The organism is Sulfitobacter sp. SBS6, from assembly GCF_048285585.1.
Classification (GTDB): Bacteria; Pseudomonadota; Alphaproteobacteria; order Rhodobacterales; family Rhodobacteraceae; genus Sulfitobacter; species Sulfitobacter pontiacus.
This window is the reverse complement of sequence record NZ_JBLWBA010000007.1, coordinates 113,995-158,349: the sequence shown is the minus strand read 5'-3', so window position 1 is coordinate 158,349 and position 44,355 is coordinate 113,995. Positions and strand designations below refer to the sequence as shown.

The 44,355-nt window shown below is 61.0% G+C and carries 41 protein-coding genes (1 of these 41 only partly in view); 12 read left to right on the top strand and 29 right to left on the bottom strand.

Translation table 11 applies throughout. The features are described 5' to 3' along the window. Positions 1–385 precede the first annotated feature (385 nt). From ACNQ62_RS13675 to ACNQ62_RS13655, 5 genes are all read right to left on the bottom strand, one after another. A complete protein-coding gene (locus ACNQ62_RS13675) occupies positions 386–1,087 on the bottom strand; it encodes an ABC transporter ATP-binding protein (protein WP_005848905.1) in 702 nt (233 codons plus the stop codon). Further along, on the bottom strand, positions 1,080–1,856 hold the full coding sequence (locus ACNQ62_RS13670) for an ABC transporter ATP-binding protein (RefSeq protein ID WP_418095077.1): 777 nt from the start codon (positions 1,854–1,856) through the stop codon (positions 1,080–1,082). The genes ACNQ62_RS13675 and ACNQ62_RS13670 overlap by 8 nt, the downstream gene beginning before the upstream one ends. After that, positions 1,853–3,715, bottom strand: coding sequence for an ABC transporter permease (locus ACNQ62_RS13665; RefSeq protein ID WP_418095076.1), 1,863 nt, complete (start codon positions 3,713–3,715; stop codon positions 1,853–1,855). Before ACNQ62_RS13665 ends, ACNQ62_RS13670 begins: the two co-directional genes overlap by 4 nt. A gap of 72 nt (positions 3,716–3,787) precedes the next feature. After that, a complete protein-coding gene (locus ACNQ62_RS13660) occupies positions 3,788–5,005 on the bottom strand; it encodes an ABC transporter substrate-binding protein (RefSeq protein WP_418095075.1) in 1,218 nt (405 codons plus the stop codon). A gap of 56 nt (positions 5,006–5,061) precedes the next feature. After that, entirely contained in the window at positions 5,062–6,129 is a 1,068-nt protein-coding gene (locus tag ACNQ62_RS13655; RefSeq protein ID WP_418095074.1) for a Rieske 2Fe-2S domain-containing protein, read from the bottom strand. A gap of 158 nt (positions 6,130–6,287) precedes the next feature. Between ACNQ62_RS13655 and ACNQ62_RS13650 the strand changes: the two genes are divergently transcribed. Then, complete coding sequence (locus ACNQ62_RS13650; protein WP_005848896.1) at positions 6,288–6,725, top strand: MarR family winged helix-turn-helix transcriptional regulator; 438 nt, start codon at positions 6,288–6,290, stop codon at positions 6,723–6,725. 3 nt (positions 6,726–6,728) lie between these two features. On the opposite strand, the gene ACNQ62_RS13645 is transcribed toward ACNQ62_RS13650, so the two are convergent. The 7 genes from ACNQ62_RS13645 to ACNQ62_RS13615 form a co-directional block, all read right to left on the bottom strand. Next, complete coding sequence (locus ACNQ62_RS13645) at positions 6,729–7,313, bottom strand: amino acid synthesis family protein (protein ID WP_418095073.1); 585 nt, start codon at positions 7,311–7,313, stop codon at positions 6,729–6,731. Next, positions 7,310–7,894: an amino acid synthesis family protein gene (locus ACNQ62_RS13640; protein ID WP_005848892.1), complete on the bottom strand. Its 585-nt coding sequence runs from the start codon at positions 7,892–7,894 to the stop codon at positions 7,310–7,312. The genes ACNQ62_RS13645 and ACNQ62_RS13640 overlap by 4 nt, the downstream gene beginning before the upstream one ends. Next, positions 7,887–8,735 (bottom strand): UPF0280 family protein, encoded by an 849-nt coding sequence (locus tag ACNQ62_RS13635; RefSeq protein ID WP_418095072.1) that lies wholly within the window; start codon positions 8,733–8,735, stop codon positions 7,887–7,889. Before ACNQ62_RS13635 ends, ACNQ62_RS13640 begins: the two co-directional genes overlap by 8 nt. Next, positions 8,732–10,219: a 6-hydroxynicotinate reductase gene (locus ACNQ62_RS13630; protein WP_418095071.1), complete on the bottom strand. Its 1,488-nt coding sequence runs from the start codon at positions 10,217–10,219 to the stop codon at positions 8,732–8,734. Before ACNQ62_RS13630 ends, ACNQ62_RS13635 begins: the two co-directional genes overlap by 4 nt. After that, the gene (locus ACNQ62_RS13625; protein ID WP_418095070.1) at positions 10,212–12,959 is read right to left on the bottom strand and encodes a molybdopterin-dependent oxidoreductase; all 2,748 of its coding nucleotides are present in this window, start codon (positions 12,957–12,959) and stop codon (positions 10,212–10,214) included. The genes ACNQ62_RS13630 and ACNQ62_RS13625 overlap by 8 nt, the downstream gene beginning before the upstream one ends. Beyond that, positions 12,959–13,795 (bottom strand): FAD binding domain-containing protein, encoded by an 837-nt coding sequence (locus ACNQ62_RS13620; protein ID WP_418095069.1) that lies wholly within the window; start codon positions 13,793–13,795, stop codon positions 12,959–12,961. Before ACNQ62_RS13620 ends, ACNQ62_RS13625 begins: the two co-directional genes overlap by 1 nt. A gap of 89 nt (positions 13,796–13,884) precedes the next feature. Next, on the bottom strand, positions 13,885–14,691 hold the full coding sequence (locus ACNQ62_RS13615; protein ID WP_074636797.1) for a ferredoxin--NADP reductase: 807 nt from the start codon (positions 14,689–14,691) through the stop codon (positions 13,885–13,887). A gap of 133 nt (positions 14,692–14,824) precedes the next feature. On the opposite strand from ACNQ62_RS13615, the gene ACNQ62_RS13610 reads away from it, so the two are divergent. The 8 genes from ACNQ62_RS13610 (at position 14,825) to ACNQ62_RS13575 (ending at position 23,459) form a co-directional block, all read left to right on the top strand. Then, on the top strand, positions 14,825–16,015 hold the full coding sequence (locus ACNQ62_RS13610; protein ID WP_009824287.1) for an amidohydrolase family protein: 1,191 nt from the start codon (positions 14,825–14,827) through the stop codon (positions 16,013–16,015). A 377-nt stretch (positions 16,016–16,392) separates the two neighbouring features. Further along, the gene (locus ACNQ62_RS13605) at positions 16,393–18,084 is read left to right on the top strand and encodes an AMP-binding protein (protein ID WP_418095068.1); all 1,692 of its coding nucleotides are present in this window, start codon (positions 16,393–16,395) and stop codon (positions 18,082–18,084) included. Positions 18,085–18,117: 33 nt separating this feature from the next. Continuing rightward, positions 18,118–19,410, top strand: a complete 1,293-nt coding sequence (locus ACNQ62_RS13600; protein ID WP_418095067.1) for a 3-hydroxyacyl-CoA dehydrogenase NAD-binding domain-containing protein — start codon at positions 18,118–18,120, stop codon at positions 19,408–19,410. Next, positions 19,407–20,186, top strand: a complete 780-nt coding sequence (locus tag ACNQ62_RS13595; protein WP_009824290.1) for an enoyl-CoA hydratase-related protein — start codon at positions 19,407–19,409, stop codon at positions 20,184–20,186. The genes ACNQ62_RS13600 and ACNQ62_RS13595 overlap by 4 nt, the downstream gene beginning before the upstream one ends. Positions 20,187–20,239: 53 nt before the next feature. Next, positions 20,240–21,526: an acyl-CoA dehydrogenase family protein gene (locus tag ACNQ62_RS13590; protein ID WP_009824291.1), complete on the top strand. Its 1,287-nt coding sequence runs from the start codon at positions 20,240–20,242 to the stop codon at positions 21,524–21,526. Beyond that, positions 21,523–22,290: an SDR family NAD(P)-dependent oxidoreductase gene (locus ACNQ62_RS13585; protein ID WP_005848869.1), complete on the top strand. Its 768-nt coding sequence runs from the start codon at positions 21,523–21,525 to the stop codon at positions 22,288–22,290. The genes ACNQ62_RS13590 and ACNQ62_RS13585 overlap by 4 nt, the downstream gene beginning before the upstream one ends. A gap of 9 nt (positions 22,291–22,299) precedes the next feature. Beyond that, positions 22,300–23,091, top strand: coding sequence for an SDR family oxidoreductase (locus ACNQ62_RS13580; protein WP_180829560.1), 792 nt, complete (start codon positions 22,300–22,302; stop codon positions 23,089–23,091). Beyond that, entirely contained in the window at positions 23,088–23,459 is a 372-nt protein-coding gene (locus ACNQ62_RS13575; protein ID WP_005848865.1) for a VOC family protein, read from the top strand. Before ACNQ62_RS13580 ends, ACNQ62_RS13575 begins: the two co-directional genes overlap by 4 nt. A 21-nt stretch (positions 23,460–23,480) precedes the next feature. Here the strand turns inward: ACNQ62_RS13575 and ACNQ62_RS13570 are convergent, their stop codons facing one another. From ACNQ62_RS13570 to ACNQ62_RS13490, 17 genes are all read right to left on the bottom strand, one after another. Further along, positions 23,481–24,536, bottom strand: a complete 1,056-nt coding sequence (locus ACNQ62_RS13570) for an amidohydrolase family protein (RefSeq protein WP_418095066.1) — start codon at positions 24,534–24,536, stop codon at positions 23,481–23,483. Further along, a complete protein-coding gene (locus tag ACNQ62_RS13565; RefSeq protein WP_005848859.1) occupies positions 24,533–25,411 on the bottom strand; it encodes an acyl-CoA thioesterase in 879 nt (292 codons plus the stop codon). The genes ACNQ62_RS13570 and ACNQ62_RS13565 overlap by 4 nt, the downstream gene beginning before the upstream one ends. A 6-nt stretch (positions 25,412–25,417) precedes the next feature. Then, positions 25,418–27,376: an acetoacetate--CoA ligase gene (locus tag ACNQ62_RS13560; RefSeq protein ID WP_418095065.1), complete on the bottom strand. Its 1,959-nt coding sequence runs from the start codon at positions 27,374–27,376 to the stop codon at positions 25,418–25,420. After that, positions 27,373–28,575: a serine hydrolase domain-containing protein gene (locus ACNQ62_RS13555; RefSeq protein WP_418095064.1), complete on the bottom strand. Its 1,203-nt coding sequence runs from the start codon at positions 28,573–28,575 to the stop codon at positions 27,373–27,375. The genes ACNQ62_RS13560 and ACNQ62_RS13555 overlap by 4 nt, the downstream gene beginning before the upstream one ends. Positions 28,576–28,676: 101 nt before the next feature. After that, complete coding sequence (locus ACNQ62_RS13550) at positions 28,677–29,381, bottom strand: ABC transporter ATP-binding protein (RefSeq protein ID WP_005848854.1); 705 nt, start codon at positions 29,379–29,381, stop codon at positions 28,677–28,679. Next, a complete protein-coding gene (locus ACNQ62_RS13545; protein WP_005848852.1) occupies positions 29,381–30,142 on the bottom strand; it encodes an ABC transporter ATP-binding protein in 762 nt (253 codons plus the stop codon). The genes ACNQ62_RS13550 and ACNQ62_RS13545 overlap by 1 nt, the downstream gene beginning before the upstream one ends. After that, positions 30,139–31,479, bottom strand: a complete 1,341-nt coding sequence (locus tag ACNQ62_RS13540) for a branched-chain amino acid ABC transporter permease (protein ID WP_005848850.1) — start codon at positions 31,477–31,479, stop codon at positions 30,139–30,141. Before ACNQ62_RS13540 ends, ACNQ62_RS13545 begins: the two co-directional genes overlap by 4 nt. Next, entirely contained in the window at positions 31,476–32,432 is a 957-nt protein-coding gene (locus ACNQ62_RS13535) for a branched-chain amino acid ABC transporter permease (protein WP_005848848.1), read from the bottom strand. Before ACNQ62_RS13535 ends, ACNQ62_RS13540 begins: the two co-directional genes overlap by 4 nt. Positions 32,433–32,510: 78 nt before the next feature. Next, the gene (locus ACNQ62_RS13530; RefSeq protein ID WP_064216661.1) at positions 32,511–33,758 is read right to left on the bottom strand and encodes a branched-chain amino acid ABC transporter substrate-binding protein; all 1,248 of its coding nucleotides are present in this window, start codon (positions 33,756–33,758) and stop codon (positions 32,511–32,513) included. Positions 33,759–34,222: 464 nt separating this feature from the next. Beyond that, on the bottom strand, positions 34,223–35,020 hold the full coding sequence (locus ACNQ62_RS13525; protein ID WP_074636808.1) for an IclR family transcriptional regulator: 798 nt from the start codon (positions 35,018–35,020) through the stop codon (positions 34,223–34,225). Position 35,021: 1 nt separating this feature from the next. Beyond that, entirely contained in the window at positions 35,022–36,053 is a 1,032-nt protein-coding gene (locus ACNQ62_RS13520) for a phosphotransferase family protein (RefSeq protein ID WP_005848841.1), read from the bottom strand. Positions 36,054–36,065: 12 nt separating this feature from the next. Continuing rightward, the gene (locus tag ACNQ62_RS13515; RefSeq protein ID WP_304950800.1) at positions 36,066–36,713 is read right to left on the bottom strand and encodes a histidine phosphatase family protein; all 648 of its coding nucleotides are present in this window, start codon (positions 36,711–36,713) and stop codon (positions 36,066–36,068) included. Positions 36,714–36,719: 6 nt separating this feature from the next. Further along, the gene (locus ACNQ62_RS13510) at positions 36,720–37,916 is read right to left on the bottom strand and encodes an acetyl-CoA C-acyltransferase (RefSeq protein WP_260005728.1); all 1,197 of its coding nucleotides are present in this window, start codon (positions 37,914–37,916) and stop codon (positions 36,720–36,722) included. A 27-nt stretch (positions 37,917–37,943) separates the two neighbouring features. Continuing rightward, the gene (locus ACNQ62_RS13505; RefSeq protein WP_005848835.1) at positions 37,944–38,870 is read right to left on the bottom strand and encodes an SDR family NAD(P)-dependent oxidoreductase; all 927 of its coding nucleotides are present in this window, start codon (positions 38,868–38,870) and stop codon (positions 37,944–37,946) included. A 9-nt stretch (positions 38,871–38,879) separates the two neighbouring features. Then, positions 38,880–39,701, bottom strand: a complete 822-nt coding sequence (locus tag ACNQ62_RS13500) for an SDR family oxidoreductase (RefSeq protein WP_418095063.1) — start codon at positions 39,699–39,701, stop codon at positions 38,880–38,882. A 3-nt stretch (positions 39,702–39,704) separates the two neighbouring features. Then, positions 39,705–40,820, bottom strand: coding sequence for an acyl-CoA dehydrogenase family protein (locus ACNQ62_RS13495; RefSeq protein WP_418095062.1), 1,116 nt, complete (start codon positions 40,818–40,820; stop codon positions 39,705–39,707). 4 nt (positions 40,821–40,824) lie between these two features. Continuing rightward, positions 40,825–42,000 carry an acyl-CoA dehydrogenase family protein gene (locus ACNQ62_RS13490; protein WP_005849108.1) on the bottom strand — a complete coding sequence of 392 codons (1,176 nt, stop codon included), beginning with the start codon at positions 41,998–42,000 and terminating at the stop codon, positions 40,825–40,827. 124 nt (positions 42,001–42,124) lie between these two features. On the opposite strand from ACNQ62_RS13490, the gene ACNQ62_RS13485 reads away from it, so the two are divergent. The 3 genes in view from ACNQ62_RS13485 to ACNQ62_RS13475 are tightly spaced (at most 18 nt apart) and all read left to right on the top strand, a layout consistent with a single transcriptional unit that may run on beyond the window. Beyond that, positions 42,125–43,123, top strand: a complete 999-nt coding sequence (locus ACNQ62_RS13485; protein WP_418095061.1) for an NADPH:quinone oxidoreductase family protein — start codon at positions 42,125–42,127, stop codon at positions 43,121–43,123. A gap of 18 nt (positions 43,124–43,141) precedes the next feature. Further along, positions 43,142–44,146 carry an NADP-dependent oxidoreductase gene (locus ACNQ62_RS13480; RefSeq protein WP_418095060.1) on the top strand — a complete coding sequence of 335 codons (1,005 nt, stop codon included), beginning with the start codon at positions 43,142–43,144 and terminating at the stop codon, positions 44,144–44,146. An 11-nt stretch (positions 44,147–44,157) separates the two neighbouring features. After that, on the top strand, positions 44,158–44,355 hold the start of the coding sequence (locus ACNQ62_RS13475; RefSeq protein WP_418095059.1) for a MaoC family dehydratase. 273 nt of this gene lie beyond the right edge of the window; 198 of the gene's 471 nt are visible here — the first part of the coding sequence; it begins with the start codon at positions 44,158–44,160; the stop codon falls past the right edge of the window.

Sequence of the window (44,355 nt, the reverse complement as noted above, 5' to 3'; positions counted from 1 at the left end):
CAGCCGATAAGATAGATTATGTAATTATATACCCACATACACCCGTATCTAGCCCAGCTGAATACCATCTTGCGGCTATTGGTATGCCTCGAATATGCCCCCTTGATTCACACGAAAAAGCCATGGGCATTGTTACAAGATCATAGCTTTCCGCTGGGCTGGCGTAAAACGGGCGGTGGCTGGATCGACAGTGTAGTCTTTGGTGAAAGCATCGGGATCGCGCGCGATACGGGCGATGAAAACCTCTAACTCAGTGCCGTGTCGAATCTGGCATGCTGGCGGATGTGCCTCGCATGGTGTGGACCTATGGGCGTATTAGCAGAACGCCCAGTCTGTTGCCTACGGGGCTACCTGCCTTAGCTCGCAAATCTCGAAACACATTAGTCTAAACCGACAGATATTGATCCCGAATTTCCGGCTGCGATTGCAGCGCGGCGAGCGTGCCGACGAATTTCTGTGTGCCGTGTTCGATGATCACCACGCCATCGGCGACCGCTTGCGCGAAATGCAGGTTCTGTTCGGACAGCAGCACCGTCAGCCCCTCTGCCTTGAGTTGCAGGATCACGCGGGCCATCTGTTCGACGATCACCGGCGCGATGCCTTCGGAGGGTTCGTCCAGCAGGATGAATGCGGGGTTGCCCATCAGGGTGCGGGCGATGGTCAGCATCTGCTGCTCGCCCCCCGACAGCGCCTTGCCGCGGTTGTGACGGCGTTCAGCGAGGTTGGGGAAGAGGTCGAAAACCATGTCCTCGGTCCAGGTGGTGCAGCCGTCGCGGGGGGGCTGGCGGCCGACCTCCAGGTTTTCCAGCACGGTAAGCTGGGTGAAAATCCGGCGTTCCTCGGGTACATAGCCCAGACCGTTGCGCGCGACCTTGTGGCTGGGCCAGCCGGTGATGTCTTGGCCCTGATAGATGATCTTGCCCTGCCGTGGCCGCACCAGCTGCATGATGGATTTCATCGTCGTGGTCTTGCCCGCACCATTGCGCCCCAGCAGGGCGACGACAGTGCCGCGATCCACGGTAAAGTTCAGGTCATTCAGCACCTGCGCCTTGCCGTAGAATGAATTGACGCCGTTCACCTCAAGCATGGGCATCCTCCTGCGCTTTGAACAGCGTGCCGCCGCCCAGATAGACCTCTTGCACCTGCGGGTTGTTGCGGATCTCGTCGACGGTGCCGTCGGCGATCAGCTGGCCACGGTTCAGCACCATGATCCGGTGCGAATGGGCAAAGACCACGTCCATGTCATGTTCGGTAAACAACACGCTGATGCCCCGTTGCTCCAAAATATCGGCGGTCAGCTGCATCAGTCCGATCCGTTCGCGCGGTGCCATGCCAGCGGTGGGTTCATCCATCAGCAGCAGGATCGGGTCATTGGCCAGCGCAACCGCCAGTTCGAGCCGTTTGAGGTCGCCATAGGCCAGCACCGCGCAGTGACGTTCGGACTGGTCGACCATGCCCACGGTATCAAGCAGCGCCAGCGCCTCTTCGCGGTAGAGTTTATGGGCGAAGGTGGTCAGGGAATAGAGCCGCTTGTGATGCGACATCAGCGCCATCTGCACGTTTTCGACCACGGTCATCGAGGCATAGGTGGCGGTGATCTGGAACGTCCGCCCCACACCCATGCGCCAGATCTTGCGCGGCTGCATGCCCGCGATGTTCTTGCCCATCAGCTGCACGGTGCCCGACGACGGCTTGAGCTGCCCCATCAGCATATTGAAACAGGTGCTTTTACCCGCGCCATTGGGGCCGATCAGCGCCAGCAGCTCGCCCTTGGCAAGATCAAAGCTCACGTCATCCACCGCCTTGATCGCACCAAAATTGCGGGACAGGTTGCGCACAGACAGGATCGGGCTCATTTCGCGTCCTCCGGTGTTTTCAGCAGGCCAACGCGTTCGCCCGCCTTGCGCAGCGATCCGACGATGCCTTCGGGGCCAAGGATCACGACAAAGATGATCAGCAGGCCCAAGGCGAGGCGCCAGTATTCGAAACGGGTCAGATAGTCTTTGACGCCTTCAAAGAAGGCCCCGCCGACCCAGCCGCCCGACAGGGTCTTCACCCCGCCCAGAAACACCACGATCAGCGCGTCGAAACTGCGGGCGGTTTCAAGCTCGTTGGGGAAGATGCTGCCCTTGGAGAAGACGAACAACCCGCCCGCGAGCCCCGCCATGATGCCCGCAAAGGTAAAGGCGACCCATTGGATGCGTTTGGTGTTGATCCCCATCGCCTCGGCTTGGCGCGCACTGTCGCGGGCCGCGCGCATGGCATAGCCAAAGGGCGCATGAGCCGCTTGGCGCAGCAGCAGGATGCCCCCGATGCAGAAGACAAAAGCGAGGTAGTAATAGACATCATTGTCCGACGCCCAATCGGACGGCCAGATGTTGACCAGCCCGTCATCGCCCCCCGTCACATCACCCCACTGGAACGCGAGGCTCCAGAGCAGTTGCCCGAAGGCGAGCGTCAGCATGGCGAAGTAGACACCGGTGGACCGCAGGCAAACCCAGCCGATCACCACGGCGGCCAGCCCCGCGCAGATCGGGGCCAGCACCAGCGCCAACTCCATCGGGGTGTCGGCATAGGTCACAAACAGCGCCGCGGCATAGGCCCCCCCGCCAAAGAAGGCCGCATGGCCAAAGCTGACCAGCCCGCCCTGCCCCAGCATGAAATGCAGCGAGGCGGCGAAAAGACAGAAGATCATGATGTCGGTCACCAGCACCACGGCGAAATTCCCGCCGTAGAACGGCAGCAGCGCAAGGATGAACAGCCCCGCCATCACCAGCAAGCGCATGCGATTGCCCGCGGGCTTGATCGGGCGCTCCGGCTCTCCGGTCTGGCCGTGCTCGCCCGCGATCTCCTCTTTCCCGAGCAGGCCGAAGGGGCGGAACATCAGGACGATCACCATGACGACAAACATCAGAACAAGCGTCGACTGCGGCGCATAGGTCACGCCAAACACATTCAGGACCGAGATGATCACCGCCGCCAGATAGGCCCCCGGCAGCGACCCCATGCCCCCGATGACCACGACCACAAAGACCGCACCGATAATGCTGAAATCCATCAGCAGATCGGCACCCCCTTTGGGCAGCTGCAACGCGCCGCCAAGCCCTGCAAGCGCACAGCCCAAAAAGAAGACGCCCGTGAACAGCCACGCCTGATTGACCCCAAGGGCACCGACCATCTCGCGGTCCTGGGTGGCGGCGCGCACCAAGGTGCCGACACGGGTTTTCGTGATCAGATACCACAGGGCGATGGCGACGAAGGGCGTGATGATGATCAGCGCGATGTCATATTGCGGCACGGGTTCCCCCATGATGCGGATCACCCCTTTCAGCCCCGGCGCGCGCGGACCCAGCAGATCTTGCGGGCCCCAGATCATCAGCGCAAGATCCTGAATGACAAGGATCACGCCAAAGGTCGCGACCAGCTGGAACAGTTCAGGCGCGCTGTAGACAGGGCGCAGCACGCAGATCTCGACGATCACCCCGATCAGCCCGACGATCAGCCCCGCCAGCAGGATCGCTCCCCAGAAGCCGACCATGCCCGGCAGCACCTGCATCAGCGAATAGCCGACATAAGCCCCCAGCATATAGAACGACCCATGGGCAAAATTCACCACCCGCGTGACGCCAAAGATCAGCGACAGCCCAGAGGCAACCATGAAGAGCGCACCCGCATTGGCAAGCCCAGTCAGAATCTGTGCGATGAAAAGGCCCATGGGCACCTCTTGATGTTGGGGATGGGGTCAGATGCAGCCAAGGGGGCTTCCCCCCTTGGCTGCGGGTCCGGATTATTCTGCCGGACGCAGTTTCGACACATCTTCGTCAGACGGCAGGTAGTCGGCACCGTCCAGATAGGTCCAGTCGGTCATGACGCCCGCACCGTCCTTGAGCATGGTCTTCCCGACAAAGGCCCCCATGGTCGCCTGATTGTCGATCTCGCGGAAGGTGATGTCGCCCACGGGCGTCGCCACATCCAGCCCTTCAAAGGCCATACGGATCGCGTCGCCTTCGGTCGATCCCGCCTTGCTGATCGCGGCCGCGATGCTTTGCGCGGTCATATACCCGACGAGAGACCCGAGCTTTGGCGTTTCGTCGAATTTCGCCTGATAGGCATCAACGAAAGGCTTGTTCGCGCCGTCCTCGTCCGAGAAGTCATACCAGGGATAACCGGTCACAACCCAGCCTTCGGGGGCTTCGTCGGCCAGTGGTTCAAGGTATTCCGGTTCGCCCGAAAGCAGGCCATAGACCGTGCGCCCGTCGAACAGACCACGGGTGGTGCCTTCGCGGACGAATTTGGCAAGGTCGGGACCGAAGGTCACGTTATAGATCGCGTCCGGCTTGGACCGCTCCAGCGCCTGAACCTCGGCGCCGGCGTCGATCTTGAACAGGGCGGGCCATTGCTCTCCGACGAATTCGACCTCGGGCTTCAGTTCGGTCAGCACTTCCTTAAAGGCGGCCACCGCGTCTTTGCCGTAGGCGTAGTTGGGTGCGATGGTCGCGTATTTCACGGCATCGGTCTTGGCGGCCTGTTCCGCCAGCATCGCGGCCTGCATATAGGTCGAGGTCCGCAGGCGGAAGGTCCAGGGGTTGCCTTGGCTCCAGGTCAGGGCATCGGCCAGCGGTTCGGCGGCGAGGTACACCCAGCCCTTTTCCGCCGCGACCGAGGAGATCGCCAGACCGACGTTCGACAGGATCGAACCGGTGATCATCACGGTGCCTTCGCTGGTCATCAGCTCTTCGGCGATTTTGATCGCTTCACCGGGGTCGCCCTGATCGTCGCGGAAGATGAATTCGAGCGGGCGATCCAGCACACCGCCATCGGCGTTGATTTCCTCAAGCGCTAGTTCGATGCCTTGTTTATACGGCTCGGCAAAGGCGGCGAGGCGTTTGTAGTGGTTGATCTCTCCGACTTTGATCGGGTCGCCCGACTGCGCCGATGCGGCAAAGCCGGTGACGCCAAGGGCAAAGGCCCCTATGACGCTGTTCAGGAATGTCTTTCTGTTCATGTGATGGTCCTCTCGTGTTGGGGTGTGCCGTCTGCTGCGGCTTTGCTTTTTATGGATCAATCATGCTGGACAAAGACCGGTGCGACGGGGTCGCCCAGATCGTCCGTCGCCTCTGCCTCGATCCGGTCGCGGATGCGTTTGCGGTAGACGTTGGGCGCTTTGTCGATAGCGATGCGGATGGGTTTGCGTTTTTGGGGGCGCTGTTCTTCTTGGTGGACGGCTTCCAAAATCGCCTTGTCCTCGGCAAATGCTACGCGGAACATCGCGTCCATTTGGTCCGACGCGGCGTCATCGCCAAGGGCGGTGTTGCGCAGGTGCATCCAGTGGTCGATCGTATAGTCCTCTGTCACGGGTGTGACGAAATGGAGCGCAAAGATACGCACGCCTTTGTTGCGCTGATCTTCGGGAAGTTCAAGCTTTGCATCAGACGACCCAAAGTCAATCACGGCGGTCGAGGGCATGTGCAGATAGTAATAATGCCAGCGGTCCACATTGCCGCTAAAGCCGCCGAATGCCTTGAAAAACCCGATGGGTTCCGCGTCTCTGATCCAGCGCCATGCCACGATCACCTCGTCTGCGGTTTTGACGTGCACGGGTACGTTTTCGGAGGCCGCATTGCCCAATGTCGTCGGATGGACAAAGCCGACATGCGCCGGATCAACAAGGTTTTCGGCAACGTTGAGGTAATTTGCGCGGATATGCAGCTTGTCCCCGTGGTGGACGTGCCACCCCTCTTGCCCCAATTCCGGCATATCGAAAGCAAGCGCGGGGTCGGCCTTGTCGGCGTCGCCCATCCAGATGAACACAATGCCGTAGCGTTCCAGCACCGGATAGCTGTCGACATAGGCGGATTTGGGCAGGTTCGATTGCCCCGGCACCCGCACACAGGCACCGTCCGCGCCAAAGGTCATACCGTGATAGCCGCATTGAATGGTGTCGCCGATGCGCTTGCCCTTGGACAGCGGCAGCAGCCGGTGCGGGCAGCGATCTTCGAGCACGGCGATCTGGCCATCGCTGGTGCGGTAGGCTACTAGGTTCTGCGCAAGCAATGTCAGCGGCACCAGCTCATCGCCAAAGTCGGTAGACCAACCCGCAACGTACCAAGCGTTTCTGACAAAGGACATCGGTTCACTCCTTGCTCTGCACAGCTTCATGAAGGACCAAAAAATTGTTAGCTGTCAAACAATTTCTTGCACCCCATCTGATATAGACCCCAGATGGAAACCGTGGGATGATAGTGCCTAATCTATACGCATTGGCCCAAGAGCACTGGATAAGAACCTTGGTTGAAACCACACAAGACCTGACCCTGACCGCAGACTATGCGTTGGAACAACAGATCGGGTTCAAGCTGCGCCTCGCGAACCAGCGCCACCTTGAGATCTTTAACCGGAGGATGCCGGATATCACGCCGACACAATTCGCCGTACTGGCCAAGCTGCGCGACGAGGCGCGGATCAGCCAGAACCACCTGGGGCGTCTGGTCGGGATGGACGCGGCGACCACCAAAGGCGTGATCGACCGGTTGCGCAAAAAGGGGCTGGTCCATTCCACCCCGTCAAAGACCGACATGCGGCGGCTGGAGATTTCGCTGACCGACGAAGGCATCGCGGTGACCGCCAAGGCGATTGCCACCGCGCAGGAAATCTCGGCCGAGACGGTCGGCAACCTCACCCCGCGCGAGGTCGACCGGCTGCTGGCCCTGCTCGAGAAACTATAGGCTCTAACGCAGGCCGTCCTTGCCTTCGGCCTCGGCATGGGTCAGCCCGCCGACACGGGGCAAGGGGCGCCCGGAATCTGTGACAGCCACGGCCACCAGTATCTCGCCCGCGCGCGGCGCGTCGTTCAACCGCACCTCGATCCCGTCGAAATGGCTGCGCACATAGGCGGCGTCCTTGTGCCCTAAAGGCACGTCAAGCACCTGCCCCGGCCCGCCCATCTTTTTGGAAGACGGCACCAGTGCGGCCCCCTTTTCAACCGCGACCCGCAGCGGTGCGCCCAGCTTCGGGTGCAGGATCGCGGCGGCGTGTTCCAGCTCTCCCCCCTCGCCCACCATCGCGGCCTTGCCATAGCTTTCGGCCTGCGCAGGGGTGATCCCAAGGGCCGCAACACATTTATCGCCCAGCAATCCCCCCAGCTCTGCGCCGATATCCATCAGCGGGGTCAGGTCTTCCGTATAAGAGCCTACAAAGGGGTTTTTGATCACGGCTACAGCTACGGCCTTGCGCGTGGGCGGCGATATCTGCTGCCCGATCTCGCGGTGAGTTTCTTCGACCCAAGTGGCGATTTTGCGAATGTCGGCGCTCATCTCAGGCCATCCTTTCCTTCGATATCCTTTGCATCCAACCCGCCCGCGCGGTTGTGGATACGTGCCCCTGTGGTCATCACAAGGATCACCGCCATTTCATCGGCGCGGGGGCTGTCATTCAGGCCGACCTCGATTGAATCGAAATGGCTGCGCACATATGAGGCATCGACATGGGTCACAGGCACATCCAGCCGCACCCCCGCCGCGCCAACCTTTTTCGTCGATGGCACAATCGCCTTCGATCCGCCCAATACATCGCGCATCGCATAGCCGCCAGGGGCGTGCCAGAGCGCACCGTGCTCCAACTCTCCGCCCGTGCCGACGATGCTGCCTTTGCCGTAGCCTTCGATCTGTGCCGCCTCGACCCCGAGCGCCGCCAGCAGCTTTTGCGCCATCGCGACCCCCAGCGGTTTGAGGTCTTCCATAAAGGGCTGGATGTCCTCGATATAAGAGCCTGCATAGGGGTTTTGGATCACAGCCATGACCGACCCGCGTTTCAGCGGCGTATTGGCGCGGGGGCCGCCTTCGTGGAAAATCTCTTCGACGCTGGTGACAATTTTGCGGGTCATAACCTCAGGCATATTCGGGGGCTTTCACTAGGGATTTCAGGGTTTCGGGCAAGCCGATGACAGTATGTTGGTCGCGCAGAAAAAGCGCCGCGCCAGAGATGAGGCCACGGTCGCGCAGACCCTGCGCCGCTGTCGCGCCTGCATTGAGGGCGTGGTTAACATCGGCAGGGGAGAGCGGCCCGACATGGGTGACCACCGGGGCCGCACCAAGGTCACTGTCGTCGTGCAACCGGTTCGCGGGGCTGCGCCGGATTGCGGGATGTGCGGGCAGATTAACGGCATTTCCCAGCCTCGTCGCCGCCGCATCGGCCATCGCGGCGGATCGGGCCAGCACGGTCACACTGTCGGCAATGCCCAAAGACTGGCTGCGCCCGCCCTGCCCGCTGGTGGCGATGCCGCGAATGGGGTCACTGCTGCGGATCGTGGCGGTGCCAAGCGACTGCCCGTCCAGCCCCGCGATGCCCACGTCAAAACGCGCGCCCTCGGTCAGATGCAGCGCGATATCGCCACCGTTGTTCACATAGGCGCGGGTCAGATCGGATGCATCCACCATGGCCGACAATACCTCTGCCGCGACGGCACCGGCCACGCAGATCATCGGCGTGGTCAGCCCGTCGGCATGGGGCAAGGCGGCGCGGTACATGGCGCGGGCGATCTTGCCTTTTGGCTTGGTGCCCACAGGGCGGCGCAGCAGGGGCAGCTCTGCCGTCAGTTCGGACAGGATCGTGCCAAAGCGATCGAAACCCGCGCGAAACGCCAGATCTCGCGCGCCATCCGCCCCGATGACCAGATCAATCGGGCCGTGGGACAGATGCAGCCTGCCACCGGGGAGAAGAGCCGCCTGTGCTGTCATGTCTTGTCCTTCGACCAGCCGTAGTTTTCCCGCGCATTAGGGTCGGGTTGCAGCAGTTGCTGCGCCACCCGTCGCACATCATCGGTGACCACATCACGCACGGGCTGGATATGCTCCATATGCCCGCCAAGCGTGCCGTAATCCTCGCGCCGCAGGGTGAATTCAATCGGTGCCACCAGCGCGGGCGTGGGCACATAACCGAAAGAGTTCGTGGGCATATCCATGACATCCACCATGACGGTAATGCCGCCCCCCGGCCAGACATAGGCCTCGGCCCCGCCGCAGGACACATGGGTCAGCGATTCCTTGACCGACCGCGTCAGCCGCACGGGGTTCTCTGTCACGCCGGCGCGCAAACTGCCGCCCGCCCCTCCCATGAACAGCACCGAACAAAGCGAGGGTTCGCAATTCTCGGCGATGCGGTCCGCGACGACCAGCAGCTCGGGCGTGATCTTGGCGGGTTGCGGGATCAGATCGTCATCCAGCGTGAAATAGGCCCATTGCTCTCCGGTGGTAGAGATCATCAGCAGCCGGAGCCCCGGCCAGGCACGCTTCGGGTCAGCGTCACGCAGGATGTTCAGCGGGTCTTCGACATCGGTGCCGCCCCATCCGGTGCCGGGGTCCGCCACCTGAAAATACCGCCCCGGCGTCGACCGCCGCCCGTTCACGCGGATGCCAGAGGGGGTCATATCCAGCCCTTTGCCCGCCTCGTGTTCTGTCAGCACGCCGGTGATGTGATCATCGACAACGACGACCTCGTCCACATGCCCGTGCCATTGTTTGGCGAACATCCCGATGGTCGCTGACCCACAGCCCACGCGCATCAGCTTTTCCGGAACGCCGTTGATGATCGGCGCTTTGCCCGCCTCGACCACCATGGTGACGCCGCCGTCGATGGTGACCTCGACCGGTTCACGGTTACATAGGCGCAGCAGCGCGTCACAGGTCACGCGACCTTCTTTCTTGGAGCCGCCGGTCAGATGCTCGACCCCGCCCAAAGACAGCATCTTGGACCCGTATTCAGAGGTCATCACATGGCCGATCGCCTCTCCGTCAACGCGCACCACGGCGCGCTCGTCGCCGATGTGGCGGTCGGTGTCGATCTTCACCTTGACCCCGCAATACGAAAAAATGCCCTCGGTCACGACGGTGATCATATCCACGCCCTCGACCTCTTGGCTGACGATGAAGGGCGCGGGTTTGTAATCTGGGTAGGTGGTCCCCGCCCCCACGGCGGTGACGAAATCGCGCCCGCCCTGAATGACGTCGCCGTCCCAATCTTGCGCGTTGTCGCCCTGATCCAGAAAAGCGACGGCCTTGGCCCCCGACTGGATCACGGTCAGCGGATCCAGCCGCACCAGCTCGCCCGCGTGGTTGGCATAGCGGTCGCAGGCGCCGGATTTGCCGTCGGCGATGAAACACATCACCGGGCAGGCATCGCAGCGGATTTTCACAGGCTTGGGGTCGCGCAGGTCGTCAGGCATGTCCGGCCTCCTTCAGGGCGGCGCGCAGGCGCGTCGGCGTGGCCGGTGTCTGCGTCAAGCGGGCACCGGTGGCATGGTAGATCGCGTTGAGGATCGCGGGGGCGGTGGGGATCAGCACGTGTTCGCCCAGACCTTTCGCGCCGTAGGGGCCGTGGGCGTCGGCCACCTCCAGGATCAGCGTCTCGATCGGGGGAACGTCGCCGATGGTCGGCACCAGATAGTCATGCAGGTTCTCGGTGCGCCCGGGGATATACTCCTCCATCAGCGCCATACCGAGCCCTTGGGCGATGCCACCCTGTACCTGCCCCTCGACCAACAAGGGGTTGATTGCGCGGCCCACGTCATGGGCGGCGACAAAGCGCAGCGGGCGGCACAGGCCAAGAGCGATATCCACCTCGACCACCACCAGATGCGCGGCATAGCCGAACTGCGCATAGGGCACGCCCTGCCCGTTTTCATCCAGCGGTTTGACCGGCGGATCATAGCTTTCTTGCGCCTGCAGCACATAGCCCTGCGCATCGACCGGCAGCCGCGTCAGATCAAGGCGCTGCGTGCGCCCGCCGTCGGTCACCGTGAGCTGCCCGTCTTGGCAGCCGATCTGTGCGGCGGGGCCCGCATTGACCTGCCGCAGGATCTGCGCCCGCAGCGCCTCTCCGGTCCTCAACGCGGCGTTGCCCGATACAAAGGTCTGCCGCGAGGCAGAGGTTTTGCCCGCGTCCGGCGTGATATCGGTGTCACCGCCGAGGATCGTGATCCCCTCGACAGACAGCCCAAGCGCTTGGGCAAAGATTTGCGGGATCACCGTATTGGCCCCCTGCCCGATGTCGATCGCACCTTGGTGCAGCACCACCGTGCCATCCGCCCGCACGCCCGCCAGAATGGTCGACGGGTTCGGCAGCGAGGTATTGCCGCAGCCGTACCACGCCCCCGCGATCCCGACACCGCGTTTCACCGTGTCATTCTTTGCATTGAACTGGGCGCATTCGGCTTTCGCCTCCTCCCACGCGGGGCGCAGCGCCTCTAGGCAGGGGGCGATGCCGACGCCCTGATCGAACACCTGCCCGCAGACCGTGGGCACCCCATCCGCCAGCGCGTTCTTCAAACGGAACTCCAGCGGATCAAGCCCCAGCTTTTCGGCCAGCAGGTCAAAGGCGGTTTCCTGTGCAATGGCCGATTGCGGCACGCCGAAGCCGCGGAAAGCTCCGGCGGGGGGGCAATGGGTATGCACGGCACGGCTACGTGCGCGATAATCAGGGATGTGGTAGGGGCCAGAGGCATGCACCGGCACGCGATTGGCGACCGTCGGACCCCAGCTCGCATAGGCGCCGGTGTTGAAATCCCCGTCGAACCGCAGCCCCGAAAGCGTCCCATCCGCCTTGGCCCCGACCTTGATCGTGATCTGCGCGGGGTGGCGTTTGGTGGTCGATTGCATCGTCTCGGCGCGCGCATAGGTCATGCGCACGGGCCGAGCCGTCTTGAGCGCGGCAAGCGCGATGAAGGGCTGCAACGACAGGTCGATCTTGGACCCGAAACCGCCCCCGACCGCCGTCGGCACAATGCGGATGTCAGCCATAGGACGGTCAAGGATCGCGGCCAGTGCTTCGCGGTCCATACCCGGCGCCTGGGTGCAGGCATGCACATGGATCCGCCCGTCGATCACTTGGGCAAAGCCTGCCTCTGGCTCGATATAGCCATGTTCGACAAAACTGGTGGTATAGTGCGCCTCGACCGTGACATCGGCGGCGTCGAGTGCGGCCTCCACATCGCCGCATTGCACGAAGCCGCCGCACATGATGTTCCCTTTGCGGTCCTCGAACAGCTGTGGCGCGTCGGGGGCGGTCGCGGCATCGGTATCGGCAAGCGCAGTTTGTGGCGACCAACGGACAGGGAAGCTTTCCAGATCAAGGGCGATCATCGCCTCCGCCTCTCCTACAACGCAAGCCACCGCCTCCCCCCGGAACCGGATGTGGTTCACAGCGAAAACCGGCTGGTCGATGAAGCCGGGGATCACGCCAAAGGCGTTGAGTCCGGGCACGTCATCTGCGGTCAGGATGCAATGGATCCCGGGCTGCGCGTTGCGCCATGCCTCAAGATCGCCGAAGGTAAATCCGGCCGAGGCATGGGGCGCGCGGATGACCCGCGCGACCAAAGCACCGGCCGGGGCAACGTCATCGCCAAACGCCTCTGACCCGTCGACCTTGGCCTGCCCGTCCAGCCGCCGCGCAGGCTGGCCAAGCGCGGTAGAGGCGACAGTCAGCCCGTCGGCAGCATGGGCCCCGACCACCGCGTCGATGATCTTGCGATAGCCGGTACAGCGACACAGCACGCCGCCAAGGGCATCCTGCACCTGCGCCGCGCTCGGCTGCGGCACGTCGCGCAGCAGCGCCACGGCAGAGACCATCATCCCCGGTGTGCAAATCCCGCATTGCGCGGCCTGATGGTGCTGGAAGCTTTGCATCAACGCCTGCGCGTCGCGGTCGGTTTTCACCAGCCCCGCCAGCGTCTCCACCTGCCGCCCCACCGCCTGCTGCACGGGCATCAGGCAGGCGCAGACCGGCGCGCCATCGACCAGCACAGTGCAGGCCCCGCAATCGCCCGCGTTGCAGCCGATCTTTACATCCTTGCGGTCCAGCCGCTCGCGCAGCGCGTAAGACAAGCGTTCACCGGGCAGCGGTTCAACCTGCGCAATGCTGCCGTTCAGGGTGAAAGAGGTCACTTCGGTCGTGGTCGGTTTATCCATCACAGGGCCCCTTTCAAGGCGCGTATCACAGCGCGACGGACCAAAGTGACGCTGGCGGCAAGGCGGTAGTCGGCGCTCGCGCGCGCATCCGTAATGGGGCTCAGCGATTGCACCAGATCAGCAGTCATGCGGTTTTCTACATCGCCAAGGGCGCTACCGCGAAGCTGATCCTCAAGCGCGGTGAGCCGCTGCGCGACGGGGGATGCGGCGCCGATGGCGATGCGGATATCGGTGAGCCTGCCGCTCTCGATCTTTGCCAGCACCGCGACCATGCAGATCGAGATCACCAGATACTTCCGCGCACCGAGTTTGACAAAGCTGCTGTGACTATCAGCCGGGGGCGCGGGGATGTGGATGGCGGTGACAAGCTCGTTCTGGGCGCGGTCGGTCTGGCGCACGCCTTGCAGGAACTGCGACAAGGGCAGCACCCGCGATCCGTTTGCGCTGCAAAGCTCTACCTCGGCATTCAGGGTCAGCAGCGGCGGCACCCCGTCGGCGGCAGGAGAAGCGTTGCACAGATTACCCGCGATGGTGCCTGCGTTCTGGATCTGGATCGACCCGACCTCGCGCGCCGCCAGCTTGAGCCCGTCGAAAGCGGCGGGCAGATCAGCGCGGATGAAGTCTGTCCATGTGGTCGCCGCCCCGATACGCCAGCCTTGGTCTGTTTGGCTGATGCCGCGCAGCTCTGGCAAGCGGGTGATATCCAACAGGTCCCCCGTCACCGGACGGTCGCCGCGTGCGGGGAACCAATCGGTCCCCCCCGCGATAATCGACACCGGCCCCGCGGCCAATGTGGTTAGCGCTTGATCCAATGTCGTCGCGGTCAGGTAGCTCATCCGGTCACCTTTTGCTGCGGGCATAAAACTTGTTGGTATACGAATAGAAGTGCGTCGGGTGCCTTCGTGTCAAATCAATTCGCATGTCGTCAGCCGACAAAGGCTTTTTCGACCACAAAACTGGCAGGACGGTTATTTGCCCCCTCCACTAGTCCGAAGGATTCGAGCGCGGCCTTGGTGTCGTTCAACATGGCCATCGACCCGCAGATCATCGCACGGTCGCGATCAGGAGAGATCGGCGGCACGTCCAAATCGCGGAACATCTTGCCCGACGCCATCAGGTCGGTTTGCCGCCCTTCGCGTGGCCACGGCGCGCGGGTCAGCGTGTCGTATAGGGTCAGCCTTTGCGCCAATTCCCCCACCAGCGGATCGGCCTTGAGGCTGGCGACCAGATCACGGCCATAGGTCAGCTCTTTGGCGGTGCGACAGGTGTGGCATAGGATCAGATCGTCAAACTTCTCATACGTCTCGGGGTCACGGATGACCGACGCGAAAGGCGCGATGCCGGTCCCCGTGGCGAACATCCACAGCCGTTTACCGGGCAGCAAGGCGTCATTCACCAACGTCCCCGTCGGCTTGCGGCGCATCAGCACGGTATCACCGACCTTGAGCTTTTGCAGGTGCTGCGTCAGCGGCCCGTCCGGCACCTTGATAGAGTAGAACTCGACCCCCTCGTCCCACGACGGCGACGCGATGGAATAGGCGCGGAACACCGGCTTTTCGGCATTGGGTAGCCCGATCATCACGAACTCCCCCGACCGGAAGCGGAAGGACGGGTCGCGGGTGATGCGGAAGCGGAACAGGCTGTCGGTATAATGCTGCACCTCCGTCACCGTTTCGGCAAAGACACCGGCGGGGATCGGGAAGCTGGGGCGAGAGAGAGAAGCGGCGTCCATGGAGAGTCCTTATCGGCTGCGGATGTAATATTGTTTGTATGCGAATGATTATCTGTCAAGTGTTTCATCTTGATCGGTCGCATTTTTCTGTTAGCGTTCAAATGAAACTGATGCTGCTTGAAAGGCGTGCCCCATGTCAGACACCTCTGCAAAACTCGTGATCCGGAACATCGGGATGATCCTGACCGGCAAGATGGAAGACCCGATTGCCGACGGGGATTGCCTGATCGCGATGGACGGGAAGATCACGGAATGGGGCTATGCCAAGGATATGGATTGTGACGGGGCCACGACAGAGGTCGACGCCCATGGCGCGACGCTGGCACCGGGGTTGATCGACAGCCATGTGCACCCGGTGGTGGGCGACTATACCCCGCGTCAGCAACAGTTGGGGTGGATCGATTCAACGCTGCACGGCGGGGTGACCACACTGATCTCTGCCGGCGAAGTGCATATGCCGGGCCGCCCGAAGGATATCGTCGGCCTCAAGGCGATGGCGATCGCGTCGCAGCGTTGGTACGAAAACTTCCGCCCCTCGGGCGTCAAGGTTCACGCGGGCGCGCCGGTGATCGAACAGGGCATGGTCGAAGAAGACTTTGCCGAGATGGCCAAGGCCGGTGTTACCCTGCTGGGCGAGGTCGGACTGGGCACGGTCAAGGACGGCAAGACCGCCGCGCAGATGGTCGGATGGGCACGCAAATACGGCATGCAAAGCACGATCCACACCGGCGGCCCGTCGATCCCCGGATCAGGGTTGATCGATGCGGATATGGTGCTTGAGACAGGAACGGATGTGGTCGGGCATATCAACGGCGGGCACTCTGCCCTGCCCGACGATCAGATCATCTGCCTGTGCGAAGGCTGCAAGGCCGCGCTTGAGATCGTGCACAACGGGAACGAACGCGCCGCCTTGCTGACGCTGAACACAGCGCGCGAGTTGGGCAAGCTTGATCAGTTGATCCTGGGCACCGACGGTCCGGCTGGGTCCGGCGTGCAGCCTTTAGGGATCATGCGCATGGTTGCGATGCTGTCGTCGCTTGGCGATGTACCTGCCGAGATCGCCTTTTGCTTTGCCAACGGCAACACCGCACGGCAACGCAAGCTGGACACCGGATTGATCGAGGTCGGCAAATGCGCGGATTTCGTCCTGATGGATCAGGCACAGCATGCGCCCGGCAAAAATATGCTTGAATCGGTCCAACTGGGAAATCTGCCCGGTGTTGGCATGACGGTGATTGATGGCGTGGTACGAAGCCTGCGCAGCCGGAATACGCCCCCTGCCACGCGGCTCCCCGAGCTGATTTGCGGCACCGTCGGTGCCTGAGCGCTGACATAAGCGGCTGCGGCGGGGGATCTGCCGCCCCCTAAGTGACGCGATGTTTCAATGACATCGCAGGTGCCATTGGCCGCTTTCCCCGGTTTCGGGGAAAGTAGGGCTTTCCTTACCTTTATATTCATGGTCAATTTTCGCCGAGATATGGGGCCGCACGTGCGGAGGGCCTTGGTGCGCGTAAAATCCTGTCAAACGTCAGCTTGCGGAACATCGTTCCATCATGCGGTATTGGCAGTTTGAATTTTAGCGCTTAGGCTGCAGAAATCAGAGTCGCGGACAATCGTGGAGGAGTGTCCGGCAACAGGCTCGATAAGGGAGGACGAAATGGCCACACTATCTGTATCTATGCTGTCTGCGGGCGGGTGCATATGACCGCAATGACCCCCGAAGAAGCCATTCGCCACGTGGTTTCAACGAACCCGACGTTCGAAGTAACCGAAAGTAATATCCGTGGCGTCACCTATAAAACATTCAAGAATATCCCGAAAACCCTGGGCGGGCTGATCCAGGCGAGCCGCGAAATCCAGGGGAATGGCGCGGCAGAGTTTCTGGTCTATCAGGATGAACGCTGGACCTATGATGCGTTCACCGCCGATGTGAACCGCATCGCCAACGGGCTGCGCGACACGCTGGGGATCAAGACCGGCGACCGTGTCGGCATCGCGATGCGCAACTATCCCGAACTGCTGATGCTCACGCTGGCGGTCGCGTCAGCGGGTGCTGTGGTGGTGTTCGTCAATGCGTGGTGGACCACCGAAGAGCTTGACTATGCGTTGCAAGACAGCGGGGCCAAGACGGTCTTTGCCGATGGTCCCCGTTTTGAACGGATGAAACCCTTGGTGGATGATCTGGGCCTGCGTCTCATCGGCGTGCGCGATGCCGAGGAAATGGGCCCGCACAAGCTGTCGGACCTGATGCAGGGCATGGCCGAAACGCCGCCCGAAGGGGTTGATCTGGACACGGACGATGACTTTGCGGTGATGTATTCCTCTGGCACGACGGGCAAGCCGAAAGGGGTGGTGCAGACCCACCGTGGCGCGCTTAGCGCGGTGTTCAGCTGGCTGCTACAGGCCGTCGCCGCGCCGCTGGTCACCCCCCCTGAACCCGGCGCACCGCCCGCGCCGCGCCCGTCGGGGTTGATCGTCACACCGCTGTTTCACGTCACCGCGACGCATCCGCTGTTTCTGCTTAGCCTGCCCGCCGGTGCCAAGATTTCCTTGCTACACAAGTGGGACGCCGAAGAAGCGGTGCGCGTGATCAACCGCGAGGGCGTGACCCGTTTTCTCGGCGTGCCGACGCAATCTGCCGACCTGCTGGAAGCCGCAAAGCGTATGGGAGAGACCCTGCCGACGCTCACCTGGCTTGGCGCAGGCGGGGCGAAACGCCCTGCGGCGCAGGTGGCGCAGTTGAAAAACCAGTTCCCCGCCGCCGACATCGCGACAGGCTGGGGCATGACCGAGACGAACGCGCTTGGCATCGGCATGGTGGGCGAGGAATACAACAAACGCCCCGACGCCGCAGGCAAGCTGCATCCGCCGCTGCAAGACATCCGCTTTCTGGACGACAAGGGCAACGATGTCCCGCAAGGCGAATTGGGCGAAATTACCGTCAAAAGCCCGGCCAATATGCGCTGCTACCTCAACAAGCCGGAAGCCACCGAAGAGACGATGCAAGACGGCTGGCTGCGCACTGGTGATCTGGGTGTGATCGACGCCGAAGGCTATATCACCATCCTTGATCGCAAGAAGAACATCATCATCCGGGGCGGCGAGAACATCGCTTGTCTGGATGTCGAGGGCGCGCTGCACACGCATCCCGATGTGATCGAGGCTTGCGCGTTTTCCGTACCGGACCCGCGCTTGGGCGAAGTCGTCGGGGCCTCTGTGCAGACCCGTGATGGCAAGCCGTTGACTCAAGCCGATATGGCGGCGCACCTCGACGGGCGGCTGGCCAAATTCAAGATACCCGAAAAACTGTGGTGCCAGGACGGTCCTTTGACCCGTGGTGCCACCGACAAGATTGACCGCCGCGCGATCCGCGCGGCCTGTCTGGACACATAAGGCCCACCAACCGGGCCGGAAGAAAGGAAGACTATGAACACCCCAACCGACGCAGAAATTGGTGCCTATATCGGTGCTGCCGGCAAAGCCGCATGGGAGGTCCCGGACCTGCCCGCCAACACCAAACAGCGCGAGATCAAATCCGTAGGCATCATCGGCGCGGGTACGATGGGCGGCGGCATCGCGATGAACTTTGCCACCGCGGGCATCCCCGTCACCATCGTAGAGACCACGCAAGAGGCGCTGGACCGCGGGTTGAAGGTCGTGCGCGGCAACTACCAGCGCAGCGCCGATAAGGGCCGTTTCCCGCAAGAAGAAGTCGAAGCGCGGATGGATCGCTTTGACGGCAAGCTGGAACTGGCGGCCTTGGCCGAGTGTGATCTAGTGATCGAAGCCGTGTTCGAAGACATGGAGCTGAAGCGCAAGATTTTCACCGAGCTGGACCGCGTGATGAAACCGGGCGCGATCCTTGCGACGAACACCTCGGCGTTGAACATCGACGAAATCGCCGCGATGACCAAGCGCCCCGAAGACGTGATCGGGCTGCACTTTTTCTCGCCCGCCAACGTGATGAAACTGCTCGAAATTGTGCGTGCGAAACATACTGCTGATGATGTGGTCGCGACCTCGATGGATCTGGCGGCCAAGATCAACAAGATCGCTGTGCTTGTCGGCGTTTGCCCCGGTTTTGTCGGTAACCGTATTTTGTTCGCACGCCAGAAACAGGCCAACAAGCTGCTGCAACAGGGCTTGATGCCCTGGGACGTGGACGCCGCGCTGAACGCCTTTGGCTTCAAGATGGGGCCGTTCCAGATGTCCGATCTGGCCGGTCTGGATATCGGCTGGTCCAAAGGGGCCAAGACCGAAAACCCGATCCGCGATGCGCTGTGTGAAATGGACCGTCGCGGCCAGAAGACCCAAGCGGGTTTCTACGACTATGATGAATCCCGCCGCCCGATCCCGTCGGATGTGGTCGCCGGTGTGATCAAGGACATCACAGGCGCCGAAGCCAACCAGATGTCGCAGGAACAGATCATCGAAATCTGCATTTACCCGATGATCAACGAGGCGGTCAAAATCCTTGAGGAAAACAAGGCGCAGCGCCCCTCTGACATCGATGTGGTCTGGCTGAACGGCTATGGCTGGCCCGCCGATAAGGGCGGCCCGATGTTCTATGGTGATATGGTCGGTGCGCAGGCCGTGCTGGACGTGATGGAAAAGCTGGGCGCCGAAGACCCCGAATTCGCGCCCGCCGAGCTGCTGCGCGACCTGGCCAAGAATGGCGGGAAATTCACTGAAATCGACACCGGAGGGCTGAAGGTATGAGCTATCAATATATCACCACCGAAAAGAAGGGTCACATCCTTGTTGTGACCATGAACCGCCCCGAGGTGTACAATGCCGTGCACGTCGACATGCATAATGAAATGGCCGATTGCTGGGACGCTTTTGCAGCGGATCAGGATCTTTGGGTCGCGGTTCTGACCGGCGCGGGGGACAAGGCGTTCTCCGCGGGGAACGACCTGAAAGCCACGGCTGCGGGCGGGTCGAAGGCGACAATGCCCGCCAGCGGCTTTGCCGGTCTGTCCTCGCGTTTCGATCTGGAAAAGCCCATCGTCGCAGCCGTCAACGGTTTCGCCATGGGCGGCGGGTTTGAAACGGCGCTGTCATGCGACATTATCCTCGCCTCCGACCAGGCAAAATTCGCCCTGCCCGAGGTCAAGGTCGGTTTCTTCGCCGCGGCTTCCGGCGTGCAGCGTCTGTCGCGCTATATCGGGCGGCTTGCCGCGCAAGAGATGATGTTCACCGGCCGCACCATCATGGCCGATGAGGCGCTGTCGATGGGCTGCGTCAACGCGGTCTACCCTGCCGACCAGCTGATGGCGAAAGCGATGGAAAAGGCCGAAGAACTGTGCGCCGTGTCGCCGTCGGCGGTCAAGGCCACGAAACGCGTCCTGAACGACATGTACAAGCGCGACGGGATGCAAGACAGCATCGCCTATTCACGCGAGGTGATCGCGGATCTCAGCAAAACCGAAGATTTCAAGGAAGGCGTGAACGCCTTTGTCGAAAAACGCAAACCCAACTGGGTCAATAAATAATCGAACCAACTGCCAGGAGGCACTCTATGTCACATAACGAAGCTATGGCCGGAATGAATAATCTCGAGATGTCCGAGAAGGCCAAGCCGCTGTTGGCCGCCGTCATCAAACACATCCGCGAAAATGTCGATCCGATCACCGACGAGTATTTCCGCCTTGGCGAAGGTCGTGCCGACCGCTGGTCACACGCGCCCGGCCAGTTGGAGCTGCTGGAAACCGCCAAGAAAAAGGCCCGTGAAAATGGGCTGTGGAATTTCTTTTTGCCCAATGCCGAAACCGGTGAAGGTCTGTCGAACCTTGATTACGCCTATATCGCGGCCGAGCTTGGCAAAAGCCCGCTGGCCTCTGAATCCCTGAACTGTTCCGCGCCCGACACCGGCAACATGGAAGTGCTGGAACGGATCGGGACAGCGGAGCAGAAAGAAAAGTGGCTCAAGCCGTTGCTTGCCGGTGAAATCCGGTCGGCCTTCGCGATGACCGAACCCGATATGGCGTCCTCGGATGCCAAGAATATCTCTACCTCTGCCGTGCTGGAAAACGGTGAATGGGTCATCAACGGCGAGAAATACTATATCTCCGGTGCCGGTGATCCGCGCTGCAAGATCATGATTACCATGGTCAAGACGTCGCCCGACGCCGAACCTTTCCGTCAGCAGTCGCAGATCCTTGTGCCGATCGACACCCCCGGTGTTGAAATTGTCGGCCCGATGCATGTCTTTGGTCACGACGACGCGCCGCACGGTCACATGCACATCAAGTTCACCAATGTGCGCGTGCCCGAGGAAAACATCCTCTGGGGCGAAGGCAAAGGCTTTGAAATCTCCCAAGTGCGTCTTGGGCCAGGCCGTATCCACCACTGCATGCGCTCCATCGGGGCGGCGGAAAAGGCGCTGGACCTGATGATCGAACGCGGGCTGAGCCGTGAAGCCTTTGGCAAGAAAATCATCGATCTGGGCAAGAACATGGAAACGATCTCTCGCGCCAAGATCGAGATTGAAGCCATGCGCCTGATGGTTCTGAAAGCCGCCAAGGCGATGGACGTTCTGGGCAACAAAGAGGCCCGCATCTGGGTCAGCATGATCAAGGCGATGGTGCCGGAAAAAGTCTGCAACATCATCGATCAGGCGATGCAGGTGCATGGTGCGACAGGTATTTCGCAGTGGTCGCCGCTGTCGGGCATGTACACGTCGCAGCGCACGCTGCGCTATGCGGATGGCCCTGATGAGGTCCACCACCACGTGATCGCCCGCGCCGAGGTCAAGGATTATCAGGAATCCAACCTGCGCACATCGCGCGCCCGTGAAGAGATCGCCACAGGCCGTACGCGAGGTGGCGTATGACCCTATTCGATCTGACCGGAAAGGTGGCGCTGTTGACTGGTGCCTCCAAGGGCATGGGGCTGGCGATGGCCAAGGGTCTGGCCGAGCATGGCGCGACCGTCGTCATCTCGGCCCGCAAGCAAGATCAACTGGACGCCGCCGCCGCCGAGATCAACGCGCTTGGCAAGGGCAAAGCGTTCGGCGTCGCCTGCAATGTTGGTTATAAAGAGCAGCTGCAAGCGCTGGTGGACGAGACCCACAAGCTGGCAGGCAAGATCGACATCGTGATCGGCAACGCGGGCGTGAACCCCTACTATGGGCCAACGTCCGAGATCCCAGATGATGCCTATGAAAAGACGATGAACGCCAATGTGCTGTCCAATCTTTGGCTGGCACAGATGGTGGCCCCCGACATGATCGAGAAAGGCGCCGGGTCGATGGCGTTCACCTCGTCCATCGGGGCGTTCAAACCGTCGGTCATGCTGGGCACCTATGGCATGTCCAAGCTGGCGCTGATCGGCCTTGTGCGCAACCTTGCCGCCGAATTCGGGCCCAAGGGTCTGCGGTTCAACGCAATCTGCCCGGGTCTGGTGAAAACAGAATTTGCGCGCGAGCTGTGGGACAATCCTGATGTCGAGAAACGCATCAAGAACGAGATCCCGCTCCGCCGTCTTGGCGAGGCAGAGGATTTTGCGGGGCTCGCCGTGTTCCTCGCCTCTGATGCAAGCCGCTACATGACCGGTCAGGCGCTGACCGTTTGTGGCGGGTCGAACATGTGGACGTAAGGGGCTGCTATGGAACTGAAGGATAAAATCATCGTCATCACCGGTGCCGCAAGCGGCATCGGCAAGGCGATGGCCATCCGCTTTGCCGCGGAAGGGGCCAAGAAAGTCGTCTGTGTCGACCTCAACAAAGAGGGCGCGCAGGCGGTCGCCAACGAGATCGACGGCGTGGCTTTCGGTGTGAATGTCGGTGTCGAGCAAGAGATCGCGGATATGATCGATGCCGTGGAAAACGACATCGGCCCGATTGATCTGTTCTGCTCTAACGCGGGCATATTGATCGCGGGCGGCATGGAAGTGCCGAACGAAGACTGGCAGCGCATCTGGGATATCAATGTGATGGCCCATGTCTGGGCGGCCCGTCATCTGGTGCCGCGCATGACCGAACGCGGGGGCGGCTATCTGCTGAACACCGCGTCGGCGGCAGGTCTGCTGAATCAGGTCGGATGCGCGCCTTACGGCGTGACCAAACACGCGGCTGTTGCCGTGGCCGAATGGCTGGCGATGTCTCATGGTGACGACGGGATCAAGGTCTCGGTGCTCTGCCCTCAGGCTGTCCGCAGCGAGATGACCCGCGGTCACGAGGATTCTGTCGCCGCGCTCGACGGTCTGCTTGAAGCGGAACCCGTGGCCGAAGCCTGTCTGGAAACCATCCGCAACGAGACGTTCCTTGTGCTGCCCCACCCGCAAGTGCTGGAGTATATGCGCAAGAAAACCGAGAACTACGATCGCTGGATCGGGGGTATGCGCAAGCTGCACCGGATGTATGGCGACCGCAGAAACCCGCAGGGGAATGTATCATGATCGGCTATACCACCGTGGGCACCAGCGACATGGCGCGCGCCAAGCAGTTCTATTGCGACCTGTTCGAAAGCAAGGGTGCCAAGGTGCTGATCGACAGCGGCCGGATCGCCATGATCGGCACCGGCGGCGGCACGCCCATGATTTCGGTCTGCGAACCCTACAACAAAGAGGCCCCTACCCCCGGCAACGGGGTGATGGTCGCGTTTACCGCCGACAGCAAAGAGGAAGTGGACGAGATCTACGCCAAGGCGATCTCGCTTGGTGCGACAGACGAGGGCGCGCCGGGGCAAAGGGTGCCGGACCGGTTCTACGGGGCCTATGTCCGCGACCTTGATGGCAACAAACTGTGCTTTTTCAAATTCGCCTAAAGTAAAAATCTGCCGTCCGCGTCACGCGGGCGGCAGCCCATAGACGCGCCGCGCTGTGCCAGAAAAAAGCGCCGCTTGCGCCGCGTCATCCAGATGCGCTGACATCTTCTTGAACGCGTTCCAGATCACCACATAGCTGACCGCCGTGCGATCCACGGGAAAGTTGCTTTCGAACATGCAACGTTCGGCACCGAAGACATCCAGCATATGCGCGTACCATTTGCCCTGCGTCTCTACGATCTCGTCCGAGGACGGTGGCAGGTCGCGGTGCATGTAGCCGTACCCATTGTCGGGCATGCAAAGCCCGCCCAGCTTGGCCATCACATTGGGGCATTCCGCCAACTCAGACATATGGTCTTTCCACGCGGCAAAGATATCGTCGCGTTTGCCTTCGAACCGGCCAACGCCCAAGGGTGTGCCGAAGTGGTCAAGGATCAGCGTGGTCTGTGGCACCGCGCGGGCAAGGTCCAGAAACTCTTGGTGTTGATGGTGGTAATGCCAGCTGTCCAGCGTCAGCCCACGCTCGCCCAGGATCGCGGCACCGCGGATGAAATCAGGATCGCCGTATTGGTTTTCGACCCCGCGTCCGGGGATCGCCAGATGCTGCGGTTCCGCATCGCGCGCGCCGGAGTTTCGTATACCCTTGAACAGCCCGTTCCCTGCGGCCTCATGCGCGTCGAGCGCGGCATGCAGCTGGTCGGGGGGCAGCACCAGTTCGGTCTGCGCGATAATGCCCGCGATCTGCGCCTGACCGCGCGGCACCTGCGCCGCCATCTGCGCCACGGTGCGTGTCTCGCCCACCGATTGCAGATGCCCGGGCGTGTCGCGATCCCAATAGGACCGACATTCGATATAGACCGTCTGCACCACGTTATGCCCGGCGCCGGTGTCGCGCCAAAGCGCGTCCATCTCGTAGACGGCGGGGGCATCGGGCGTGCCGTGACGCCAGAGGTGGTGGTGGGGGTCCACAATCTCGCGGTGCGGGTCGATTGCGGTCTCGGGGACCAGTCCCAGCCAGTCGTCGCGCAGTTCGATCCCCGGTCGCCAACCCGGATAGCGGCCCCCCGTCTGTGTCATGAAGCAGCTTCTTTCTTTTTATAGGGGCGCATCAGCCCTTCTTGCGCCGTTGTCGCGGCAAGTTGGCCGTTCTGATTGTAGATCAGCCCGCGATTGAACCCGCGCGCGCCACCGGTGAAGGGGGCGTCGAGTTCGTACAGATGCCAGTCAGAGAAATCGATCGGCGCGTGAAACCACATGGCGTGGTCAAGGCTGGCGGTCATGACCTGCCCCTGGAACCACGTCAGCCCGTGGGGCCGCAGTGACGAGCCGAGCAGGTTCATATCGGACGCATAGGCGAGCAGGCAGTGCTGCATGATCGGGGACTGCCCCTTTGCCGCCTCCATCCGGAACCAAAGGTAATTCTTGTCCGAGGTCTTTTCCGGTTCGAACAGATCGCGCGGGTCAACCTCGCGGATCTCAATAGGGCGTTCGCGCAGGAAATCGTCGCGGTGTTTGGGCGAGATTTTTTCGATATAGGGTTCGCGCAGGTCGGGGCGGTCAAGCCAGTGTTCCGGCCCTTTTACGTCAGGCATCTTGTGCTGGTAGTCCCAGCCCTCTTCCTGCACGTGGAACGACGCCGAGAGGTTGAAGATCTGCTTGCCGTGCTGGATCGCGACAACCCGCCGCGTGGTAAAGCTGCCCCCGTCGCGGGCGCGGTCGACCTGATAGATCACCGGGATCGACGGGTCACCGGGACGGATGAAATAGGCATGCAGCGAATGGCACATCCGGTCCGGCACCGTGCGATAGGCGGCCATCAAAGCCTGCGCGATAACATGGCCGCCAAAGATGCGCGTGGTGGTTTCCCCGCCCGACCCGATGCCGCGGAACAGGTCGATCTCAAGCTGTTCGATATCCAGCAATTCAAGGAGTTGGCGGGCCACATCGGTCATCTGGGTTCAGTCCTTCTGGGTCGCACGCGCATTGGCGTAGGCGACATAAAAATCAAAGCTGTCCGGATTGGCCATTGAATCCCTGTTCACCACCTTTTCCGGATCCTGCCCAAGCAATAGCTTTTTCACAGGAACCTCAAGCTTTTTGCCAGATAGGGTGCGGGGGATCTCGGCGACCTCGATGATCTCGTTCGGAATGAACCGGGCCGAGACGTTCTTGCGGATTGCCGCGTTGATCTTGTCCTTGAAGGCGTCATCAAAGGCGACGCCTTGGGCCGGCACCACAAACAGCGGCATAAAGCTTTCACGCCCCAGAAATTCGAGGTCGACAACAAGGCTGTCCATCACCTCGTCCAGGCCTTCGACGGCCTGATAGATTTCCGCACTGCCAAGGCGCAGACCCTTGCGGTTGATCGTGGCGTCAGAGCGGCCATAGATCACCGACCCGCCGTTTTCGTTGATCTCGATCCAGTCGCCGTGGCGCCAGATGCCGGGATAGGTGTCGAAATAGCTGTCGTGCAGGCGGCTGCCATCCTCGTCGCCCCAGAAGAACAGCGGCATCGACGGCAGCGGCTCGGTACAGACCAATTCGCCCACAACGCCGGTCAGGTCATTGCCATCCTCGTCGAAGGCACGCACCGCGTTGCCAAGCGCGCGGCACTGCATTTCACCAGCGCGCACGGGCATGCCGGGATGGCCCAGCACAAAGGCCCCCGCCAGATCGGTCCCGCCCGAGATCGGCGCCAGCCAGACGTCCTCTTTCACCTGTGCGTATATCCAGTCATAGGCATCAGAGCTCAGCGGTGATCCGGTCGAGCCGAGCGAGCGCAGCGCGGAAAGGTCAACCTCGTCCCGTGGGGTCAGCCCTGCCTTCATGCAGCCGCTAAAGAAGGCCGCGCCCGCGCCAAAGAAATCAAGCTTTTCATCCGCGACAAAGCGCCAGATCACGCCCATGTCAGGATAATTCGGTGCCCCGTCGAACATCGCGACCGTGGTGCCCTGCCCCAGTGCGGTGAATTGCGAGTTCCACATGATCCAGCCCGAGGATGTCAGCCAGCAATAGCGTCCGCCGCGCCGAAGATCATGGTGCAGGGATTGTTTTGCGGATTCCAGGATGATCCCGCCATGCCCGTGCACGATCGGCTTGGGATTGCCGGTGGTGCCGGAAGAATAGACGATCCACAGCGGATGATCGAAGGGGACTTGCGTGCTTTCATAGGGTGCGTCGCGGTCCAGCAGACTGTCCCACGCCATATGCCCCTTGGGCAAATCCCCGACAAAAGGCACCGTGACGCATTGCACCAGACTGGGCAGCGCCGCCTCTAGCCCTGCGAGGATCTCGCGACGGTCCACGGTTTTGCCCGCGTGGACATAGCCGTCTTGCGCGATCAGCACCTTGGGTTCGATCTGCTTGAACCGGTCCAGAATGGCGACATGCCCCATATCGGGGGCGCAAAGCGACCAGATCGCGCCGATGCTTGCGGTGGCCAGAAAGGCGATCATCGCGGTTTCGGTATTGGGCAGCACGGCAACAACGCGGTCGCCTTTGGTCACGCCCATATCCCGCAGATGCGCGGCGACGCTTGCCACTTGTGCGCGCAGCTCGGACCACGACAGACGTTTGCGACCAAAGGTTTCGGACTGCACGATCAGCGCATCGCCGTCAGGCTGGCTGTCCACATGCTTCATGATCTGGTCGGTGTAGTTCAGCATCGCGCCGGGGCACCATTCGGCACCGGGCATCTGACGCTTTGCCATGACGGTCGTGTAGGGCGCGCTGGCCTGTACGTCGAAATAGTCCCAGATCGCGGACCAGAACCCGTCAAGGTCGGTCACGCTCCACTCCCACATGGCGTTATAGTCTTCGAACGTCAGCCCGCGTTGGTCTTTCAGGAACCGTTCAAATTCCGCCATGGTCGAGGCATCGGCGCGCTCTTTTGTCGGGGTCCAAAGGATATCGTTCATGTCATCGCTCCGTGGATGAGGGCCTTGAGTTGGGGGCGCGCGGGGTACGAGCTGGACGGCGCAAGCTGCGTGAAGAATACGACAGACAGATCCAGCACCGGATCAATCCAGAAGAATGTAGAGGCCATGCCGCCCCAGCTGAAATCACCTGGGCTGCTGGGAACGCGGACACGACCGGGGTTCAGCACCACGGCACCGCCAAGGCCAAAGCCCATCCCTTCCATCGGTTGTTCGGCAAAGCTAGCAGGCCCCATCGACGCGATGTCGCCGGGCAGATGGTTGCGCATCATAAAGTCGAGCGTCTTGGGCGAGATCAGCCCCGCCCCACCGGTGCGCAGCATCTCGGTGAACTTGAGGTAGTCATCAATGGTGCCCACCAGTCCGCCGCCGCCAGAGTGCATCTCGGCGTTCAGGAAGGGGGAGGTGTCGGGCTTGTCCACGCAGCGCAGCACGGGCGTATCTGGTTTGGCCGCGTTCATGCCATAGGCGCTGCCCGCCAGCGGGGTGTAAAGCGAGGCAAAGCGGTCAATGCCACCTGCGGGCACGGAAAACCGCGTCTCGTCCATGCCAAGGGGGCCAAGGATTTCATCAACCAGAAACGTCTCTAGCGACTTGCCCGAAACGACCTCTATCACGCGGCCAAGCACGTCGATGCCCACGGAATATTCCCAACGGCTGCCGGGGTGGAACGCCAGCGGCAATGCGGCCACGCGGTCGGTCATCTCGGCCAGCGATCCTTGATCGGCGCGGAACAGGATGTCGGCCTCGTCCATCGCCTTCGCCGTGATGCCGGGGTTGAACGGATAGCTCAGCCCCGAGGTATGGGTCAGCAGCTGGTGCAGTGTCGGCGTTTGGCAGGGTTCGGTCTGATCCGCCGCTGTCGCGCCGTCGATCAGGCAGCGCATATCGGCGAAAGCGGGGATGAAATCGGACACCGGCGCATCAAGGTGAAACAGCCCGCGTTCCGCCAGCATCATGATGCCGACCGAGGTGACAGGCTTGGTCATCGAATAGATGCGGGCGATCGTGTCGCGGGTGAACGGCTGGCCGGTATCCGTGTCGCGCTGGCCCTTGGCATCAAAGTAGACCTCTTGCCCGCCCTGCGCCACCAGCACCGAACACCCGGCAAACCGTTTGCGGTCCACATAGGTCTGCATCCAATCCCCGATGCGGCCCAGCTTATTTGTGTCGAACGCCAAAAAACTTTCCTCCCGAGCCGCGACCGCGCCTCAGGAGGATGAGGCCGCGGAACGCGACGATTTCAATAGATGATTTACTGGTAATGGTCTGGCTTAGGTCATCAGACCTCAAGCCATTCCTTGCGCACGTCATCACGCTGGCGCAATTCAGCCGGCGTGCCCTCATAGACCACCTGACCATGCCCCATGACATAGACCCGATCCGCGATGTCCATCGCGATCGACAGTTTCTGTTCCACCAGCAGGGTAGAGATCCCGCGGTTGGCGATCTCTTTGAGCACCTCGGCGACCTTCTGCACCATCTGCGGGGACAGACCTTCGGTGGGTTCGTCGATCATGACCAGATCGGGGTCGCCCATCAGCGTGCGACACATGGTCAACATCTGCTGTTCCCCCCCCGAAAGAACCGAGGCTTCGACGTCGGCGCGGCGGTCGAGGTTTTCGAACATGTCGAACATCGACTGCATCGACCAACGGCCCGCGCCATCCTTCTGTCCGGGCTTCAGACCCAGCGTCAGGTTCTGCCGCGTGGTGAGACCGGGAAAGATATCGCGGTTCTCGGGCACATATCCGATCCCCATATTGGCGATCTGGAACGCTTTCTTGCCGCTGATCTCCTGCCCCTGAAACTTGACCGATCCTTTCGGTTCGACCTCGCCCATGATGGCCTTGCAGGTGGTAGACCGTCCCACCCCGTTGCGCCCCAGAAGCGCGACGATCTCGCCTTCTTTGACGTTCAGGTTCACCCCCTGAAGGATGTGGGACTTGCCGTAGAAGGCGTGCATATCCGTGACTTCGAGCATCATTAGTGTTCTGCCTCCAATGCGGCGCCCAGATAGGCTTCTTGTACGCGGGCGTCTGCACGCACGTCTTCGGGTTTTCCGGTGGCGATGATTTCGCCATAGACCAGCACCGAAATCCGGTCGGCGAGACCGAAGACCACGCTCATATCATGTTCCACCATGATCAGTGTCTTGCCCGCGGTCACCTTGAGGATCAGGTCGGTGATATAGTCGGTTTCCGTGTTGCTCATCCCCGCCGTCGGTTCGTCCAGCATGATGACATCGGCACCGCCCGCGATGGTGATCCCGATTTCAAGCGCGCGCTGTTCGGCGTAAGACAGGGTGCCCGCGGGCAGGTTGCGCCGTTCCAGCAGGTTGATCTGGTCAAGGATGCGGTCCGCGCCCTCGGTCAGTTCGCGGGACCGGTTCACCAGATTCCAGAAGCTGTATTTATAGCCCTGCGACCACAAGAGCGCACAGCGCACGTTTTCAAACACGCTCATCGCCGGAAAGATGTTGGTGATCTGGAACGAGCGGCTTAGCCCCTTGCGGTTGATCTGGAAGGGTTCGAGCCCGGCCAGATCCTCTCCGTGCAGCTTTACCGTTCCAGCCGAAGGCGCAAACCGTGCGGTGATCAGGTTGAACAGCGTCGATTTCCCCGCGCCGTTCGGCCCGATCACGGCGTGACGTTCCGCCTTGCCGATGCTCAGGTCGATGCCGCGGATGATCTCGGCCTTGCCAAAGCTTTTCTTGAGGCCAGTCAGTTCAAGTGCGGGTGTGCTCATGACGCGCCTCCTGCTGTGTTTGCTTCGTTCCAGGCGTCTTTCAATGCCGGTGCTGTGGCCTTGGCAATGCCCAGACCGATCAGCGCGACCGCGCCCGCCACCAGCCACGGCATCAGCGTGTGGCTGTCAAAGGTGGTCCAGAAGACGGTCATTTCATTGTCACCCGTGGCCCCATGACGATAGTGGAACGTCATCTCGACCAGTGCCGCCAGCCCCATCAAACCGATTGCCGCCGGCAGCAGCGTCTTGAGATAGGGCATGATCAACGTCGATGCCTTGCCCAGCTTGAACACAGGCACATGCATCATCAGCAGACCTGCCAGACCACCGGGGAAGAACATCACCGTGGATAGGAACAGGACGCCCGCATAAAAGGCCCAAAGCTCGGTCGACAGGCTCAGAACGGTTTGCAGCAGGGTAAAGGCGATGGCCCCGATGATCGGCCCAAAGAAGAACCCGACGCCGCCAAGGAAGGTCACCAGCAGGATGATCCCTGACGAGGCGGTGTTCAGGTTTTCCTCGGTCAGGATTTCGTAGTTGATCGCGAAAAGCCCACCGGACACGCCTGCAAAGAAGCCAGAGGCGACAAAGCTGTAGAAGCGGACCCACCGCGAGGAATAGCCCAGAAACTCTGCCCGTTCGGGATTGTCACGCACGGCGTTTGCCATGCGACCCACGGGTGTACGGCTCCAGAGGTACATCAGCGCGGCAGAGATCACGACCCAGCCAGCGGTCAGGTAATAGACCTCGATCTGTTGCAGGAATTCGACGCCAAAGAAGGGCTGTGCGTAGGTCCGGTCGCCGCTGATGCCTTCTTCGCCGCCAAAGAACGCGACGATGATGACGGAACAGGCCGCGATCAATTCGCCCACACCTAGCGAGATCATGGCGAATACCGTGCCCGCGTTACGGGTCGAAAACGCGCCGACGATCATGGCCAGACCCATGCCGAAGAGACCACCAAACACCGGCAGGATCACCAGGGGAATGGTCGAGAAGAAATCGGACATGTTCATGATGTGCATACAGGCAAAGCCCCCCACACCGGCATAGACCGCGTGGCCAAAGGACAGCATACCCCCCTGCCCGAGCAGCATGTTATAGGCCAGCGCGAAAACGATCGTGATCGACATCTGGTTCATGATCGTCAGTGCCGAGTTATTGGTAAACACCATCGGCAGGATGGCCAGTACGACAGAGGCAATGACCCAGGGGGCCAATGTCAGCACTAGCGACCCTGACCGCATACGCTGCGCGGGTTTGGAAGGGTCCGTGGTGATCTGCTCTTTCGGGCGGGCGCCTTTGGGAATGTCGGTTCTTGGATCTGAAACTGTCATGAGCTGCGCTTTCCGAAAAGACCTGCCGGGCGGAAGATGAGGATCAGCACCATCAGGATATAGGGCAAGATGTCGGCGATCTGCGGGCTGGTGAGGCTCCAGAAATCGCGGAATATGCTGTCATCCAGGCTCTCGGGTTTAGAGATGCCAAGGCCGGTCAGGATATTCTCCATCTCGATGTTGTAGGATTTGGCGAAGGTGGTGATCCAGCCGATCAAAAGCGACGCGATCAGCGCCCCCCAGAGCGACCCGAGGCCACCGATCACGATGGTCACGAACACGATCGACCCAAGCACAAAGGCCATACCGGGGAAGGTGCCAAGCACCGGTCCGGCAATTACACCGGCCACACCGGCCAGCGCCGTGCCAACCCCGAAGACCCCCATAAAGATCAGCGGCACATTGTGGCCCAAGGCTTCGACCGTGCGCGGATAGCTCAGCGCGGCCTGAATGATCATGCCGACGCGGGTCTTGGTCAGCACGTAAAGCAGCCCGATAAAGATGCTGATCGAGATGAAGATCATGAAAATCTTATAGGCGGGGATCGAATTCCCCGAGATCGCAAACGCGGTAAAGTTCAACGCGTCAGGAATGGCGTAGGGCAGTTGGTTCTTGCCCCAGATGAATTGCACCAGTTCTTCGATCAACAGCGCCAGACCAAAGGTAAAGATCAGTTCGGGCACGTGTCCGTATTGGTGAACCCTGCGCAGGCCGTAGCGTTCAACCCCTGCCCCCATCACACCCACGACGAGTGGCGCGATCAGCAGCCCCATCCAGAAGCCGAGCGCAAGACTGATCTGGTAGGCGAAATAGGCACCAAGCATGTAAAAGCTGGCGTGAGCGAAGTTCAAAACACCCATCATCGAGAAAATTAGGGTCAGACCGGCGGAGAGCATGAACAACAGCAATCCAGTAACCAGCCCGTCGATGAGGTTGACGAGAATGAGGTCCATGAGGCCCCTCCAGTAGTGTGGTGGCAAGGTGCAAGAGGGGCCCGCCCGCCAGCGCAGGCGGACCCGAGAGAAATCGCCTTATTCGGGGCGCTTCATCTCGCAGGTTGTCGGGCTGTCCATCGACGCCATTTCGACGGTCGATTCAGTCACGACACCATACCCGGATTGGTCATAGTCAAAGTCCAGGTTGTCGTTTGTGTGGACGCCGACATGCATGTCCTGAATGATCTGGTGATCTTGCGGACGCATGAACAGTTTACCACCCCACATGCTGTCGTATTCCATGCCTTCCAGCTTGCTGGCCACCGCGACCACATCCGTGGCGGAGCCCGCTTCGGTGATGGCCTGGGCCAGCATACCGATGGTGTTGAAGATACGGCTTTGGTCGATGTTGCCGTCTGGATACTTCTCGAGGAAGGCGTTGTAGGTGTCGCGCGCTTCTTCGGTAGCAATCGGGTTGATGCTGCCTTGCGCGATCAGGCGGATCTTGTCTTTACCGCTTTCACCAAAGGCGGCCGTGATGCCGGAACCCGCAGCGTAATAGGTATAGATCGGCCCTTCGAACCCGTTGTCGATGATCGCTTTGCCGATGCCCAGCATGTCAGCGCCCCAGTTCCCCGTGATCACGGCATCCGCACCAGAGGATACAACCTTGCGCGCGTAGGGGGTAAAGTCTTTCACCTTGCCGATGGGGTGCAGTTCGTCACCGACGACCTCGATGCCGTCACCTTTCGCGCCCAGCATTTCGTTGGCGGCGGCAGACACAGCTTTACCAAAGGAATAGTCCTGCCCGATGATGTAGACTTTCTTGATGTCCTTGTCCTGAACGATCACATCCGTCAGCGCGTCCATCTTGATGTCAGAGTTGGCGTCGAAACGGAAATGCCAGAAGTTGCATTTGTCGTTGGTCAGCGCAGGGTCCACAGCGGCATAGTTCAGGAACAGAACACGGCTGTCGGGGTTGCGGCGGTTGTGTTTGTCGATGGCTTCGGTCAATGCGTTCGCGACGCCAGAGGAGTTCCCCTGAACGACGTAGCGCGCGCCTTGGTCAATCGCGACCTGAAGCTGAATAAGGGATTCTTTGGGGCTGACCTTGTTATCAAAAGGCAGCACTTCCATTTTTTGGCCGTCCAACAGACCGCCTTTGTCGTTTACCATATAATCAGCCGCGAATTCGAACTGATGCAGGCCATTGGTGCCCGTGCTTGCGAATGGACCGGACAGCGGGTCAATGAACGCGATCTTGATGTTTTCGGCAAAGGCTGCGCTCGCGCCAATGACCAAAGAAAGCGCGGAAACCGCGCCGTACTTAGCGATATTTTTCATTTTAATCCTCCCAAGGACGGCCCGGCGCTTTTAATGCGTTTTTTGGATTGCCAGACCTTGGGAAGAGCCTTGCATAATGCGATTTATTGTCAAGCGCCTCTATTCATAAGTTGCGAGCCTGCACCGTCGGTTATGCCATATATTGCGTGACGGTACGGGCGAAATCACCTGCGTGAAATTTTGCCCGCTGCCGTTTTTTGACGCAGGGTCAGAAATAAGCATTTGAAAATAAATGTATTAATGAATTGCACAAGATTGTGACGGCTGATCAGTTTTTACGCGGTGCCTGACAGATGTCCGCTGGACACTATTCAAAAAAAATTTGCGACGGCGGGTGCGATCCTGACAATTGTCATGGCACCGCAGTTTTGCCAATTCCAGCCACTGGAACGAAGCTGCTGGCCGCGGTGGTTGAAATCTATACGACCGGCCAAGTTGATTCTCCCGTCCTGCGGGTCCACACCCTAAAACCGGATGCTGATGGCTTGCGCCGCTGCCGACAAAAGCTGTGCATAGGTCGTTTCAAGTTGCCGTTTCTTCACGTGGAAAGCGGGGCCGCCCACATTCAGCCCGTAAACCTGCGATCCGTTGGGCGAAAACACGGGCACCGCGATGCCGTTCACATCGGGACGCCAATCGCCATAGCTTGAACAAAATCCCTTGTCTGCAAACTCTGTCATCGCGGCGGCATAGCTGTCGCGCGCGCGGGTTTCGAACTCGGGCCCTTCGGCTGCAGCATAGCGGAACGCGCGGTCGCGGCTTTCGTCGGACATGCCGGTCAGGATTGCGCGACCAATGGCGGAATCAAACAGCGGCAGCCGTGACCCGACGCGAATTTGCAACGCGACATCCTCGCGCGAGCGTTTGGTCGCGATATAGACAACGTCCAGCCGGTGGACCTCTCCGATCGCGATGGTGACGTAGGAATTGGGCCCGTCGCGCAGCTTTCGCATCTCTTCCTGCGCGCGGTCGCCGATCTCCATACTCGACAGCACGCCAAAGCCAAGCTGCAGCACCCCTGCGCCCAGCCGATAGGTGCCGGTGCGGGCGTCGGCGACAAGATAGTCCAGTTCCACCAGCGTATGGGTCAAGCGCGACACCGTCGCCTTGGGCAGCCCTGTCCGTTCGGAGAAATCCGTGTTGGTCAGGGCTGTTTCGTTTTCCCGAAAGCAGCGCAACACATCCAGCCCGCGGGCAAGCGCCGTGACAAAGTTTCTGTCCTTCGTCTCTGCCGGATCTGTTGCGAACTCGTTGGAGGCCATCTTACTTGCCTTCCAGCGCTTTTAGCCCGTTTTCCGCAAACACAGGGACATAGGCCCCGACTTTCATCGCCCGCTCGGGGTTGGAGGCATTGCCGTCCAGCGCGCGTTTCAATACGCCTTGAATGATCCCCGCCATGCGGAAGAAGCAAAAGGCGAGGTAGAAGCCAAAGTTGTCGATCCCGTCCAGCCCGCGGCGTTCGCAGTATTTGGCGATGAATTCGGCATCACTCGGCACGCCAAGCGCTGCGCGGTCCACACCGCCAAAGCCGCGCCCTTCGGTGCCCGCCGGCATCTGCCACTGCATGATAACGGCCGCAAGGTCAGCGTAAGGGTGCCCGATGGTCGACAGTTCCCAGTCCAGAATGGCCAGACATTTGGTGCCGTCTTTCTCGAACATCATATTGTCGATACGGTAGTCGCCATGCACCAGCGTGCGCTGCCCGTCATCCGCAGGGATGCTGGCGGTCAGCTTTTCGATCAGCTTGTTCATGGCGGGCAGGTCTTCGGTTTCGGACGCGCGGTATTGCTTGGTCCAGCGGGCGACCTGACGTTCATAATAGTTACCGGGGGGGCCGTAGTCCGACAGACCCACCGCGTCGATGTCCACCTCGTGCAGGGCGGCAAGCACGCGGTTCATCTCGTCAATCACGCCAGCGCGGCCTGCCTTGTCCATGTCGGGCATGCGCGGGTCCATGAAGTTGCGCCCGTCGATATGATCCATGATGTAGAACGCCGACCCGATCACATCGTCGTCTTCGCACAACAGGTGCATTTTCGATACGGGCACATCGGTATCCTGCAACGCCTTTTGCACGCGGAACTCACGATCAACCGCATGGGCGGATTTCAACAGAACCCCCGGCGGTTTGCGACGCAGCACATAGTTACGCGACGGGGTTTTCAGCAGGAACGTCGGGTTGGACTGACCAGCCTGGAACTTGGAGACCTCAAGCGGGCCTTCAAAGCCCTCAAGGTGTTTTTCCAGATAGGCGCTGACCTTCGGAATATCGAGTGTCTGGGTGTCTGTGCTCATGGCTACCGTTCCTTAACTATAGGTCAGCATGTCAGCAGTCTCGGCTGACATCAGATGCGGGGTCGCGTTGAATTCATGCAGGAAAAACGCGGATTTGGTGAAGACGAATTTGGTGATGGATGTGTTCTTGATCTGCAGGTTCAAGGTCATCATCATTTTATGCGGTGCGCCGAGAGACGCCGCCGTCAGCTGCCCGATCACCCCACCGGAGCTTACGGCAAGCACGCGCTCCGCCCCTTCGGCACAGGCGATCAGACGGGCGGCTTCCACGCGGTCGGTGAAATTGGCCCATGTCTCGGCGGGGCCTTCGATCTCGTTTGCCTGCCACTGAAAGACAGTTTCGCGCAGGGTACGGAAATGCACCTTGCGGTCGCCCTTGACCAGCTCCGGAACCGCCCCTTTATAGCGCGCGTCCAGCAGGTTCTGAAAATCATATTCATTCAGGCCCGGGTGGGTGTCGCCTGCCTCGAATCCCATCGAGGCAAGCGTTTCTTTCTGGCGGGTCAGGGTGCCGGTGATTGTCCGGTCCGGCACCCAGCCGGTATCGCGTAGCAACTGGCCGACGGCCTCGGATTGCCGGTGCCCGAGGTCCGACAACTTGTCATAGTTGTCAGCCCCAAAAGACGCCTGACCGTGGCGGATGACCAGTAGCTCTCCCATGATGGTTTACAGAACCTCAAAGAGGCCAGCAGCCCCCATGCCGCCGCCAACACACATGGTGCAGACAACGTATTTGGCACCGCGACGCTTGCCTTCGATCAGCGCGTGACCAACCATGCGCGCGCCGGACATGCCGTAGGGGTGACCGATAGAGATCGCGCCGCCGTCCACGTTCAACAGCTCGTCCGGGATGCCCAGCTTGTCGCGCGATGCGATCACCTGACAGGCAAAGGCTTCGTTCAGTTCCCACAGGCCAATGTCTTCGATCTTGAGCCCGTGCGCTTCCAGCAGCTTTGGCACGGCATAGATCGGGCCGATACCCATCTCATCGGGCTCGCAGCCTGCGGCCATCACGCCAACGTAGCGACCCAGTGGCTGAAGACCGCGACGTTCGGCTTCTTTCGCTTCCATGACCACAGCGGCGGAGGCACCATCGGACAGTTGCGAGGCGTTGCCCGCAGTGATGAACTTGCCTTCGGGCAGGTGGATGCCGTCTTTGAACACGGGCTTCAGACCGGCAAGGCTTTCCGCCGTGGTGCCGGGGCGGTTGCCCTCGTCTTTTTCCAAGGTGACTTCGTGCTTGGAAATCTCTTTGGTCTCTTTGTCCTGAACCATCATCGTGGTGGTCATCGCGACGATCTCGTCGTCAAAGCGGCCGGCCTGTTGCGCTTGGTGCGTCAGCTCTTGGCTGCGCGCCGCGTATTCGTCCTGCGCTTCGCGGCTCACGTTATAGCGCTCTGCCACGTTTTCGGCTGTTTCCAGCATGGTCATGTAGATTTCGGGCTTGTTCTGCTTGAGCCACGGGTCGGCGCTGACGCGCATCTCTGGCGTTTGCACGAGGGAGATGCTGTCGACACCGCCGCCGATGACAATGTCCATCCCGTCGGTGATCACTTGTTTGGCCGCGGTGGCGATTGCCATCATGCCGGATGCACACTGACGGTCCAGCGACATGCCTGCAACGGTCACGGGCAGGCCTGCGCGGATGGCGGCCTGACGCGCGATGTTGCCGGCCTGATGCCCCTGCTGCAAGGCGGAACCGATGACACAGTCAGAGATTTCCGCCCCGTCAAGACCGGCGCGCTTCACGGCGTTCTCGATGGCGTGGGCGGCAAGCGCCTGTGGTGTGGTGGCGTTGAACGCACCGCGATAGGCTTTGCCGATCGGGGTACGGGCGGTGGATACGATTACTGCGTCACGCATGGTGATCTCCCTTTGAAAGTTCGTCTGTTAGCCCCAATCCAGATCAAGACCCTGGGCCTTGGCTGCATTGAGCGCGTATTTCTTCGTTTGACTAAAGGCATCGGTCAGCTCTTGCTGGCCGCCTGCGTCGGTGATTTTGTCGAAAGCGGATGCGACACCTTCAGGGGTATTCTCGTCGCCGGTCAAGGTCACGCCTTCCGTTTCGTAAATACGGGTCTGGGCAAAGCCACCCGCCCCTGCCCCAAGGATCACACGGCTGGGGCCGTCCTCGCTGACGAGGTACAGCAGGCCGGGGGTGATCGTTTCGGGGGCCAGCAGGGCCTGAGCCTGTTCAGGCAGCAGATCGGCGGTCATCCGCGTGGCCGCTGTGGGGGCCAGCGTGTTGACGCGGATATTGTCGCGCGCGCCTTCCAGATGCAGCACGTTCATCAGCCCCATCATCGCCGCTTTGGCCGCACCGTAGTTGGATTGGCCAAAGTTGCCATACAGCCCCGAAGCCGAGGAGGTCAGCACAATGCGCCCGTATTTCTGTTCGCGCATGATCGGCCAGCAAGCATGGGTCACATTCGCAGACCCGATCAGATGCACGTCGACGACCTTGCGGAAATCAGACATCTCCATCTTGGAAAACGTCTTGTCCCGCAGGATGCCCGCGTTGTTCACCAGAATGTCGATACGGCCCCAGGCGTCCATGACCTGCGCGACCATATCCTTGACACCGGCCTCGTCCGAGACATCACAGCCATGCGCCATCGCCTCGCCGCCCGCGTCGCGGATTTCCTGCGCGACTGCTTCGGCAGCCGCCGACGAAGACCCCTGCCCGTCGGTTGTCACGCCCAGATCATTGACCATAACCTTTGCGCCGCGTGCCGCGAGGCCAAGCGCATGGCTGCGCCCGAGGCCCGTGCCCGCGCCGGTGACAATAGCGACGCGGTTGTCAAAACGAATATCCATCATCGCCCCTTAGTGCAGTGCTTGTTCAAAGATGTTCGGCCCGCTCATCACATTGATGCCGCCGCTGACGGGGACAATCGCGCCGGTGATATAGGCGCCGCCCTTGCCGCAAAGGAACAACATGCAGCCCGCGATATCCGTATCGGTGCCGACGCGGCGCAGGGGGACGTCTTCGCCCACCTTGTTGCGCATATCCTCGTCGTGGGTCGCAAAGGCGGTCATCCGCGACACGAAGGGTCCGGGGGCCAATGCGTTCACAGTGATCGCGTCACTGGCCAGTTCCTTGGCGAGGATCTTGCTCAGGTGGATCACCGCGGCCTTCGAGGCAGAGTAGCTGTAGGCGCCATCACCCATTTCGCGTTCGCCCATCACCGATCCGACGTTCACCACCCGTGCCGGATCGTCGATCGTCGCGTTTGCCTTGAGCAGCGGCAGCAGTTTTTGCGTCAGATCGAACAGACCCGCGACGTTCACGTCCATGACCTTGCCCCAGGCCTTGAACGGGAAATCACCCAAAGGCGCGCCCCAGGTGATGCCCGCGTTGTTCATCAGGATATCAAGGCTCTCGGTGCGGTCCTTCACGGCAGCGACCATTGCATCGACACCTTCCTCGGTGCCGACATCGCCTGCGAACCCCTCGGCAGAGCCAGAGGCCCCGAGCGCATTCAGTTCTTTCGCCACGGCCTCGCAGGCCTCGCCCTTGCGGCTGGCGATCAACACGCGGGCACCGGCACGCACCAGCGCCTCGGCGGCCATACGGCCAATCCCGGTCGCCCCGCCCGTGACCAGCGCGGTTTTACCCTCTAGCCCGAAAAGTGTTTGAATATCCATGCCTTAGAATCCTCTGTGCTTGGCGACCTGGGCAGCGTGATAGCCGTAGTCCCCGAGCCATTCGGCACCCACACGGGCGCGCTTCATGTAAAAACCGATGTCAAAGGCGTCCGTCATGCCGATCCCGCCATGCATCTGTACGCCTTCGATCACCGCCAGCTTGGCGGTCGATGTCGCACGGGCCTTGGCGAGAGACACGGCCATTGTCGCATTGTCGGGGTCTTCGTCCAGCTTGCGCCCTGCGTGCAACACGGCAGAGGCGGTGACTTCCGTCTCGCACCACAGATGGGCGGCGCGGTGTTGCAAGGCCTGGAAGGTGCCGATCAACGTGCCGAACTGCTTGCGTTCTTTCAGGTAGCCCACGGTCATGCCAAAGGCGCCCGCAGCAACGCCTGCCATCTCGGCGGCGAGGGCGGCCTGCCCTGCCTCGATCGCGGGTTTCAGCACGGTCATGGCGTCATCGACCTGACCCAACACATCATCGCCCGTCGCTTCGACGTTATCAAAATCAATCCGCGCGGAATCGCGTGCGTCGATCATGTTCTGCGCGTTGCGTGTGATGCCTGCGCGGTCTGCGGGAATGTCGAACAGGGTCAGCCCGTTGTCTGTCTTGGCCAGCACCAGCAAACGGTCCGCCAAAGCACCATCGACGACAAAGGTCTTCTTGCCCGTCAGGCGAAAACCATTGCCTTCCGCCGTGGCGGTCATTGCCGTGGCATCCGGGTTGAACTTGGAGGTTTCATCTACCGCCAAGGCATAGGTCGCGTCGCCGCTGGCAATCTTGGCCAGCGCGGCCTCGGCGCGCGCATCGCTGACGTGGCGCAGGGCTGTCGCCGCGATCACCGCCGTCGAAAGGAACGGGCTGACGGCCAGCGTCTTGCCCATTTCCTGCGCCAGAATACCCGCAGCAGCATGGCCCATATCAACGCCACCCGCACTTTCAGGGACCAGCACACCGGCCCATCCCATCGCGGCCATCTCTTTCCACATCTTCGCGTCATGGGTCTGCCCGGCATTGCGCAAGTCACGGAACGCTTTAACGGGGGCGGATTTATCAAGAAAACCGCGCGCCGAGTCGGCCAGCATGGTTTCGTCTTCTGTTAATACTAGTTTTACCATGATCTTACCCCGGAAGCCCAAGCACGCGGCGGGAGATAATGCTCAGCATCACCTCGCTCGTGCCGCCTTCGATTGAATTGGCCTTAGTCCGCAGCCAGTCCGCGGGACGGTTGCCCAAAGGCCCGTCCCATTCCAACGCATCGCTGCCACCCGCGGCCATCAGCAACTCGTGACGCTGCATGTTCAGCTCTGTGCCCATGTATTTCAGCATCGCCGAGGCATCCCCCGCGCCGGTACCGGCCTCGGCCTGATCCTTGTAGCGTTCCAGCGTGAGGCCAATGGCAAGCGCGTCCACCTCGCATCGCATCGCATCGGCACGCAGCACGGTGTCCATTTCTTGCCCCTCGGCCAGAGATTCATTCAGCACCGCCCCAAGCGCACGACCGCCCGACAGGCCCTGCCCCCCGCCCGAGATCATCTCGCGCTCGTGGGTCAGCAGGTATTTCGCCACGTCCCAACCGCGGTTCTCTTCGCCGACGATCCGGTCCTTGGGCACCTTTACATTGGTAAAGAACGTCTCGCAGAAGACCGACGCGCCGGAGATCAGCTTGATCGGGCGGGTCTCGACGCCTGCGTCTTCCATATCGATCAGCAAAAAGGAAATACCCTTGTGCTTGGGCGCGTCACGATCGGTACGGATCAGCGCGAAAATCCAGTCGGCTTTGTCGGCGTAGGAGGTCCAGATCTTCTGACCGTTTACCAGCCAATGATCGCCCTTGTCCTCGCCTTTGGTCTGGACACTGGCCAGATCCGACCCTGCCCCCGGCTCGGAATAGCCCTGGCACCAGCGGATTTCACCGCGGGCGATCGGGGGCAAATAATGCAGTTTCTGTTCATGCGTGCCAAAGTGCAGCAAGGCGGGCCCAAGCATCCAGATGCCAAAGCTTTGCAACGGGTTGCGCGCCTCGATCCGGTCCATCTCTTCTTTGAAGATCTTTTCCTGCGCGCGGTTCATCCCCGCCCCGCCGTATTCGACGGGCCATGTGGGCACGGTATAGCCCTTGGACGCGGCGCGCTCCATCCAGACGCGCTGCGCGTCGGATTCGAACTCAAAATTCTTGCCACCCCAGCATATCGATGCTTCACTCGGCTCACCGCCGCGCATTTCGGCCGGGCAGTTTGCCTCTAGCCAATCGCGCAGCTCCGCGCGGAAACCCTCCAGTTCCTGTTCGGACTGCATCTTTTCTCCCCCCTCGTTTTGCGAACTCCAATTCCGCACTGCAAAATTGCATTTCGAAATTCGATTGACAAGACAGTTTCTGAACGCGCCTATTGCTTTGCAAATCTAGAGGAGGAATGACCCGATGAAAGCCATGCTTAGCACTGCCCCCGGCGGCCCCGAAACGCTGGAACTGACAGAGATGCCACAGCCTGAACCGAAGAAAGGTCAGGTGCGTATTCGCATCCGCGCAGCGGGGCTGAACTTCCCTGACACCTTGATTATCAAGGATCTTTACCAGATGAAGCCGCCTCGCCCCTTCGCGCCTGGTGGCGAGGTTTCAGGCGATGTGGACGCCGTGGGAGAGGGCGTTTCCAACATTGCTGTGGGCGACCGGGTGCTGGCGATGACCGGCTTTGGCGGCTTTGCGACAGACATCATTGTGGACGCGGAACGGGTGCAGAAGATCCCCGATGCGATGCCATATGACGAAGCGTCATGTCTGGTGCTGACCTATGGTACCTCCCATCACGCGCTGAAAAACCGCGCCGAAATCCAGCCCGGCGAATCCTTGCTGATCATGGGCGCTGCGGGCGGCGTTGGCGTGGCCGCGATCGAACTGGCGAAAGCCGCCGGTGCCCGTGTGATCGCTGCCGTATCGTCGGAAGACAAGGCGCAGTTCTGCCGTGATCTGGGCGCGGACGAGACGATCATCTACAGCCGCGACATGGATGACCGTGCGACGCAGAAAGCCTTCTCGGACGAGATCAAGAAGCTGTCGGGCGGTGAGGGTGTCGATGTGGTGTATGACGCCGTGGGCGGTGCCTATGCCGAACCCGCCGTACGCGCGCTGGCGTGGAAAGGCCGCTATCTGGTCGTGGGCTTCCCTGCCGGTATCCCCAAGATCCCGTTGAACCTGACGCTGCTTAAGGGCTCGCAGATCATGGGTGTTTTCTGGGGCGCGCATACGGCCCGCGAACCCAAGGTACATGCCGAAAACATGGCCGATCTGTTCCGTATGTATGCCGATGGCCAGATCAAGCCGCGCATCTCTGCCCGCTATCCGCTGGAAAAAGCCGCCGACGCTCTCAACCTGATGCAGGACCGTAAGGTGCAGGGCAAAGTGGTGTTGGATGTTCAATAAGCAGATAGGACGTTCAAAATGACCAACACACAGATTGTCATCGCAGAGCTGCCCAGCGATTCGCTGACGCCTGCGCATTTCAAACAGACCACCGCCGATATGCCCGTGGCGGGCGACGGTCAGGTGCTGCTCAAGGTGATCCTGATGTCCATCGACGCGGCCAACCGGTCATGGATGAAAGGCGCGACCTACCGCGCGGCGGTCAACGCCGGTGATGCCATGCCGACCTATGCCATCTGCGAGGTCGTCGAGAGCAACAGCGACCGTCTGGCCGTTGGCGATATCGTCGCGTCAGAAGCAACGTGGTCGAACTTTGTCGTCGCCGATGCGCGCAAATGCGAGAAGCTGCCAAAGGTGCCGCAGCTGTCGAACCTGATGTCTGTCTACGGCATCGCGGGCAAAACCGCCTATCACGGGCTGATTTCTGTCGGGCAACCGGTTGCGGGTGAAACCGTGCTGGTGTCGGCAGCCGCAGGATCGGTCGGTGGCTATGTCGGCCAGATCGCCAAGGCGCTTGGCTGTCGGGTCGTGGGCATCGCGGGCGGAGCGGAGAAATGCAAATGGGTGACGGAGGAGTTGGGCTTTGACGCCTGCATCGACTACCGCGCCCCTGGCATGTCCAAAGCCCTGCGTGTTGCCTGCCCCGACGGCGTGGATGTCTATTTCGACAACGTCGGCGGCACCGTGCTTGAGACCGCGTTGTTCGCGATGAACGAAAAGGGCCGCATCGTCTGCTGTGGTGCTGTCAGCCAATATGACACCGAAACCCCCACCGGTCCGCGCAACCTACCCGGTCTGGTCGTGGTCAAACGTCTGCGGATGGAAGGCTTTATCGTGATGGACTGGACCCAGAACGACGCCAAGGCGCTGCGCGCGTTGCAGACCTGGGTCGAGGCGGGCCAGATCAAGGTGACTGAGGACATCGTCGACGGATTGGAAAACGCGCCACAGGCGTTGATCGGCCTGCTGGCCGGTGAGAACAAGGGCAAGCGCATGGTGCGTGTTGCCGCGGACCCATCCTGAAGGAGTATCCCATGTCTGCATTGAAAGAGGCACTTTCCCATAGTGAAACGCTGATCGGGACCGAGGTCGGGGTCTCTGACTGGATCACGGTGGATCAAGAGATGATCGACCAATTTGCCAAAACCACCCACGACATGCAGTGGATTCACATCGACCCCGAACGCGCCGCTGCGGAAACGCCCTTTGGCGGAACGATTGCGCACGGGTTC

Coding starts and splice junctions, on each gene's coding strand:
- ACNQ62_RS13615 (WP_074636797.1), bottom strand. CDS start 14,691: ATGGACGCCGCTTCTCTCTCTCGCCCCAGCTTCCCGATCCCCGCCGGT.
- ACNQ62_RS13595 (WP_009824290.1), top strand. CDS start 19,407: ATGAGCTATCAATATATCACCACCGAAAAGAAGGGTCACATCCTTGTT.
- ACNQ62_RS13605 (WP_418095068.1), top strand. CDS start 16,393: ATGACCGCAATGACCCCCGAAGAAGCCATTCGCCACGTGGTTTCAACG.
- ACNQ62_RS13670 (WP_418095077.1), bottom strand. CDS start 1,856: ATGAGCCCGATCCTGTCTGTGCGCAACCTGTCCCGCAATTTTGGTGCG.
- ACNQ62_RS13665 (WP_418095076.1), bottom strand. CDS start 3,715: ATGGGCCTTTTCATCGCACAGATTCTGACTGGGCTTGCCAATGCGGGT.
- ACNQ62_RS13580 (WP_180829560.1), top strand. CDS start 22,300: ATGGAACTGAAGGATAAAATCATCGTCATCACCGGTGCCGCAAGCGGC.
- ACNQ62_RS13535 (WP_005848848.1), bottom strand. CDS start 32,432: ATGGACCTCATTCTCGTCAACCTCATCGACGGGCTGGTTACTGGATTG.
- ACNQ62_RS13590 (WP_009824291.1), top strand. CDS start 20,240: ATGAATAATCTCGAGATGTCCGAGAAGGCCAAGCCGCTGTTGGCCGCC.
- ACNQ62_RS13565 (WP_005848859.1), bottom strand. CDS start 25,411: ATGACCGATGTGGCCCGCCAACTCCTTGAATTGCTGGATATCGAACAG.
- ACNQ62_RS13530 (WP_064216661.1), bottom strand. CDS start 33,758: ATGAAAAATATCGCTAAGTACGGCGCGGTTTCCGCGCTTTCTTTGGTC.
- ACNQ62_RS13510 (WP_260005728.1), bottom strand. CDS start 37,916: ATGCGTGACGCAGTAATCGTATCCACCGCCCGTACCCCGATCGGCAAA.
- ACNQ62_RS13550 (WP_005848854.1), bottom strand. CDS start 29,381: ATGATGCTCGAAGTCACGGATATGCACGCCTTCTACGGCAAGTCCCAC.
- ACNQ62_RS13635 (WP_418095072.1), bottom strand. CDS start 8,735: ATGACAGCACAGGCGGCTCTTCTCCCCGGTGGCAGGCTGCATCTGTCC.
- ACNQ62_RS13505 (WP_005848835.1), bottom strand. CDS start 38,870: ATGGATATTCGTTTTGACAACCGCGTCGCTATTGTCACCGGCGCGGGC.
- ACNQ62_RS13655 (WP_418095074.1), bottom strand. CDS start 6,129: ATGTCCTTTGTCAGAAACGCTTGGTACGTTGCGGGTTGGTCTACCGAC.
- ACNQ62_RS13525 (WP_074636808.1), bottom strand. CDS start 35,020: ATGGCCTCCAACGAGTTCGCAACAGATCCGGCAGAGACGAAGGACAGA.
- ACNQ62_RS13490 (WP_005849108.1), bottom strand. CDS start 42,000: ATGCAGTCCGAACAGGAACTGGAGGGTTTCCGCGCGGAGCTGCGCGAT.
- ACNQ62_RS13620 (WP_418095069.1), bottom strand. CDS start 13,795: ATGAGCTACCTGACCGCGACGACATTGGATCAAGCGCTAACCACATTG.
- ACNQ62_RS13515 (WP_304950800.1), bottom strand. CDS start 36,713: ATGGGAGAGCTACTGGTCATCCGCCACGGTCAGGCGTCTTTTGGGGCT.
- ACNQ62_RS13540 (WP_005848850.1), bottom strand. CDS start 31,479: ATGACAGTTTCAGATCCAAGAACCGACATTCCCAAAGGCGCCCGCCCG.
- ACNQ62_RS13500 (WP_418095063.1), bottom strand. CDS start 39,701: ATGGATATTCAAACACTTTTCGGGCTAGAGGGTAAAACCGCGCTGGTC.
- ACNQ62_RS13585 (WP_005848869.1), top strand. CDS start 21,523: ATGACCCTATTCGATCTGACCGGAAAGGTGGCGCTGTTGACTGGTGCC.
- ACNQ62_RS13625 (WP_418095070.1), bottom strand. CDS start 12,959: ATGGATAAACCGACCACGACCGAAGTGACCTCTTTCACCCTGAACGGC.
- ACNQ62_RS13600 (WP_418095067.1), top strand. CDS start 18,118: ATGAACACCCCAACCGACGCAGAAATTGGTGCCTATATCGGTGCTGCC.
- ACNQ62_RS13480 (WP_418095060.1), top strand. CDS start 43,142: ATGACCAACACACAGATTGTCATCGCAGAGCTGCCCAGCGATTCGCTG.
- ACNQ62_RS13660 (WP_418095075.1), bottom strand. CDS start 5,005: ATGAACAGAAAGACATTCCTGAACAGCGTCATAGGGGCCTTTGCCCTT.
- ACNQ62_RS13645 (WP_418095073.1), bottom strand. CDS start 7,313: ATGAGCGCCGACATTCGCAAAATCGCCACTTGGGTCGAAGAAACTCAC.
- ACNQ62_RS13560 (WP_418095065.1), bottom strand. CDS start 27,376: ATGAACGATATCCTTTGGACCCCGACAAAAGAGCGCGCCGATGCCTCG.
- ACNQ62_RS13610 (WP_009824287.1), top strand. CDS start 14,825: ATGTCAGACACCTCTGCAAAACTCGTGATCCGGAACATCGGGATGATC.
- ACNQ62_RS13640 (WP_005848892.1), bottom strand. CDS start 7,894: ATGCCTGAGGTTATGACCCGCAAAATTGTCACCAGCGTCGAAGAGATT.
- ACNQ62_RS13485 (WP_418095061.1), top strand. CDS start 42,125: ATGAAAGCCATGCTTAGCACTGCCCCCGGCGGCCCCGAAACGCTGGAA.
- ACNQ62_RS13520 (WP_005848841.1), bottom strand. CDS start 36,053: ATGAGCACAGACACCCAGACACTCGATATTCCGAAGGTCAGCGCCTAT.
- ACNQ62_RS13675 (WP_005848905.1), bottom strand. CDS start 1,087: ATGCTTGAGGTGAACGGCGTCAATTCATTCTACGGCAAGGCGCAGGTG.
- ACNQ62_RS13545 (WP_005848852.1), bottom strand. CDS start 30,142: ATGAGCACACCCGCACTTGAACTGACTGGCCTCAAGAAAAGCTTTGGC.
- ACNQ62_RS13495 (WP_418095062.1), bottom strand. CDS start 40,820: ATGGTAAAACTAGTATTAACAGAAGACGAAACCATGCTGGCCGACTCG.
- ACNQ62_RS13575 (WP_005848865.1), top strand. CDS start 23,088: ATGATCGGCTATACCACCGTGGGCACCAGCGACATGGCGCGCGCCAAG.
- ACNQ62_RS13570 (WP_418095066.1), bottom strand. CDS start 24,536: ATGACACAGACGGGGGGCCGCTATCCGGGTTGGCGACCGGGGATCGAA.
- ACNQ62_RS13630 (WP_418095071.1), bottom strand. CDS start 10,219: ATGCCTGACGACCTGCGCGACCCCAAGCCTGTGAAAATCCGCTGCGAT.